The sequence below is a fragment of the Burkholderia paludis genome (genome assembly GCF_000732615.1).
GTDB lineage: Bacteria > Pseudomonadota > Gammaproteobacteria > Burkholderiales > Burkholderiaceae > Burkholderia > Burkholderia paludis.
Genome location: NZ_JPGL01000030.1, coordinates 56,868 through 110,286, shown reverse-complemented (window position 1 = coordinate 110,286; position 53,419 = coordinate 56,868). Strand labels below are relative to the sequence as shown.

Here is a 53,419-nt window from a genome sequence, read left to right as displayed (position 1 = left end):
GCTCCCGTGCCGGAGGGGTGGGGCGCCGGCCGCCTGATGCGAACGTCGCGTCGACGCCGACGGTGTCCGTCATGCACGGCTTGGGGCGCCTCCCGATTCCGAATGAAATCGTAAGACATGTAATATAAATGAAAGATCGATCCGGATCTGTCCGCCGTCGTGACTCCCGCGCTCTCGCGAGATGAATCCGACCCTCCGCCACGCGTCATTCCCGCTTTCAACGGCAACACCACATGGAACAATTCGTCGATTCGATCAACGGTGTCATCTGGAGCCCCGCGCTCATCTTTCTCTGCCTCGCCGCCGGGCTGTATTTTTCGCTGCGCACGCGCTTCGCGCAGGTCCGCCACTTCATCGAGATGCTGCGGCTGATGCGCGGCAGCAAGGCGTCGGCGGAAGGCGTGTCGTCGTTCCAGGCGCTGGCGATGTCGCTGTCGGGGCGCGTCGGCACCGGCAACATCGCGGGCGTCGCGACGGCCATCACGTTCGGCGGCCCAGGCGCGATGTTCTGGATGTGGCTCGTCGCCTTCCTCGGCGCGAGCACCGCGTTCGTCGAATCGACGCTGTCGCAGATCTACAAGGTGCGGCGTGAAGGGCAGTATCGCGGCGGCCCCGCGTATTACATCGAGAAGGGGCTCGGCATCCGCTGGTATGCGGTGGCGTTCGCAATCGCCACCGTGCTCGCCTGCGGGCTGCTGCTGCCGGGCGTGCAGGCGAACGGGATTTCCGCCGCGATCGAGAATTCGTTCGGCATCGCGAAGCCCGTCACCGGCGCGGTGCTCGTGCTGCTGCTCGGCCTCATCATCTTCGGCGGCGTGAAGCGGATCGCGCGCGTCGCCGAAATCGTCGTGCCGTTCATGGCGCTCGGCTACATCCTGATCGCGTGCGTCGTGATCGCGCTCGACATCGAGCGCCTGCCGGGCGTCGTCAGGCTGGTGTTCGAGAGCGCGTTCGGCTTCGAGGCCGGCTTCGGCGCGGTGCTCGGCATGGCGATCCAGTGGGGCGTGAAGCGCGGCGTCTATTCGAACGAGGCGGGGCAGGGCACGGGCCCGCACGCGTCGGCCGCCGCCGAGGTCACGCACCCGGCGCAGCAGGGGCTCGTGCAGGCGTTCTCCGTCTATGTCGATACGCTGTTCGTCTGTTCGGCGACGGGTTTCATGATCCTCATCACCGGCGCCTACAACGTGGTCGCACCGAACGGCCGCGCGCTGTTCTCGGGCGCGGCCGGCATCGAGGCCGGCCCCGGCTATACGCAGATGGCCGTCGAATCGGTGCTGCCCGGCTTCGGCGCGGCATTCGTCGCGATGGCGCTGTTCTTCTTCGCGTTCACGACCATCCTCGCGTACTACTACATCGCGGAAACCAACGTCGCCTACCTGAGCCGCGCGCGCAGCAGCGCCGCCGGCACGTTCGCGCTGCGCGCGGTGATCCTGCTCGCGACGCTGTACGGCGCGGTGAAGAGTGCCAGTGTCGCGTGGGCGCTCGGCGACATCGGCGTCGGGTTGATGGCGTGGCTGAACCTCGTCGCGATCCTGCTGCTGCAGAAGCCGGCGCTCAAGGCATTGCGCGACTACGAGGCGCAGAAGCGCGCGGGGCGCGAGCCGTCGTTCGACCCGGCCGCGCTGGGCATTGCGAATGCGACCTTCTGGGAGAAACCGGCGGCGGCGAGCGGCGCGCGCGCGGCCGAGCCGGTCGCGGCTGTCGAGCGGCAGGCGTAGCGACAATCGTAGCGGCGCATTTCGCGGGCGCGGAGCCGGCCGCGAATGCGGCTCCGCGCGACGCAGCCGCTTCATCCCGCGGCCGGCACGTCCGTTGCCGGCTGTTTTGCATCGTGCCGCGCGTGGGCGCCTGGCTAGTTGTCGTCGGCTTTGGGCAGCGCATCCAGGCGGTCTTCCGTCACGAGCCAGCGGCATCGCTCGGGCTCGCCCGAGTCGCGACACTCGCTCACCTTGTGGTCGACCCAGACCCGCTCCTCGACACGCAAACTCCGGGCCCGGGCTTCATCGTTGTTCTGCGCGTAGCGCGACAGAATGCGCCGGTAGCTGTCGTTGAGCGCCTGATCGGCGCGCCGATAGAGCCAGTTGAAAGGGCGTGCGGGATCGAATGACGGGAAGTCGGCGAGCGGGAAACTGTCGTCCGGGTTATCGGAGTACCAGCCGTTGGCCACGCCCGCGATCATCTTCACCGATCGCTGCGAAGCGGGAAGCACGAATATGGAATTCCACGTCAGGACCATCCAGGCATGGTCGCCCCGCGTATCCAGAATGCGCACGTTGACCAGCTTGACCGGGCTTCCGTTTTCCCGCACATGAACCGCGGCGCAAGGCCCCACCACGAACTGTTCGCTCTCCTCGAACCGCGCGACGCAACGGCCGGGCGGAGGCAGCGACGTCTTGGTGATTCGACCGAAGTTGTCCTTGCCGGCATCGTTGTCGGTCACTTTCACGAGCATGGAGACGCGTGGCGAATGCTCGTCGACATGAACGGCTTCGACGTCGAGATGAAGCGTGGATTCCGCCAGCGCATTCGCGGAGAAAAGCGCGCAGATACCGGCGAGCGTCGATACGGCGAGTCGAGTGAGGTCCATGGACGAAGTCGAGAGGTCGAAAAGAATGGAATGGCGCGTTGGCGAGCGCCTGGCGATCTTAATTCGCGCGGGCCGGACTTTCAAAGTATCGGGGCATGCGGCTCGCGCCGTTGCCCGGGCGAGCCGCCCGAATGAGCGACACGCGCCGGCCGTTGCGACGGGGACGGGGGCGGACATCACGCAAGCGGCGCGAAACGCAGGCAGGCAAACCGGCGCTTCCGCGTGAGCGCACGGCCGCATCTACGTAATACTACGTAGCCCCGCATACGTAGTTATCCGCTTGTAAGCCGCCCCCGTCGCGCGGAATACTACGGCCCATTGTCGCGGCCTTTGCGAGGTCGCGGCACGACGCATCGACGTCACGCGTGTGCGGCCCCCGCGCCGCATGCCATCTAAAACCACATTGGAGACCAGGAGACGCCATGAATCGGGCTTCCAGTACCTTGCTCTGGATTGCGGTCGCGCTGCTCGGCGCGTTCGCGTTCGGTACGATTGCACTCGCTCACGGCGAGCGCGTCAGTGCCCTCTGGATCGTGATCGCCGCTGTCTGCGTGTATCTGATCGCGTATCGCTTCTACAGCCGTTTCATCGCCAGCAAGGTCATGCAGCTCGACGGGCTGCGGATGACGCCGGCCGTCAAGTACAACGACGGCCTCGACTACGTGCCGACCAACAAGTACGTGCTGTTCGGCCATCACTTCGCCGCGATCGCCGGCGCCGGCCCGCTCGTCGGGCCCGTGCTCGCCGCGCAGATGGGCTACACGCCCGGCATGCTGTGGATCCTGGCCGGCGTCGTGTTCGCCGGCGCGGTGCAGGACTTCATCGTGCTGTTCATCTCGACGCGCCGCGACGGCCGCTCGCTCGGCGATCTCGTCAAGATGGAGCTCGGCACGGTGCCCGGCGTGATCGCGCTGTTCGGCGCGTTCCTGATCATGGTGATCATCCTTGCGGTGCTCGCGCTGATCGTCGTGAAGGCGCTGACCAATTCGCCGTGGGGCACGTTCACCGTCGCCGCGACGATTCCGATCGCGCTGTTCATGGGCGTCTATACGCGCTACATCCGTCCGGGCCGCATCGGCGAAGTGTCGGTCATCGGCTTCATCGGGCTGATGGCGGCGATCGCGTTCGGCCAGAACGTGGCCGCATCGCCGACGTTCGCCGCGTGGTTCACGTTCACCGGCACGCAGCTCACGTGGATCCTGATCGGCTACGGCTTCGTGGCCTCGGTGCTGCCGGTCTGGCTGCTGCTCGCGCCGCGCGACTACCTGTCGACGTTCCTGAAGATCGGCACGATCCTCGGCCTCGCGATCGGCATCCTGGTCGTCGCGCCCGAACTGAAGATGCCCGCGCTGACGAAGTTCGTCGACGGCTCGGGCCCGGTGTGGTCGGGCGGCCTGTTCCCGTTCCTGTTCATCACGATCGCATGCGGCGCGGTGTCGGGCTTCCACGCGCTGATCTCGTCGGGCACGACGCCGAAGCTGATCGACAACGAAACCAACGCGCGCTTCATCGGCTACGGCGCGATGCTGATGGAATCGTTCGTCGCGATCATGGCGCTGGTGGCCGCATGCGTGATCGAGCCGGGCATCTACTTCGCGATGAACGCGCCGGCCGCCGTGCTCGGCTCGACGCCGGAAGCCGTCGCGAACACCGTCACGCAGTGGGGCTTCGTGCTGACGCCGGACATGCTCACGCAGACCGCGAAGGCCGTCGGCGAGACGACGATCATCGCGCGGGCGGGCGGCGCGCCGACGCTGGCCGTCGGCATGGCGCACATCCTGCACCAGGTGATCGGCGGCGAAGCGATGATGGCGTTCTGGTATCACTTCGCGATCCTGTTCGAGGCGCTGTTCATCCTGACGGCCGTCGACGCCGGCACGCGCGCGGGCCGTTTCATGCTGCAGGACCTGCTCGGCACGTTCCACCCGGCGCTCAAGCGCACCGAGTCGCTGCCCGCGAACCTGGTCGCCACCGGGCTGTGCGTGGCCGCGTGGGGCTACTTCCTGTACCAGGGGGTGGTCGATCCGCTCGGCGGCATCAACACGCTGTGGCCGCTGTTCGGCATCTCGAACCAGATGCTTGCCGCGATCGCGCTGGTGCTCGGCACCGTCGTGCTGTTCAAGATGAAGCGCGAGCGCTATGCGTGGGTGACGATCGTGCCGACCGCGTGGCTGCTGATCTGCACGCTGACCGCCGGCTGGCAGAAGATTTTCGACGCGAACCCGAAGGTCAGCTTCCTCGCGCACGCAGCGAAGCTGCAGGCCGCGGTGGACGAGGGCAAGGTGCTCGCACCGGCGAAGTCGATCGCGCAGATGAAGCGGATCATCTTCAACGACTACATCGATGCGGCGCTGGCCGGGCTGTTCATCTTCGTCGTCGTGAGCATCGCGGTGTACGGCGTGATCGCCGTGCTGCGCGCGCGCCGCGAGTCGAAGCCGACCGTGCGCGAGACGCCTTACGAAGCGATGCCGGCCGCGCAGGCGCTCGGCAGCGGACGTTGACGGGAGGCCGCGATGTTCAGCGATCTTGGCAGCGACCTGCGCAGCGCGGGGCGTTACCTCGGGCAGGCGTTGCGGCTGATGGTCGGCCTGCCCGACTACGACACCTACGTCGCGCACATGCGCGCCACCCATCCGGACCGCGAGCCGATGACGTACGAGGCGTTTTTCCGCGAGCGTCAGAATGCGCGGTACGGGTCGGGGGCGGGGAAGTGCTGTTGAGCGGCTGAAACGGCACGAACGAAGCAAACAGGCGTCATGGCGTGCTGCCATGGCGCCTTTTTTCATTTCGGCATGACGCCGGCAGCGGACTTCGCCGGGCTACGCCGCGGCCGGATACGGCGGGTTCATCGGCGAATCGGGTGAGTTCGGCATGGGCCGGTGCCGTCCGGAACCTCGGGCTAGCGATACGCGCTTGGGGGGGCTGACAGCAGGGACGAGATCGTTCGTGCGGCAAGAAGCCCGGCTCAAAGGGCCGTGGACATGCTGGTTGCCGTCGCGCAGGCAGTGCGGCACAGGAGGCGCGCCGGGATCGGCGGGGGCACGCGATGGAAGGGATGGGAGAGATGAGAAGGAGGGAGGGACCGAAGTCGAACCTGCTGCAAACCAGTCGGTCCCCCGCGATAGAGAATGGCCGGTGTCGACGGAACCGGCAGCGGCCCGCTTCACGACCTTCGATCTACAGCTTCAATCCCTCCGCATCAGCGACGAATTCAGCTCGGCGTCAGGCCGAGAGTTCGCCACGGACGATTGCCGCGCCCGCGCTCAGCGCATTCAGCTTGCCTCTTGCGACCTGACGGGGCAGGGGCGCCATGCCGCAGTTCGTGCACGGATAGAGCTTGTCGGCATCGACGAACCGAAGCGCCTTCCGAAGGGTGTTGGCAACTTCCTCCGGCGTTTCGATGTTTTCGGTCGCGACGTCGATGGCCCCTACCATCACTTTCTTGCCGCGGATGAGTTCGATCAGGTCGATCGGAACGTGCGAGTTGTGGCATTCCAGCGAAACGATGTCGATACTGGATTGCTGCAGCTTGGGGAAAGACTCCTCATACTGGCGCCACTCGGACCCGAGCGTCTTTTTCCAGTCGGTGTTGGCCTTGATGCCGTAGCCGTAGCAGATATGCACGGCGGTTTCGCATTTCAGCCCTTCAATCGCCCGTTCCAGGGTAGCGACGCCCCAGTCATTCACCTCGTCGAAGAAGACGTTGAATGCCGGTTCGTCGAACTGGATGATGTCGACGCCCGCGGCCTCCAGCTCCCTGGCTTCCTGATTGAGGATCTTCGCGAATTCCCACGCCAGCTTTTCGCGGCTCTTGTAGTGGTTGTCGTAGAGCGTATCGATCATCGTCATCGGACCCGGCAGTGCCCATTTGATGGGTTGCGTGGTTTGCTGACGCAGGAATTTGGCGTCTTCGACGAACACCGGCTTCTGGCGGCTCACTTCGCCCACGACGGTCGGAACGCTCGCGTCATAGCGGTCGCGGATTCTGACGGTCTCGCGCTTTTCGAAGTCGACGCCGCTGAGGTGCTCGATGAACGTGGTGACGAAGTGCTGACGGGTTTGCTCGCCGTCGCTGACGATGTCGATGCCCGCGTGCTGCTGCTCCTGCAGCGACAAACGCAGGGCGTCCTGTTTGCCCTCGATCAATTCTTCGTCCTGCAATTTCCAGGGCGACCAGAGTTTTTCAGGTTGCGCGAGCCAGGAAGGTTTGGGCAGGCTGCCGGCGGTCGAGGTGGGCAATAACTTTTTCATGACAAATGAATTCGCGTATCCTGGTTGATTAAAGAGCGTAATTGGCAGCCCATTGCTCAAGCGTAGTCTTGTACGGCTTGATGAAATGTTCTTCTGTAAATTTGCCCTGCTTGACGGCTAACTGGCTGCGCTCTTCCCGGTCATAGACAATTTGCGTCAACGAATAATCCTGGTGCTTCAGGCTCGGCTGATAGAACCGCCCTGCCGCGGAATTGGCATTGTAAATCTCGGGCCGGTAGATTTTCTGGAACGTTTCCATCGTGCTGATGGTGCCGATAAGCTCGAGATTGGTGTAGTCGCCAAGCAGGTCGCCGCGGAAATAAAAGGCCAGGGGCGCGACGCTGTTCGGCGGCATGAAATAGCGAACCTGCAGGCCCATTTTCTCGAAATACTGATCGGTCGAGGAAAACTCGTTTTGCCGATACTCGACGCCCAGCACCGGGTGCTGATTTTCAGTCCGGTGATAGGTCTTGCTGCTCGACGCGCTGATGCAGATGACCGGCGGCTTGTCGAAGCGCTCTTTGTAGGTGTCCGAGTTTATGAAATGCTTGAACAGCTTGCCGTGCAGATCGCCGAAATCGTCCGGGGTGCTGAAGGTGGACTTGTTGTTGTTGTACTCCGGCAGCAGTACGCTGAAGTCGTAATCGCGCACGTAAGAGGAGAAATTGTTCCCGACGATGCCGTCGATGCGCTCGTTGGTTTGCTTGTCAACGATATTCGTTTTCAGAATCTCGATCAACGGGAATGCGTCGTCGCTGTCCTTGGCGTCGATATTCATTTCCACGGAAATGATCTCGAGCTCGACAGAGTAGCGATCGCCCGTCGGGTTATCCCAGTGCGCCAGATTATTGAAGCGATTGTCGATCATCCTCAGGGTGTTGCGCAGGTTCTCCTGGCGGCTCGTTCCCCTGGCCAGATTCGCGAAATTGGTCGTTATGCGCGTACTGTCCGACGGATGATAATTTTCATCGAAACAAATGCTCTTGATGCTGAATGAAAAATCTTTGTTCATGGTGATCTGGCGCCGTAGGTTCCGCTATAAAATCCGAATCTGTTTTTTCGATTCCGGGATTTTAAATCTGGTTAATGCTGTTCCCGCTCGGCAGTCTTTGGGGTGACTATTGCCGGGAGTATGGTTTATTTTATGTCGGACTATCGATTAAAAAAAGTGAATTAATCTCATTGATGCATTAGCTGCATTCATGTTCGGTGGCCGTGTCGATGTGTCCGCGGGCCCGTACCGAAGGCATGCCGCTGGCGTTCGCAGCTTCGACATCCGTGGTGGACAGCTGCAAGCCGCGGCGGATTGCATCGTGCACATCGATCGCCGCGCCCGATGCGCAGTACTCCCTGACGATACGTGCCGGCCTGTGCGGCTCGACGAGCCCGCCTGGCGATCCGTGCCACAACACCCGGGCCAGACGCTTCAAGAAGACGCTCGGGGTCGAAGCCGTTTGCATCGCCAGGGACGAGACCTTTGACGCTGTCGCGGCGCGGCTGCCCGGGTCAATTGAAGGTGAATTCAGGGCCACGCGGCTGCGGGATGACTCCCGTTTCAGGCCGCGACTGCTTCGTCGGCGGTGGCCGAGCTTGTATGGCGCGTCAGTTCGATCAGCGGCAGGGCCCGTTGGACCGCCAGTCTGGCGCGCTCGATCAGGGCTTCGTTCTGCAGACGATAGTCCACGAAATCCTTGTCGGTCGCGTAGACGCCCAGCGGCAACGTGCGTGCCTGGAAGAAGCTGAACAGCGGCCGCAACTGGTGATCTATCACCAGCGCGTGGCGCTCGCTGCCGCCGGTGGCCGCCAGCAGGATCGGCTTGTCAAGCAAGGCATCCTGATCGATGAAGTCGAAGAAGTGCTTGAACAGCCCCGTGTAGGAGCCGCGGAAAACCGGCGTCGTCACCACCAGGACGTCGGCCTGCTCGACCGCGGCAAGTTCCCGCTCGACCGTGTCGGGCAGTTGGGTCCGCCAGACCGCTCCGGCAAGCTGCGGCGCGAGCTGGCCCAGTTCCACCAGGCGCTGTGTGCTCGGGACTTCGTCGGCGATCAGGTCCAGCAGGTGTTCTGCCAGGGCGGCGGACTTGGAGGGGCGTTGCAGCCCGCCGGAAACCGCGACTAAACGGAGTGGACGTGTCATTTTCGCTTCCATATGGATTGATCTGTACGGCGCCGGGCAATCCGCCCGGTCCCGCCCCGGGCCGTCTCCCGCCCACGCCCGTTGCTGCGGGCCGGGCACGCATCGCCAATCCGCCATGTGGGGATGGGCCGGGACGCCGCGGTTCAACGCCGGGACCTGCTCTGGCACCCACACGATCCGGGGTGGTGAACGATGGCCACGGCCGCTCCGAAAAATGCAAAAGAACAATGGAAACGGATGCTACCGAGGGGGGATGATGAAGTAAAATGGTTTTATTTCACGAATCCATGAATACGGATCATCTAAATGCTTGAGCGCATCCACCTCAGCATCGTTCAGCAGGTCGAGAAGCAAGGGTCGCTGACGGCCGCTGCGGGCGTGCTGAACCTGACCCAGTCGGCTCTGAGCCACAGCATGAAGAAGCTGGAGCAGCAACTGGGCACCGACATCTGGCTGCGCGAAGGTCGCAGCCTGCGCCTGACGCAGGCCGGCCAGTACCTGCTGGCGGTTGCGAACCGGGTGCTGCCGCAACTGGACCTGGCCGAAGAGCGCCTGGGCCAGTTCGCGCAGGGCGAGCGCGGTGCGCTGCGCATCGGCATGGAATGCCACCCGTGCTACCAGTGGCTGCTCAAGGTGGTGTCCCCCTATCTGGCCGCGTGGCCCGACGTGGATGTGGACGTCAAGCAGAAGTTCCAGTTCGGCGGGATCGGCGCGCTCTTCGGCTACGAGATCGACCTGCTGGTCACGCCCGATCCGCTGTTCAAGCCGGGACTGAAGTTCGAGCCGGTGTTCGACTACGAGCAGGTGCTCGTCGTGGCCAAGGGCCATGCCCTGGCTTCGGCGGCATACGTGAAGCCTCAGCAGCTGACCCAGGAGGTGCTCATCAGCTACCCGGTGGACATCGAGCGCCTGGACATCTACAACCAGTTCCTGTTGCCGGCTGGCGTCACGCCCAGGCGCCACAAGGCGATCGAAACCACCGACATCATGCTGCAGATGGTGGCCAGCGGTCGCGGGGTGGCTGCCCTGCCGCGCTGGCTGGTCGAGGAATACGCAGTCAAGATGGACGTGGTGCCGGTGCGGCTGGGCGTGCACGGCGTCGCCAAGCAGATCTTCCTGGGGGCGCGCGAGGCGGACACCGCCATCGACTACGTGCGGGCCTTCATCGAACTGTCCCGCCAGCCTGTCACTGCCGCCGCCATCGAGCAAGGAGCCCACTGATGAACACCACCGTCGAACGCAAACCGCTGCCGCTGCCCGGCGGCCACGACAAGGTGCTGCTGCATTCCTGCTGCGCGCCCTGCTCGGGCGAGGTCATGGAGGCCATGCTGGCCTCGGGCATCGACTACACCATCTTCTTCTACAACCCCAACATCCATCCGCTCAAGGAATACGAGCTGCGCAAGAACGAGAACATCCGTTTCGCCGAGCAGTTCGGCGTGCCTTTCGTCGATGCGGACTACGATCGCGACAACTGGTTCGAACGGGCCCGGGGCATGGAGCACGAGCCCGAGCGCGGCGTGCGCTGCACCATGTGCTTCGACATGCGCTTCGAGCGCACGGCGCTGTATGCGCACGAGCACGGCTTTCCGGTGATCACCAGTTCCCTGGGCATTTCGCGCTGGAAGAACATGCAGCAGATCAACGACTGCGGCGTGCGTGCGGCGGCCAGGTACCCCGGCCTGATGTACTGGGAATACAACTGGCGCAAGGGCGGCGGCTCCGCGCGCATGATCGAGATCAGCAAGCGCGAGAACTTCTATCAGCAGGAGTATTGCGGATGCGTGTACTCGCTGCGCGACACGAACCGGCACCGGGTGGAAAGCGGCCGCGAGCGCATCCAGCTGGGCGTGAAGTTCTACGGCGACGAGATGCCGGTGGAAGAATGATGCGCCGCCCGGGTGAGCGACGCCACGCCCGGGCCTCCAGAGTGTGTTCAACGGCTTCCGGCCCGCGCGATCGGCGCGGCGTGCCGGAGCGCTCCCGATAGTCGGCAGGCATGGCAAGTCTCTTGATTCACCCAGAAAATCCCGGGTCGGCCGGCAACATCACCGACGCCTATTCGCTGGAAGTCACCGCGAAGGACATTCCCGCGCTGACCGCGGCGGCGCCCCGGCTATTGCCCGCGTCGACGATTTCGATTCCCTATCTGCCGGGCGAGGACAACGACGCGCGACTGGCCGCGGCGCGTGCCGTGCGCAGACTCGGCTTCGAGCCGATGCCGCATTTTTCCGCGCGCCGCATCGGGTCGCTCGCCGAGCTTGACGCGTTCGTCACGCGCGCGGTCGCCGAAGCCGGCGTCGAGCGCTGCTTCGTGATCGCCGGAGATCCGTCCACCCCGATGGGGCCGTTTTCCGACAGTTCGTCGCTGATCGAGACGGGTATTTTCGAGCGCTCGGGCATCAAGGTGGTCGGCGTGGGCGGCCATCCCGACGGCCATCCGGTCATGAGCACGGCCGATCGGTGGGATGTGCTCGAACGCAAGTGCGACAGCATCGCGCGGCGCGGCATGACACCCTTGATCGTCACGCAGTTTGCGTTCGACGCCGACATCGTGCTGACGTGGCTGCAAGCGCTGCGCGAGCGGGGCATTGAACATCCCGTGCGCGTGGGCGTGCCGGGCCCGGCGGGCATCGCGGTGCTTGCGCGCTACGCCGCATTGTGCGGCGTCAGCGCATGCGCATCGATGTGGTCCAAGTACGGTGTCTCGATCGGCAAGCTGTTCGGCACGGCCGGGCCGGATCGTTTTGTCGATCGTCTGGCCACCGGCCTGACGCCGGCGCATGGCAAGGTGAGCCTGCATTTCTTCCCGTTCGGCGGCATCGCCCAGTCGCTGAAGTGGATCGAGCAGTACCGCTCCCGCGCCGAGCCGCCGCGCGCCTGATCGCCGGCCGAAGCCGGCCCGTTTGCGGCGCGTCCTCGCATCGGCGATTGCCCCGCCTGTTCGAATGCCTGCCCGTGCGCGCGGCCGTCAGTCGTTGTCGTGACGGAGCGCGAGAACGGCCGCGGCGCCCGCGGCGAGCGCGATCGCGGTCAGGGCGACGGCGAAGCCGGTTGCGCCGGCCGTGAAGCCGACGCGATCGATCGCGTAGCCGGTCATCACGGGCATCAATCCCGCCGGCAGGTAGCCGCCGATGTTCATGACGGCGTTCGCCTCGGCGCGCCGGGCGTCCGATACGTGCAGGCCGATCCGCTGCGGCTGACGATCGTGCGCAAGCTGATGCTGGAATCCGAGGCTTACGATCATCCGTGCGGCTGGTTCGGCTTCGACCGCCCGAAATCGTCGCTCACCCATCATTTCAAGGCGCTGCGCGACGCCGGCGTGCTGCGCCAGCGTCAATACGGGCTCTAGCGGCGCAGCCGCGTGCGCACCGAAGATCTCGACCTGCGCTTTCCCGGGCTGCTGCGGCTCGTGGCCGAGTGGGCGCCGCCGGCAGGCGTCGACGATTGACGGCTGCGGCGCCGCGGGTCACGGCGCTGTTCCTCGCCCGGCCGGGCGCGCACGGCATCCGTTCGTTTGCCGGCGCGCAGCGCGGCCCCTGCATTCGGCCGGTATCATAGGGCCCATTTATCCCGTTCCGACCAACCCGCGCAGGAGGATCCCGTCGTGCATGCCGGTGAGCGTTTCAACAGCATTACCCATCTCGTCGGCGCAGTGCTGTCGGTGGCGGGACTGGCGACACTGGTGACGATGGGGGCGCTCGCGGGCGATGCGTACAAGGTGGTGAGCTTCAGCGTCTACGGCGCGATGCTCTGCGTGCTCTACGCGATCTCGACGCTTTATCACAGCGTGCGCAAGCCCCGTCTTAAAGCCATTCTGCAGAAGTGCGACCACTCGGCGATCTACCTGCTGATCGCCGGCAGCTACACGCCGTTCACGCTGGTCACGTTGCGGGGCCCGTGGGGCTGGTCGCTGTTCGGCGTGAGCTGGGGGCTGGCCGTGCTCGGCATCGTGCAGGAGCTGACGCTCGGGCGGCGCACGCGCATGCTGTCGATGATCCTCTACGTGCTGATGGGCTGGCTCGCGCTCGTCGCGGTGCGTCCGCTGCTCCATGCGCTGCCGCCGGTCGGCACCGCGTGGCTCGTGGCCGGCGGACTGATCTACAGCGCGGGGATCTACTTCTTCATCAACGACGAACGCATCCGCCACGGGCACGGTATCTGGCATCTGTTCGTGCTGGCCGGCAGCCTGTGCCAGTTCGTCAGCGTCGCGATGTATGTCGCGTGAAGCCGGCCGGGGTGTCGACCCGGTGACGGCGGGCGCGTTGGCCGGCGCGTACGTTACCGGCGCGATGCGGCGCGCAGCGGCGCGGCCGCCTCGCCGGTCGCCCGCGTCGTAAGCCACCACGTCGCCGCGGCGAGCGCCGACACGCCGGCCGCCATGCCCAGCGTTACCCGCATCGCGGCCGGAAACGACTGCAGCGTCGCGATGCACGCCCCGAAGATCGCCACGCCGAGCGCCGATCCGCTCTGCCGCGCCGCGTTCAGCGCGGCCGCCGCCACGCCGGCGCGACGCCGGTCGACCGTCCCGAGTGCAGGCGAGGTCGCGGCCGGCGAGATGAAGCCCGATGCGAAGCCGATCGCGAGCATCGGCAGGACGGCGCGCCACGCCGGGGTCGTCGCGCCGAGGCCCGTCATGCCGAGTGCGCCGGCCGCATAGAGCGCGAACGCCGCGCACATCGTGCCGCGTGCGCCGAAGCGCGCCACGAGCCGCCCCGAGCACAGTCCGCCGAGCGCGACCATCGCGGTCATCGGCAGGAACGCGAGCCCCGTGTCGATCGGGCTCGCGCCGCGGATTTGCCGGTAGAACAGGCTGAGCACGAACAGCAGGCCGTAGAACACGAACGCCGACGCCATCGACACGCAGGTCGATCCCGCGAACAGCCGGTTGCGGAAGAACGCGAGCGGCAGCATCGGTTCGCGGCGCCGCGCCTCGATCGCGAGGAACGCGACCCACGCAGCGACGCTAGTCACCGCACCGGCGACGATCGGCGCCGAGCGCCAGCCGAGCGACGGGCCCTCGATCAGCGTGCCGATCAGCGCCGCGATCGCGACGATCGCCGTCGCCTGGCCGCCCCAGTCGAAATGCCGCGACGGATCGACGGCGGCGCGCGCGACCGTGCGGCCGAGCCAGATGCCGGCGAGCCCGAGCGGCAGGTTCACGAAGAAGAGGCTGCGCCACCCGAACAGCTGGATCAGCAGGCCGCCGATCAGCGGGCCCGACGCCATCGCGATGCCGCCGCAGCCCATCCACAGGCCGATCGCCGACGCGCGCGCGGCCGGTTCGGGGAACGCCCGGTTGATCAGCGCGAGCGAGCAGGGCACCAGCAGCGCACTGCCGACCCCTTGCAGCGCGCGGGCCAGCGCGAGCGCCGGGAGGGTCGGCGCGACGCCGCACAGCGCGGACGCCGCGACGAAGACCGCGAGCCCCGCGACATAGACGTTCCGGTCGCCGAGCCGGTCGCCGAGCGTGCCGCCCGTCATCAGCAGGCTCGCGAACGCGAGCGTGTACGCGTTCACGATCCACTGCAGGCCGGCGACGCGGCTGCCGAACGTGTGGGCGATGTCGAGGAGCGCGACGTTGACGATGGACGCGTCGAGCAGCACGAGCGTGTAGCTCACGCAGGTCGCGGCGAGCACGCGGCGCGCCGCGGCGCGGTTCGGTGCGGCGGCCGTCATGCGCGCTCGGGCGCCGGCGCGGCGGCTCGCAGCGCGAGGAAGCCGACCCAGCCCCAGTACACGCGATGATGCGCGATCAGCCCGTCGCGCAGGTCCATCACTTCGACGAGATCGACCTGGTCGCCGTCCGGCGTGGCGCGCGGATATTCCCACGTGAGCTGGCGGCCGTTCGAGAAGAACAGCCCGGTGCGGTACCAGCGTCCGAGCCTGTTGCCGGGGTTGCGCAGGCCGGCCGCGAAGAACTCGCCGATCGCGGCCTTGCCGTGCAGCACGCCGGAGCCGTGAGCGGGCAGCGTGACGACGACCAGCGGGGTTTCGAGCACCGCATCGTCGGCGTACAGCGCCATCAGCGCGTCGAGGTCGCGGGCGACCACGGCCGCGTGCCAGCCTTCGTAAATGTGCCGGGCGTTGGCGTGTGTCATGGCGGATTCCGGGAAGTGTCGATAACGGAACCCACTGTACGGGCGCGTCGCCGCGCGACGTTTCACGTCGACCCGAAACATGGATGCCGCCCCGGCGCGGGCGGCCGCGTGCCGGCCCTTAGCCGGCCAGCACGTCGAGATTGAGCACGTACGACTTGCCGATCCACACCGCGCAATCGCGATGGTCGCGCAGTTCGTCGTTCGTGTTCGGATGCAGGAAGATGTCCAGCGCGCCGTGGTTCAGCACGAGCCACGGCACGATGTCGTCGAATCGTGCGGCGTCGAACGCGATCTGATACGACCAGGCCGGATGCGGACCGACGAGGCGTTCGTGAAACCGGCCGAGCTCGATGACGGCGCCGAACCGCGCGTCGACGACCTGGCGAAACGCCCAGGCCGCATCGCGGCTGTCGGCATCGAAATAGACGTGCGCGTGCCAACTGTCGATGGCGGTGGTGTCGAGGGCGGCCATGAAAGGACTCGATGAAAAAGGGAAGGCGGAAGGCGCCGTGCGAAACGGCCGATGGGGGATTATCGCGCGTCCGTGCCGCATGCGTCGTGCCGCCATCCGGCGCGCCGGAGCGCCGGCTTGTCCTGCATCGGAAAATCCGCTCGTTCCGGCGAGGCCCGCCTGCGGCATCCGCACGCGCGATATCACGCCGGAAGCCTTGCCGGCACGGGCGCCGGGCGCGACCGTCCCGGCAACACGTCATTTCGGAAATGGCAAAAGCGGTGCGGGCGCTGCCTCGGTGCGTCCGGAAAAACGCGATCAGTGCGTTGAATGAAATGAAGAAAGTCCGTTTCGAAGGGAGGGGCGAACGATGCGGCGCGCGCGTCGAATCTCGAAGCTGAAAATATCCATTGCGGATTCGGCTATTCAAGCGGAAAGCGGCGCGACATACGATGGCTTCAACGCATCGTCAAAAGCGATCGATGCAGGGACAACCATCTGGAGGCCACTATGCGATCCCTCGTTCCCGTTGCTGTTCTTTCCTGCGCACTCGTTGCGCTGCCCACCGTCGGCTTTGCGCAATCGGCCTTCCCCGACGCGGCGCCGCATGCCGCGCCGCTGAACTGGTCCTCGGCGCGCGCCGAGACCGACGTGCAACTGATGCAGATGACGCGCGCCGGCTACCGTGCGACGTCGGCCGGCAACCAGAACTATCCGCTCGCGATGCAGCGTGCGCTCGAACGCGTCTACAACCCGGCGCCGGACCGGTCGCGCGAGGAGCGGGCCGAGATGGAAGCGCGCGTCGCGCGCGATACGCAGGGCGGCCACCCGGTCAAGGCGTTCTTCGTGAAGACCGCGTACTACCTGAAGGGCGAGAACACGTTCTGATGCAGGAGACGAGCATGGCTTGCCAGATCCGATTCGCCGGCGTCGTGCGTGCGTCCGCGCGGCGCCGGCTGCCGGTCGCGCGGGCGGCGCTGCAAAGCGACGACGGGCGCGGTGTGCGGCGTCGCGCGGCACACGACCGCGATGCGGGCCGGGGCGCCGTCGCGTGCGGCGTGGCACGGCCGGCTGTCGCGGCGAGCGAGGCGCCCGCGAGCGGGAGCCGATCGTGAAGGCCGGCCGGAAACACCGCCGCCACCCGCCGCTGACCCGCGAATGGCTGCTGCCGCTGCCGCCCGCGTATGCGCGCGACATCTCGCTGAAATGCCACATGGCGCTCGTCGCGCTGCGCGGCGAGCACGGCAACGCGGCGCAACTGATGCGGTTGCGCACGAGCGTCTACCTGGTGTTTCTCGCGCTCGACGATGCGGTGTGCGCCGATGCGGACATCGACCTGTGCGTCGACGCGGAGCGCGCGCTCGATGCGGGCGTGGCGCGCGCGGCGCAAAGCGGCGCGTGGACGCTGGACGACGACGAGTGCGCGGTGCTCGAGCCTGTCCTCGCGGCGAACGACACGTGCGTCGCGACGCTCACGCGGCGTCGGCTGGCCGAGCTGTGGGAGCACGTCTGCGCGTTCGCGTCGAGCGGCCAGCCTGCGCTCGTCGCGGGCGCGGCGGAACGGATGCGCCTGCATACGGCGCAGTCGCTCGCGGCCTGACGTCGCGCGGGTATCGCGAGGAGGATGGAGGAGACAGGGCCGGCCGCATCGGCGCGGCAGGCGCAATCGGATTGTGTCGACGATTGCGTGACGGTTGCCGCAAGACGGCGCCGAATGAAGGCGGCCCAAAACAGAAGCGCCACGGAGCAGACTCCGTGGCGCTTTGTTTTTTCCCGCAGGCGCGGGGGCTCGGCCCCCGCGGGCGACACGCGCTTAAGCGGCCGCTGCCGGCTTCGCCGGCTTCTGCAGCTTGCCCTTGCCGGCGCGCTGGATTTCGTCGAGCTTGATCTCGACGTGACGCGAGAACACGTACTCGGCCGGACGCTGCTTGTCGATCGGGATATCCGGTGCGAACGGGCCATCGGTCTTGATGCCCTTGCGGCTCACGGCGAACGCCTTCAGCGGATGCGCCATCGTGTCCATCACGGCCGTTGCCTCGAAGCCGCAGTGGACCATGCAGTCCGCGCACTTCTCGTAGTTGCCGACGCCGTAGTTGTCCCAGTTCGTGTCTTCCATCAGTTCCTTGAAGGTCTTCACGTAACCTTCGCCGACCAGATAGCACGGCTTCTGCCAGCCGAACACGGTGCGCGCCGGGTTGCCCCACGGCGTGCACTTGTAGGTCTGGTTGCCGGCCAGGAAGTCGAGGAACAGCGACGACTGGCTGAACGACCAGCGCTTGCCGCCTTCGCCGCGCTTCAGGATTTCGCGGAACAGGTTCTTCGTCTTGTCGCGGTTCAGGAAGTGCTGCTGATCCGGCGCGCGCTCGTACGCGTAGCCCGGCGACACCGTGATGCCGTCGACGCCGATCGGCTTCAGCGTGTCGAAGAACTTCGCGACGCGCTCGGGGATCGCATCGTTGAACAGCGTGCAGTTGATGTTCACGCGGAAGCCGCGGCGCTTCGCTTCCTTGATTGCCGCGACCGCCTTCTCGTACACGCCGTCCTGCGACACGGAGTGATCGTGCATGTCCTTGTCGCCGTCGAGGTGGACCGACCAGACGAAGTACGGGCTCGGCTTGTAGTCGTCCATCTTCTTTTCCATCAGCAGCGCGTTCGTGCACAGGTACACGAACTTCTTGCGCTTCATGATGCCGCGGACGATTTCAGGCATTTCCTTGTGCAGCAGCGGTTCGCCGCCCGCGATCGACACGATGGGCGCGCCGCATTCGTCGACCGCTTCCAGGCATTCCTCGATGGACAGGCGCTGGTTCAGGATGGGATCCGGGTAATCGATCTTGCCGCAGCCGTTGCACGCGAGGTTGCAGCGGAACAGAGGCTCGAGCATCAGCGCGAGCGGATAGCGTTTGTTGCCGGACAGGTGTTGGCGCGTGATGTAGGCACCGACGCGGACTTGCTGGAGCAGCGGAATAGACAAGAGATGTCCTCCTTAAACTTCGCGGGCGACAGCTTGCATGAGCTTCGCCGGCAACTTGAATTCGACTTTTTCCTCACGGCCCGCCATCGTCGTGACGTCGACGGGGCCCAGCGCGCGCAGCGCGCCGATTACATCCTCGACCATTTCCTCGGGCGCCGACGCGCCGGCGGTCAGGCCGACCGTCTGCACGCCCGCGAACCATTCGGCCTTCACCTCGGAGCCGTCGGCGACGAGGTAGCTCGGCACACCGCTTTCGGTGCCGATCTCGCGCAGGCGGTTCGAGTTGGAACTGTTCGTCGCACCGACCACGAGCAGCACGTCGACCTGCTCGCTCAGTTCGCGCACCGCCGCCTGGCGATTCTGCGTCGCATAGCAGATGTCGCGCGTATCCGGGCCGACGATGTCGGTGAACCGGCGCTGCAGCGCCTCGATGATGCCGCGCGTATCGTCGACCGACAGCGTGGTCTGCGTAATGTAGGCGACCGGCGTGTCGACGGGAAGCGTCAGCGTATCGACTTCGGCTTCGCTCTGCACGAGGATCACCTCGGCCGGAATCTGGCCGATCGTTCCCTCGACTTCCGGGTGGCCCGCATGGCCGATCAGGATCAGCCGGCGGCCCGCGCCGACATACTGGCGGCCCTGCACGTGCACCTTCGTGACGAGCGGGCAGGTGGCGTCGAGCACGTCGAGCCCGCGCGTTTCCGCGTCACGCTCGACGGTCTGGGCGACACCGTGCGCGCTGAAGATCGCGACAGCGCCGTGGGGCACCTCGTCGAGTTCCTCAACGAATCGCGCCCCTTTATTACGCAGATTTTCGACGACATGCCGGTTATGAACGATTTCATGACGCACATAGACCGGCGCGCCGTGCTGTTGCAGCGCGCGATCGACGATCTCGATCGCACGGACAACCCCCGCACAAAAGCCGCGGGGCTGGGCAAGGATGACTCGCATAAGTGAGCGAACTCCGACGACAGACGCCGGGGTTCGAGGAGCTGGCACTCGCTCGCTCGCCCCGGCTTGATGTTTTGAAGGCAGGAACGAACCGGCCAGGCCAGGCCCCGGAACCCCGAATTAATCGCGCATTTTAACTCTATCGGGCCGTCCTTGCTTCGGCGCTGTGCTTGCGTGTTGCATTTGCGGGAGAACCGCGTCGGCACTGGCGCGCGCGGAACCCAGTAAACTATATGGTTTTGCGGGCAGCCGCCCCGGCTGCCCGGCGTCGCGCTCATTTCAAGGCCATTCGATGACCGTCGATTCTTACGTGTATTGCCCGGCCGCCCGTGCGGTTTCGGGCGTTTTGTTCCTGACCCCTATTAAACTTCCGGATGCGGGCGTCCGGCAGGAGGCGCGCCGATGATGCTGGCGATCGCTTTCCTGGTATCCGGCCTGTCGCTGATCATCTGGATCGTGCTGCTCGTCGCGCGCGGCGGCTTCTGGCGCGCCGCGCCCGCGCGGCCGTTGCCGCCCGCGGCGCGCGGCGCGGCGGCCGAGGCCGGCTGGCCGGCCGTCGTCGCGGTCGTACCGGCGCGCAACGAGGTCGACGTGATTGCTCGCGCGGCGACCTCGCTGCTCGAGCAGGATTATCCCGGCGATTTTCATCTGATCATTGTCGACGACCACAGCGACGACGGCACCGCCGATGCGGCGCGTGCGGCCGCGCTCGCGATCGGCCGCGCCGACCGGCTGACGGTGCTGACCGCGAAGCCGCTGCCGGCCGGCTGGTCGGGCAAGGTCTGGGCGCAATCGCAGGGGATCGCCGCGGTGCAGGCGCTCGGCCTGCCGGCCGACTACCTGCTGCTGACGGATGCCGACATCGGCCATCCGCCGGACGCCGTCGCGCAGCTCGTCACGCGCGCTCAGGCCGAGAATCGCGATCTCGTGTCGCTGATGGTGCGGCTGCGCTGCGATTCGTTCTGGGAAAAGGCGCTGATCCCGGCGTTCGTGTTCTTCTTCGCGAAGCTGTACCCGTTCTCGTGGATCAACAACCCGCGCAACCGGACGGCCGGCGCCGCGGGCGGCTGCATGCTCGTGAAGCGCACGGCGCTCGAGGAAGCGGGCGGCATCGAGTCGATCCGCGGCGCGCTGATCGACGACTGCAGCCTCGCCGCGCAGATCAAGCACCGCGGCAGCGGCCGCCATCCGATCCGGCTCGACCTGGCCGACCGCAGCGTGTCGCTGCGCCCGTACGACAGCTGGCGCGACATCTGGAACATGATCGCGCGCACCGCGTTCACGCAGCTGCATTATTCGCCGCTGCTGCTGGCCGGCACGCTGCTCGGGATGACGATCATCTACCTCGTGCCGCCCGCCGCGGCGATCGTGTACGGCGCGCGCGCATGGCCGGCATGGCTCGCCTGGGCGTCGATGTGCGCGGCGTATGCGCCGATGCTGCGCTACTACCGGCGCTCGCCGCTGTGGGCGCCGGCGTTGCCGCTCGTCGCGCTGTTCTACGTCGGCGCGACGTTCGCGTCCGCGTGGCGCTACTGGCGCGGCAAGGGCGGCCAGTGGAAGGCCCGCGTGCAGGCGCCGGTGGATCGCTGAGCGCGCCCCGGGAGGCGCGCCTCCCGGCAGTCGGAAAACGAACAGCCCGGCCGGTGGAGCACACCGGCCGGGCTGTTTCGTTTGCGGCGGCGGCGCGCGCCGGTGCTTACCGCTGGGTCAGCATCATGTACATCTGGACCACGACATCCGGCGAGAACGTGAACGGCACCCAGCCGTAGCCCGTGTGGCGGGCGACCAGCAGGCGGTCGCCGTTCGGCTGCTTCTGCACCGCCATCATCGGGTTCTTCGTCGTGACGAAGCGCCAGCCGGCCGGGATGCCGGGCGGCGGCTCGGGCTGCATCGACGCCCGGGCGTGCGCGAGTTCCTCGATCAGCTGGCCCAGTTGCTCGGGGTGCAGCGTGATCGATTCGCCGTTGATGGTCAGCGTGAGCTCGTTCTGCGTCGGACGCGACACCTGCAGCGTCGATTTGTCGGCCGGGGCGGCGGCCTGGACTTCGGCTTCGGCTTCGGCCGGCGTTTCGGCCTGCGCCGTCGCGACGATTGCCGTTTCGGCGTCGGCCGTCGCGTCGAGCGCATCGGTTGCTGCCGCCGGCGCGTTCACGGCCGGTTCCGCCACCGGCAGGTCGGCCGGTTCCGGTGCGACGGCGTCCGCTGCCACGGCCGCGGTGGCACCGGCGTTCGTTGCGGCCTCCTTGACGACGGCCTCGACCAGCGCCTCGGCGTCGGCGATCGCCTTCGCGTGATGCTGCGCGGCGGCCTCGGCCTGCGCGATCGCTTCGGCATGACGCTGCGTGACGGCTTCGGCCTGCGCGGCGGCGTCGGCGTGATGCTGCGCGGCGGCTTCGGCCTGCGCGATCGCTTCGGCATGGCGCTGCGTGACGGCTTCGGCCTCGGCGGTCGCTTCGGCGTGACGCTGCGCGGCCGCCTGCGCGTCGGCGATCGACTGCGTGTGATGCTGCGCGAGCGCTTCGGCCTCGGCGATTGCCGCCGTGTGGCGTTGCGCGGCGGCCTCGGTTTCGGCGATCGCTTCCGCGTGGCGCCGCGCGGCGGTTTCGGCCTCGGCGGTTGCCGTCGCATGCCGTTGCGCGGCGGCTTCGGCTTCGACGGTCGCTGCCGCATGGCGCTGCGCGGCCGCGTCGGCTTCGGTCGCGGCGGCGTCATGACGCTGCGCGGCGGCCTCGGCTTCGGCGATCGCGGCCGCGTGGCGTTGCGATGCGGCTTCGGCATCCGCGTGACGCTGCGCGAGCGCTTCGGTCAGCGCGGTGGCTTCCGCATGGCGCTGCACGGCGGCTTCGGCCTGTGTGGCGGCGTCCGTGTGACGCTGGGCGGCGGCGTCGGCCGCGGCGATCGCCTCGGCGTGGCGCTGCTGTGCGGCCTCGGCGTCGGCCGCGGCGGCCGTGTGGCGTTGTGCGGCGGCCTGCGCGTCGGTTTCCGCCGCGGCGTGACGCGCTGCCGCGGCCTGGGCTTCCGTTGCCGCGGCGCGCGCGAACGCTTCCGCGCTGCGTGCCGCCTGCTGCGCGGCATGGTGATCGTGGAGGAGCTGATCGACGCCCATGGTGAGCGAAGCGATCTGATCGTTCAGGTTCATGCGTGTCTTCTCTGCGTAAGACCCGCGATTTTAACCGCTGCGCCGGTGCCGGTCCGCGCGGGCCGTGTAACAAAGTGCGCAGGACGGCGCGAAACGCGCCGTCCTGTGTTATTTCAGGTAGCCCGCCGAGCCGAACCAGTCGAGCGCATCGCGCAGCCCTTCGCGGTACGGGCGTGCCCGATAGCCGAGCTCGCGCTCGGCCTTCGCGGACGTGAAATACATCTTGTTTTTCGACATCCGCAGCCCGTCCACGGTGACGAACGGCTCCTTCTTCGTGAACTTCGCGACCGCTTCGGCGCCGACCGCGAGCGGGTAGAGCGGCCAGCGCGGCAGCGCGATCGTCGGCGCCTTGCGGCCCGTCATCTGCGCGATGTCGGCGAGCATCTGCTGCAGCGGCAGGTTCTCGCCGCCGAGGATGTAGCGCTCGCCGATCCGGCCGCGCTCGAGCGCGAGGAAGTGGCCGTGCGCGACGTCGTCGACGTGCACGAGGTTCAGCCCCGTATCGACGAACGCGGGAATCTTGCCGAGCGCGGCCTCGACGATGATGCGGCCGGTCGGCGTCGGCTTCACGTCGCGCGGGCCGATCGGCGTCGACGGATTGACGATCACGGCCGGCAGCCCTTCGTCGGCGATCATCCGCTCGACCGCGCGTTCCGCGAGCACCTTGCTGCGCTTGTACACGCCGATCGCCTGCTCGGCCGTGAGCGGCCGGTTTTCGTCGGACGGATCGCCCGCGCTCGTCACCTTCAGCGTCGCGACGCTGCTCGTGTAGACGATCCGCTCGACGCCTTCCGCGCGCGCCGCGCGCATCGTCGCGACCGCGCCCTCGAGGTTCGCGCGCTCGATCTCGTCGGGATCGGGGGCCCACAGCCGGTAGTCGGCGGCCACGTGCAGCAGGTAGCGCACGCCGCGCAGCGCGGCGCGCATCGACTGCTCGTCGCGCATGTCGCCGGTGACGATCTCGGCGTCGAGATCCGCCACGTTCGTGCGCGGGCTGGTCGCGCGCACCAGCACGCGCACCGCATAGCCCTTCTGCTGCGCGATGCGCGCGACGGCCGAGCCGACGAAACCGGACGCACCGGTGACGAGAACGAGATCGCGGGAGGTATCAGTCATGCGTTTCCTTCAGGGCCGCGCGCGAACGGCGCGGCGGTTGAACGTCGGCGAGATTGTACGTGGTCGGCGCGCGCGGCGACGCCAGCGCCGGCCCGTTGCGGGCGGGAACCGGCCCGGGCCCGGGCGAAGCGGCCTACAATGCCGGGCTTGAATGCAACGGGAGGGCGACGCGATGAGCCGTAATGAACTGGACGAACGGATCGAGACTTACTACGTGCGGGTGCGCGGCGTCGTGCAGGGCGTCGGCTTCCGTCATGCGACGGTGCGCGAGGCGCATGCGCTGAAGCTGCGCGGCTGGGTCGCGAATCTCGAGGACGGCAGCGTCGAGGCGATGATCCAGGGCCCCGGCGCGCAGATCGACCGGATGCTCGCGTGGCTGCGTCACGGGCCGCCGGCCGCGCGCGTGACCGAGGTGACGTTCGAGGAACGCCAGACCGACAAGCGCTTCGAGCGATTCCAGCAGCAGTAAGGGGCGCGGAACAATCATGACGGGGTATCCGGAGGCCGGGCGCGGCCTCATGCTGTCGGTGATGGCGTCGACGCTGTTCGCGCTGATGTCGGCTTACGCCAAACTGCTCGCACCGCTCACGGGGCTCGACATCTTCGCGTGGCGCGTCGTGTGGACCGCGCCGGGCGCGCTCGCGCTGATCGCGCTGCGCGGCCGCTGGCCGGCGCTCGTCGAACTCCTGCGGCGCGGCGTGCGCGACTGGCGCCTGCTGATCGCGCTGCCGGTCAGCGCGGCGCTGCTCGGCGTGCAGCTGTGGCTGTTCCTGTGGGCGCCGCTGCACGGCCGCATGCTCGAAGTGTCGCTCGGCTATTTCCTGCTGCCGTTGACGATGGTGCTCGTCGGTCGTTTCTACTATCACGAGCGGCTCGATCCGCTGCAATGGGCGGCGGTCGCGTGCGCCGCGCTCGGCGTCGCGCACGAGGTGTGGGCGACGCGCGCGTTCGCGTGGCCGACGCTGGTCGTCGCGCTCGGCTATCCGCCGTATTTCGTGCTGCGCCGGCGGATCAACGCCGATTCGCTCGCCGCGTTCGCGGTCGAGATCCTGCTGCTGTGCCCGATCGCGCTCGCGATGGTCGCGACGAGCGCAACGCGCGTGGCCGGCCATCCGGTGCTGTGGGCCGCGCTGCTGCCGGGGCTCGGCGCGCTCAGCACGCTCGCGCTCGCGAGCTACCTGAAGGCCAGCCGGATGCTGCCGATGGCGCTGTTCGGGATTCTCGGCTACGTCGAGCCCGTGCTGCTCGTCGCGGTGTCGCTGCTGCTGCTCGGCGAAACGCTGAGCGTCGCGAAGCTCGCGACGTACGGGCCGATCTGGGTCGCCGTCGCGCTGACCGCATGGCACAGCGCGATGCTGATGCGGCGCCTGCCCGCGCGCGGATAGGCGGCGACACGCACCGCGCGGCGGCCGCGCGGCGCGTGTCGCGCATCGCGCCCGACGAGGCGCTCGCGCGGCGTCGAACGCCTCGACGCCGGCCGCCAACAGGCATCGCGCCGACACGGATCTGACGCGGACCTGGCGCGGCTGCCCGCCTCGTTTTTCCCGGCCTCGCCGCTGTAATCGAACAGAAGATTCGGTTGCACTTTGTTACTTCGGGTCTCCCCCGGCCGGCCATTAGACTGACCTGACCGATTTCACTTCGTATGCGGCTTTCCAATGAACGGTCATCCCCGTGCCTGGCCGGCCGGGTTGGCGCGATGCGGGCATACGCGCATCGCGGCTGATCCCGCTCGCCGCCGCCTCTCCGATCCCTGCCCCGGCGCCTGTCGCGCCGCCTTTGCGCGGGTGCGCCCATGTCGCTGAGCCTGCCGTCTTCCGCCGCGGTCCGGCCGCTGCATGGCGGTCGCCTGATCGAAGTCGATTTCTTCCGCGGCATCGTGCTGCTGATGATCGTCGTCGATCACATCGGCGCGAGCGTACTGTCGCGCGTCACGCTGCATGCGTTCGCGCTGTGCGACGCGGCCGAGGTCTTCGTCTTTCTCGGCGGCTTTGCGACCGCCAGCGCCTATGGCGCGATCGCCGAACGGCAGGGCGCGCGCGCGGCGCAACGGCGTTTCGTGCGCCGCGCGATGCAGATCTACCGCGCGTTTCTCGCGACGTCGACGCTGATGCTCGTCGTGTCGGCCGTGCTCGACCACTACGGGATCGACACGCCGAACCTCGCGCTCGACGACGTCAGCGTGATGCTCGCGTCGCCGCTCACGGGGCTCGCCGAACTGCTGACGTTCCAGCGCCAGCCGTATCTCGCGGCGGTGCTGCCGATGTACGTGCTGTTCGCGCTCGCGTCGCCGGTGCTCGTGCCGCTCGCGTGCCGCCGGCCGTGGCTGCTCGTCGCGCTCGGCGGCGCGTCGTGGCTCGCGGCGGGCTGGCTCGGCCCCGAGTTGCTGGACAGCGACACGTTCCGCTGGAGCTTCAACCCGTTCGCGTGGCAACTGATGTTCGTCGCCGGCGTGCTCGCGCGCTGCCAGCCGTTCTACCGGCGCATCGCGCTCGGGCGGTGGAGCGCCGCGGCGACGGGCGTCGCGTGCGCGGTCGTGATCGGGTGCGCGAGCTACAAGCTGTTCTCGGGGCTGCCGATGCCGGAAGGCATCCTCAAGCGCGATCTCGCGCTGCCGCGCGTGGTGAGCTTCTCGGCCATCGCCTGGCTGATGGCCGACTGCGTGCGGTTCGGCTGGATCGCGCGGATCGCGCAGGCCGTGCGCCCCGTCGTCGCGGTCGGCCGGCGCGGGCTGATCTGCTTCGTCGCGGGCGCGGCGATCTCGCTCGTCATCGATGCGCTATTGCATCCGGTCGCGAGCGGTGCCGAGCCGCGGCACCTCGGCATGGGCCTCGTGGCCGACGCATGCGCGCTCGGGCTGATGATGGCCGTGGCCGGTTCGGGAACGTGGATCGCGCGGTGGCGTGGCGCGCCCGCGTGAGCGTGCGGCGCGTGCGGCGGGAGGTGCGGCGTCAGTGAGGTGAGACGATACGGGAGCGTGGCGCGGCGGTTGCGTCGCCGGATTCGGCGTCGTCGGGTTCGTCGGCCGGCGGATCGTCGTGTTCCGCGAGCACCGCGTCCGCTTCGGCCGCGGCTCGCGCGGCGCGCATCGCGGTGCAGCGCTGGGCGTGCCGGATGTCCGACAGCATCCTCATGAGCCTCGTGGTCTTGCTTTTCATGATCTTCTCCCGCCAGTGGCAGCTCGACGGATCGGCTGCGCTTCCTGCAACCAGTGTAGGACGCGTTCGCGCGCCCGGCGGGAGAATGTGGCGTGCACGCCGCACGCCGAGGGATAGTACTTACTGGGCCGCGGCGACGGCCTGCGCCTGCAGCGATTCCTCGCGGCGCTCTTCTGCACAGCGCTGGTGCTGACGCGACAGGCGGTTCATCAGCGGCAGCAGCAGCAGCGCGAGCAGCATGCCGATCGCGGCGAGCCAGCCGAGCTTCTCGAACAGAGACAGGTACAGCGGCAGCGATTCGGTGGCCGGCAATTCGTGCGACGGCATCTGCGCGAAGTTCGCGACGACGCTGCCCAGATACTGCGACACGCCCGTCGCGACGAAATACGCACCCATCATGAAGCCGCTCATGCGCGCCGGCACGTAGCGGGCGATCATCGCGAGGCCGAGGCCGCTCACCAGCAGTTCGCCGAGCGAGTAGAGGCCGTAGCCCCACACCATGAACCACGACGACACGCGGCCGTCGATCGCGTAGCGGCCGCTGATCGTGAACACCAGGTAGCCCGCGGCGACCGCGCCGAAGCCGAGCGCGTACTTCGCGGCGACCGGCAGGTCACGGCCGCCCTTCGCGACGGCGTTGTAGACCCACACCAGCACCGGGCTCAGCAGCATGATCCAGATCGGGTTCAGCGCCTGGAACTGCGCGGCGCTCCACGTGAACAGCGTCGTGCCGAACAGCATGAAGCGCGGATCGACGTTGCGCAGCGCGAACAGCGTCAGCGACGTCGACATCTGCACGTAGAAGATGAAGAACAGGATCACCTGGCCGATCAGCACGAGCGCCGCGATCAGGCCCGCGCGCTCCGAGCGCTCCGACTTCGCGATCATGTACGCGAAGATCGCGAGGATCGCGAACGCGGCCGTCCACACGCTGGCGACCGCGAGCTGCTTGTGCTGCAGCACGTACAGCGTGATCAGCGCGAGCCCGACGCCGCCCAGCGCAACTGCACCGAGGCGCTTCCAGCGCACCGGCTGGTCGTCCGGCAGCGAGCCGACGTGCGCGAGCGTGCGATGCATCAGCATGAAGTTGAGGATCGCGAGCAGCATGCCGCCGCAGCAGACCGCGAACGCGGCATGCCAGCCCCAGTGGTCCTTGATCCAAGGCGTCGCGAGCATCGACACCGTCGAGCCGATGTTGACCGCCATGTAATAGATGGTGAACGCGCTGTCGATGCGCGCGTCGTCGCCTTCGTAGATGCGGCGCACGAGGTTCGCCGCGTTGGCCTTGAACAGGCCGTTGCCGACGACGATCACGCCGAGCGACGCGTACATGTACGTCAGGTGGTCGTTCGGCACCGAAAGCATCAGGTAGCCGGTGCACAGCACGGACGCGCCGATGATCATCGTGCGGCGGGCGCCGAGCACCTTGTCGCCGATCCAGCCGCCGATCGACGGCGCCGCATAGACGAGTGCGGTGAACGCACCCCAGGTCAGGTTCGCATGGCTGTCGGTGAAGCCGAGCCGGTCGACCATGAACAGGACCAGGAGCGCGGCCATGCCGTAGTAGCCGAAGCGCTCCCACATTTCGATGAGGAAGACCGTCGTAAACGATCGGGTTTGTGAAACAGGTGAATGCATCATCAATCTCGGTTGAAACGGACGGCACGGATCACGCGTCGTCTTGGGGTCGAACTGGCGCCGGTGCGCAACGGGCCGGGTAGGCTTTGCGCGGGCGATGGATCAGTCGGGCGGTTAGCCCGGGCCGGGGTCTGTCGCCGCCGGGTGTGGCGGGGAGGGGCCCCGACCGGCGCGCGCATGGTAGCGGCTGCCGGTCCGGTGCGTCACGTATCCGCCACCTAGGGAAACTCCCGATGTGGCAGAAGCTTTCAGGAACATTCGTCTCATAATCTATTTGTAAACTTCGCCGCCGGATCTACGAGGATTCCCGGAGAGCCGCTTGCAGCTTGCCTGTGAAGCCGGCGAGTCTGGCAAGATAGCGCGTCATTTCGCACGCCTCGTGTCCCGTTTGGAGCACCGGGCTCGACACCGAAGACGTGTGCGAACCCGAAGACTAAGCTATATCGTTCTAACTTAGTTATTTTCCATCAAACATTTTTTGACGATCACTTTTCGGCCTGCTATGGTTCCCCCCACTGAAAACTCGCGGTCGGCAGACGCTGCCGCCGTACTCGGCAGCAAGATTCGCGCGTTGCGCCAACGACTCAAGCGCACGCTCGACGACACCGCTACCGCCGCGGGGATTTCGAAGCCGTTTCTGTCTCAAGTCGAGCGCGGGCTCGCGTCGCCGTCATTGACGTCGCTGGCCGGTATCGCGCATGCGCTCGGCGTGACGGTGCAGTACTTCGTGGATACGCCGAGCGAGGAGCGCTCGGTTTGCCGAGGCGATCAGCTGCGCTTCTTCGGGTTCGCCGATTCGGCGAACCTGTTCGCGAGGCTGACGAACGTGTCCGAAGGGCGCCAGCTGGAGGCGATCCTCGTGAGGATGCCGCCGGGGCAGAAGCGGTCGGAGGTGACGACACATGCAGGAGAGGAGTTCCTGTATGTAATTGAAGGGGAAGTGTCGCTGACGCTGGAAGGCAAGACGTTCGTCCTGCAGGCTGGCGACAGTTCGCACTATCAGTCGACGGTCCCGCACAGCTGGGTCAACACCGCGAAGGTCGAGTCGGTGGTGGTCTGGGTCGGTACGCCAAGGCTGTTCTAACGCACAGGTATTCCTTCGTTTCCCGGACGGAGTACCTGTCGAAAGAAATGTAAGGAATACTAACATGCCATACGAGAATCACGGGCCTCCTCAATCGCTGTACCCGTCAGCGTCTCACGCGTAAGCCGCGGCATCCGCCGCGCGACGCTCACCGAACAACTTTCTCAATACTGCCACGATGAAATCCTTGCATGCCATGTCGGCCGTGCTGGCCGCGCTCGCCCTGACGACGCCCGCCGCCCACGCCGTTACCGTTCCGTCGAACGTCGCGCTCGCTCCGCAACAGGACCTGACGCGCCAGGTGCCCGCCGAAGTCGAGTCGCTCGACCCCGCGCACATCGAATCGTGGACCGGCAACACGATCGGGCTCGACCTGTTCGAAGGGCTGGCCCGCATCGACGCAGCAGGGCAGGTCGTGCCGGGTGTCGCGCTGTCGTGGGAGCGCAAGACGCCGCAGACGTGGATCTTCAAGCTTCGCCACGACGCGAAGTGGAGCAACGGCCAGCCGGTGACCGCAGCCGATTTCGTCTACTCGTGGCAGCGCCTCGTCGATCCGAAGACGGGCTCGAAATACACGATCCTCGTCGAGTTCGTGAAGAACTCGAAGGACATCATCGCCGGCAAGGCCGCACCGTCGACGCTCGGCGTGCGCGCCGTCGATCCGTACACGCTCGAGGTGACGACCGACGCGCCCGTCGCGTTCTTCCCCGAGCTGACCGCGATGGCGCCGCTCGTGCCGGTCAACAAGGACGTCGTCGCGAAGTTCGGCGATGCGTGGACGCGCCCGGGCAACCTCGTCAGCAACGGCCCGTACCAGCTCGTCGACTGGCAGCCGAACAACCGCATCGTCGTGACGAAGGACGCGAAGTACTGGAACGCGTCGAAGGTCGTGATCAACAAGGTGACGTTCCTGCCGATCGAAAGCGACGAAACCGCGATGCGCATGTACCAGGCGGGCCAGATCGACTACAGCTACTCGATCCCGTCGGGCGTCTTCCAGCAGGTCAGCAAGCAGTTCGGCGGCGAGCTGCGCCCGGGCCTGCAGCTCGCGACCTACTACTACGACCTGAACAACAGCGACGCGGCGCTGAAGGACAAGCGCGTACGCCAGGCGCTGTCGATGGTGATCGATCGCGACGTGCTCACGTCGAAGCTCACGCAGGCCGGCGAGAAGCCGATGTACGGCCTGATGCCGAACGGCACGAAGGGCGTGCAGCCGTTCACGCCGGAATGGGCGTCGTGGCCGATGGCCAAGCGCGTCGAGGTCGCGAAGAACCTGCTGAAGCAGGCCGGCTACTCGGACGCCAAGCCGCTGTCGTTCACGCTGACGTACAACACCAACGACCTGCACAAGAAGGTCGCGCTGTTCAGCGCGTCGGAGTGGCGCACGAAGCTCGGCGTCAACACGAAGCTCGAGAACGTCGAGTTCAAGGTGCTGCTGAAGGAGCGGCATGACGGCAAGCTGCAGATCTCGCGCTCCGGCTGGTTCGCCGACTACAACGACGCGATGACCTTCTTCGACCTGATCCGCTGCGGCAGCTCGCAGAACACGGTCGGCTACTGCAACAAGCAGGTCGACACGTTCGTCGACGACGGCAACCAGAAGCTCGACGACAAGGCGCGCGCCGCGCTGCTGACGCAGGCGCACGACGCGGCGATGAACGACACGCCGATGGTGCCGCTGTTCCAGTACTCGGCCGACCGTCTCGTGAAGCCCTATGTGGGCGGCTACTCGCTGAAGAACGTGATCGACATGCGTGCTTCGCAGGACATGTACCTGATCAAGCACTGAGCGGAGCGATCATGCTGGCCTATGCATTGAGGCGCACGTTGTGGGCGGTGCCGACGATCCTCGCGGTCATCACCGTCTGCTACCTGCTGCTGCATTTCACGCCCGGCGGCCCGTTCGATACCGAGAAGCAGTTGTCCGCGGCGACGCTCGCGAACCTGAACGCGAAGTATCACCTCGACGAGCCGCTGTGGAAGCAGTACCTGCTGTATCTCGGTTCGCTGCTGCATGGCGATCTCGGCCCGTCGTTCCGCTACGTCGACTGGTCGGTGAACGATCTCGTGAAGAAGGCGCTGCCCGTGAGTCTCGGGGTGGGCGGCGTGTCGATCCCGATCTCGATCGTGTTCGGCGTGCTGCTCGGCACCGTCGCGGCCGTGCGCCGCGACAGCGTGATCGACCGCTTCGTGATGCTGATCGGCAACTTCGGCAACGTCATCCCGCCGTTCGTGCTCGGCCCGGTGCTCGTGTGGATCTTCGCGATCCTGCTGAAGACGTCGGCCGGCAACGGCTGGCTGCCCGCGGGCGGCTGGGGTGACGGCGGCTGGCAATACCGGCTGCTGCCGATCGTGCTGCTGACCCTCATCAACGTGTCGCTGCTGGCGCGCGTGATGCGCGGCTCGATGATCGAGACGCTGTCGAGCAACTACATCCGCACCGCGCGCGCGAAGGGCCTGCCGGGCTCGACGATCGTGCTGCGCCACGCGCTGAAGCCCGCGCTGATGCCGGTCGTGTCGCTGTTCGGCACGGTCTGCATCACGTCGATCACGGCGGCCGTCGTCACCGAATCGGTGTTCGCGCTGCCGGGCCTCGGGCAGCTCGTCGTGAACGGTGCAATCAACCGCGACTACACGCTGGTGCTCGGCCTCGTCGTGCTGACGACCGTCTGCGCGGTGCTGTTCAACCTGCTGGTCGACCTCGCGTACGCGTGGCTCGATCCGCGCATCCGTTATTGATCGAGGCACAGCGATGACTCCGACTACTCCTGTCGTCGGCCTGCCCGTGCAGACCGACTCGCCGCCGCGTTCGCGCTCGCCGCTCGCGCTTGCGATGGCGCGCTTCCTTCACAACCGCGCGGCCGTGTTCAGCCTCGTGCTGCTCGCGCTGATCACGCTCGCGTGTTTCGTCGGCCCGTGGCTGCTCGCGGCCGACCCCGCCGCGAGCGACTGGGCCGCCATCAGCCTGCCGCCGGCCTGGGCGAACCAGCACTGGTTCGGCACCGACGAGCTCGGCCGCGACCTGCTCGTGCGCACGCTGATCGGCGGCCGCGTCTCGATCGAGGTCGGCGTGCTCGGCACGCTCGTGTCGGGCCTGTTCGGCGTTGCCTGGGGCGCGACCGCGGGCTTCGCGGGCGGCCGCGTCGACTCGGTGATGATGCGCGTCGTCGACATGATGTACGCGATCCCGTACCTGCTGATCGCGATCCTGATGATGACCCTGTTCGGGCGCTCGTTCATGCTGGTCGTGCTGACCATCAGCGCGTTCTCGTGGATCGACATGGCGCGTGTCGTGCGCGGCCAGACGCTGTCGCTGCGCAATCGCGAATTCGTCGATTCGGCGCGCGCGATCGGCGTGTCGCCGGCGTCGATCGTGCTGCGCCACATCGTGCCGAACCTGCTCGGCGTGGTCGTCGTGTATGCGACGGTCTCGGTGCCGAACATCGTGCTGACCGAATCGGTGCTGTCGTTCCTGGGCCTCGGCGTGCAGGAACCGATGACGAGCTGGGGCGTGCTGATCCAGGACGGCGCGCAGAAACTGGAATCGATGCCGTGGCTGCTGCTGGCCCCGGCCGTCATGCTGTGCGTGACGCTCTACTGCGTGAACTTCGTCGGCGATGGCCTGCGTGACGCGCTCGACCCGAAGGACCGCTGAGATGAAACCACTCCTACGTTCACCGTGTTCGCACGGAGGGGCGCAGCCCCCCCGTCTCCCCCAGGCGCTTCCATCGAAGTGCGCAGCGGCTAGGCGGAGGCTGACATGACCGCACTGCTCGAAGTGGACAACCTCGGCGTGCGCTTCACGCGCAAGGACGCGCCGCCGGTCGACGCCGTGAGCGGCGTGTCGTTCTCGCTCGAGGCCGGCAAGACGCTCGGCATCGTCGGCGAGTCGGGCTCGGGCAAGAGCCAGACCGTGATGGCGCTGCTCGGCCTGCTGGCCGGCAACGGCACGACGAGCGGCGCCGCGCGCTACCGCGGCGACAACCTGCTCGCCATGGATACGCGCGCGCTGAACAAGGTGCGCGGCGACCGGATCGCGATGATCTTCCAGGACCCGATGACGTCCCTCAATCCGTTCCTGACGATCGAGCGGCAGATGACGGAGACGCTGCAGCTGCATCGCAAGCTGTCGCGCAAGGACGCGACCCGGCGCGCGATCGAGGCGCTCGAATCGGTGCGCATTCCCGATGCGGCGCGCCGCATCCGCATGTATCCGCACGAGTTCTCCGGCGGCATGCGCCAGCGCGTGATGATCGCGATGGCGCTGCTGTCCGAGCCGGAAATCCTGATCGCCGACGAACCGACCACCGCGCTCGACGTGACCGTGCAGGCGCAGATCATCGACCTGCTGCGGGAGCTGAACCGCGAGCGCGGCACCGCGATCGTGCTGATCACGCACGACATGGGCGTGGTCGCGGGCCTGGCGGACGACGTGATGGTCATGTATGCGGGCCGCACCGTCGAGTACGCGCCGGCGGACTCGATCTTCGCGGCGCCGTCGCATCCGTACACGATCGGCCTGCTCAACGCACTGCCGCGCCTGACCGACGCGGACGACGCGCCGCTCGTCGCGATTCCCGGCAATCCGCCGATGCCCGGCACCGCGCCGGCCGGCTGCGCGTTCGCCAAGCGCTGCACGTATGCGGAAGAACGCTGCGACGCCGCGCGTCCGGCGCTCGAAACCTATGGCGCCGTGGGCGCGGTGCGCGCATGCCACCGGCCCGTGGCCGATCTGACGGGAGGTCTGCGATGAGCGTCGATGAACGCCGCAATGCCGGCGCGACGGACGACACGCTGCTGTCCGTCGAGGGTCTGAAAGTGCATTTCCGCGTGCCGCTCGGCGGCTATCCGTGGTCGCCGAAGGGTACGCTGCGTGCGGTTGACGGCGTGTCGTTCGACGTGAAGCGCGGCGAGACGGTCGGGCTCGTCGGCGAATCGGGCTGCGGCAAGTCGACGCTCGCGCGTGCGCTGATCGGCCTCGTGCCGATGACGGCGGGCACGGTGAAATGGCGCGGCGACGCCGTGACGACCGATCACCTGCGCGGTACCGCGATGCGGCGCGAAGTGCAGATGATCTTCCAGGATCCGCTCGCGTCGCTCGATCCGCGCATGACGATCGAACAGGTCGTCGCCGAGCCGCTCGTCACGCACCAGGCCAGCCTCGGCCGCGCCGAAGTGCGTCGCCGCGTGGTCACGATGCTCGAACGCGTCGGCCTGAATGCGCATCACCTGCTGCGTTATCCCCACGAGTTTTCCGGCGGGCAGTGCCAGCGCGTCGGCATTGCCCGCGCGCTGATCGGCGAGCCGAAGCTGGTGATCTGCGACGAACCGGTTTCGGCGCTCGACGTGTCGATCCAGGCGCAGATCGTGAACCTGCTGCGCGACCTGCAACGCGAACTGTCGTTGTCCTATCTGTTCGTCGCGCACGATCTGGCGGTGGTCAAGGCGATCAGCCAGCGCGTGCTCGTGATGTATCTCGGCCGCGTGATGGAGTTCGGCACGCGGCATGACGTGTACGGCGTGCCGCAGCACCCGTACACGAAGGCGCTGCTCGATGCGGCGCCGACGCCGGAGCCGGCGCGCGAGCGTGCTCGCCGTCCGATGCTGCTGGCGGGCGAGATGCCCTCGCCGCTCAATCCGCCGTCGGGCTGCGCGTTCCGCACGCGTTGCCCGGTTGCGATCGACGCCTGCGCGCGCGACGTGCCGCTGCCGGAAGTTCGGCAGGGCTCGGCAGCGCGTGTCGCATGCATTCGCGCGGGCGCGGCGTGACGTGAAGTGACGCAGCAAACATAAGCAAGGTAGGTCAACAGGGGCAGGTCCGGCGCGAATGATCTTCGCGCCGCGGGTACAGGCGTGCCTTTAGCCGGGCACGCCGGGGGGCCGGGAGCGGATCGCAACCGGCGCGGACGATATCAACACAAGACGAGAATCAAGATGAAAAAGCAGAAGACGATCGGGACGGCATCGAAGATGCTGCTTGCATGGGGGCTGCCGGCGCTCGCCGGCGTGTCGCTGACGGGCGTCGCGCGCGCCGACGACGCGGCTCCCGCACCGCTGACGGTCGCGCAGGCTGCCCCTGCCGCCGGCACGGGCACGACCGTTGCGCAGGCAACGACCCCGAACGCCATTGTCAACGCCGAAGCAACCCAGGCCGTCACGCCGCCCGACGAGCCGTCGGCCCAGTCGAAGTCGAAGGGCTTCATCGCCGACAGCCACCTCGACTTCCTGTTCCGCAACTATTCGGACGTGCTCGACAGCAAGGGCGGGCCGCATCGCCACGCGTGGGTCCAGGGCGCGATGGCAAACTTCGAGTCGGGCTATACGACCGGCCTGGTCGGTATCGGTTTCGACGCATCGCTGTACGCGGCACTGAAGCTCGACGGCGGCGAAGGCGCCGGCAGCATGGTGCACATCGCGAAGGGCGGCGGCGGCGGCAACCAGCTCGCATGGGCCTACCCGGGCATCTACGACATCAAGGCGCGCATCTCGAACACGGTGTTCAAGTACGGTCTGCAGGCCGTCGACAACCCGTTCATGGAGCAGCACGACAACCGCGCGCTGCCGCCGACGTTCCTCGGCACGACGGTCGTCAGCAACGAATTCAAGAACGTGATGCTCGAGGCCGGCAGCTTCACGAAGACCGACGCACGCGGTCACACGACGCTCACCAACCTGACGACGCAGTACGGCGGCACGCGTATCAACCGGCTGACGTACGTCGGCGGTACGTGGGACTACTCGCCGAACGGCGAAGTCGCGCTGTACGCGAACCAGGCCGACGACGTGTGGCGCCAGTACTACGCGTCGGTGAAGCACAGCATCGGCAGCCCGCAGACGATCAAGTGGACGGGCTTCGGCAACGTCTACTCGACGCACGACACGGGCGATGCGCTGCAAGGCAAGATCAACAACAACGCGTACAGCCTGTCGCTGGCCGCGCAGCATGGCCCGCACGAGCTGCTGCTCGGCTTCCAGCAGGTGCTCGGCGACCAGTTCTTCGACTACCTGAACGAAACGAACGGCATCTTCCTGACCAACTCGATGGACGTCGACTACAACGCGCCGCACGAAAAGTCGCTGCAGCTGCGTTACACGTTCTACGGCAAGGAAGCCGGCCTGCCGGGCTTCAAGGCGATGTTCTGGGGCGTGACGGGCTGGGGTGCGGACGCCAGCGTGGGCGCGGCGAACGACCCGACCAAGTCGAGCATCTACTGGAGCAACGGCGCGCCGGTGCAGGGCCGTCACCACGAGTTCGGCTTCATCCCGTCGTACACGTTCCAGAGCGGCAAGCTGAAGGACACGAAGGTCACGTTCATCGCGATGTGGCACAACGGTTCGGCGCACTACTCGGACGCGACGAACCGCGAGTGCCGCCTGGTCGTGAACGTGCCGTTGCACGCGTTCTGATCGAAGGGGGCGCATGCGCCCCCGCACGGTGCGGCCGGCCTTCGATCGCGGCGATCAGGCCGGCCGGTGCAGCCCCGCGACCGGATCGTTCGCGGCCGGCATGTCTTCCACGAGCGACGTGAGCTGGCGGCCCGTATCGCGCCACGCGTCGAGGCCGCCGCGCAGCGCGAGCGCGTCGGTGAAGCCTGCGTCGAGCAGGCGCTTCGCCATCAGGGCGGCCGTCACTTCGTTCGGGCACGAGCAATACACGACGAACTTCTGCGTGAGCGGATAGCGCGCGACGATGTCGCCGATCCGCCGCTCGTCGGCGAATTGCGCGCCGGGAATCGCGAACGGGTCGAGCTTGCGATGTTCGGGCGAGCGTACGTCGAGCACGACCGGCGCGGCCGAGTCGCGCAGCAGTTGGTCGAGTTCGTCGACGCCGATCCGCGCGTTGGCGAGCTGGCGGATCAGCGCGCGGCGGCGCATCCAGCGGATCGCCGCGTAGACGGCCAGCAGCGCGACGATGACCAGCAGCACCGCGCGGCCGAGGCGGCTCGCGCCGGCAAACAGCCAGTCGATCTGCCGGTAGAACACGAGCCCGGCCACCAGGCCGACGATCGTCCACAGCGCGGCGCCGAGCGCGTCGTAGCCGGCGAACGTGCGATAGCGCGTGCCGAGCGCGCCGGCCATCGGCACCGACACGAGCGACAACCCGGGAATGAAGCGCGCGACCGCGAGCACGCGCACGCCGTAGCGGCCGAAGAAGCGCTCGGTCTTTCTCACGCAGGTATCGCGCGACAGCGACAGCCGGCAGATCGTCTTCAGCGTCGTGCCGCCGTAGCGCCGCCCGGCGACGTACCAGACGGTATCGCCGATCAGCGCGCCGAGCACCGACAACGCCACCACCGTCACGAGCTGCGAGCCGATCATCGCCGGGTGCATCGCCGACATCGCGCCGAACAGCACGAGCGTCGGCATCGCGGGCACCGGCAGGCCGATGGCCGCCGCGAGCACGTTGGCGAAGACGAGAAGCGGCCCGTACTGGGCAACGAGGTCACGGAGCATGACAGGCGACCGAAAGGGAAAAGCGTAGGGGGAAATGCAGATGGGCCGATTATCGGCCTTTTTCAAGACAACGGCGGGAATGTTGGAAAGCGCCTGACGGCGGCAGGGGGATGTCGGTGAGCCGGCGCGCGCTGCGCGGCTCACCGTTCGGCATCATGAAGGAGTGCGGGCGAGCGACGCGGCGCCGTGGTTTTCGCCCGGCAGCTCGGCGCCGTGCGAGCGGATCGCGGCGATCAGTTCGGCCGGCGTGATCTCGTAGCGGACTTCGCGGTGAATGCCGGGCTTGCGTTCGTCGATCTCGATCAGCAGCACGCTCTTGCCGTCGCCGGTCGCTTCGAGCCGGAGCGAGCGCAGTTCGCGGCCGTCGGCCGGGTCGTGTTCGGTGAGCAGGGTCATTGCCCCGGATGAGCCGGTAGTGCGCATCGAACCTATCCTCGTGTCGTGGATGCCGTAATGGCGAAGGTGTCTTTGTTGAATACAGCTTGACGCAGTTTAACGCGAACGGGCCGCAAGACGGAGCATTTTCGTGGGGTGAAATGAGGGCTGAACCACCTATCCTTCTGATGTTTGACCCCCGCCGGGCGGGCGTCTCGGCCGGATCGGGCACAGTCGCGGCCGTGGTGGCGGTGGCCCGTTGGGCCGCGTCGGCGTCACCGTGAAGCGACCCGTACTGCCGCCGCGGTCGGGTAGCCGCCGGGGGGGGTGGAGGTGGCCGCTTTGGCGCGCGGGGGCGAGGCGGAGTGCCGGATGGGACGGCAGGTAGCGGCCGCGCGGCCCGGATCGCGGGCGAAGCGGCGGCGATGGCGGTTCAGGCCCGGTACTGGTGCCTGCAGGTCATATTTACCGCTGTTGTCGGCGTGTGCTGGCTCGGGGCGGATGGATGGCCGTCGGTTGCCGGTCGTCGACGGCTCGACGTGGCCGGCATGAGGTCGTGGCTTTCCATGGCGAAGTTGGTGGCCGCCAGTGCGCGTGCCGCCGGTGTTGGACGGCGGCACGTGGTCGACGAAGCCGTCGTTCCCGTCGCAGTCGAGCGGCCATGCGGTCAGCCTCGGCCTTTATTCAGGCCGGCCGTAGACATCCTTTCGGCGATCCGTGCATGGGTCGCTGTTGTTCGACGTGCTGATGCACGATTGATTGCCGGGGGGGCGCACCGCCGCCGCTTTCAACGAAGCCGGGTCGCGCGCCCGGCGCTTCCTTCGGGTCGTGCCGCGGGCGACACTGTTCGGAATGTCGACGAACGCGGACGCGGTCATCTTCGATGCGGGGTTCTCCGGCAGGCGAACGGGATCGTCCCTCGTGTCGAACGCCGGCGGTTTCTTCGCGAAGTCGATACGGATGCCGATGAAGACACGGCATTGCGTGTTACCCGCGTGTTGCGTACGCAACGATGCGAATGAGAGCGACGCGTGACGGAAGCGGCGGAACAACCGATCGCCATACACGGAACCGGCAGGATTTTCCGGAGCCTGGCGACGTGGCGCGACCGCATGTCGTTGCGGGAGCAACGGCATCGCATGACGGCACGATGCCCGTGTTTCGAATGCGTGAAATCGGCTAAGCTCGACACGTTGCTGCGCATAGGCGCAGTCTGCGCCGAGGGCGCGACTTTCAGGAACCGGCCCACCCATGACCGACATCAGGATCCGGCACAGCGAGACGCACGACGTCGACGCGATCCGGCAAATCGCCGCGCATCCCGCGGTCTACATGAATACGTTGCAGCATCCGTTCCCGTCGTTCGAGAAATGGCAGAAGCGGCTCGACGGTGTGCGCGAGCACGGCACGAGTCTCGTCGCCGAAATCGACGGCACGGTGGTCGGCCATCTCGGCCTGCATTCCGAGCCGAATCCGCGCCGGCGTCACGTGGCGTGGTTCGGCATGATGGTCGACGCGGCCTGTCACGGGCGCGGCATCGGCAGCCGGCTGCTCGCGGCCGCGATCGATCTTGCCGAGAACTGGTGGGGCGTCACGCGTCTCGAGCTGAGCGTGTTCGTCGACAACCGCGCGGCGATCGCGCTCTATGAGAAGCACGGCTTCCGGATCGAAGGCGAATCGCCGGATTTCGCGTTGCGCGACGGCGTACTCGTGTCGGTGTATCACATGGCGCGGATCAAGGGGCGGCCATGACGGCACGCATGTTGCGACCCGAGGCGCCTGTCGCCACGGTTGCACGTCGTCGCGGCCGTCATGTCGATGCTTGCGCCGCCGCGTATGCGGCCGTGCTGCCGCGCGTCATATCGATTCGAGAATTCGTTCGTTTCCTGCCGGCCGCGCCGATCGTATCGTTAAAAGATTTGCCGGCCGCTTCGGCCGGTGTTCGCCTGGCTGTCGTGCCGAAGGCCGAGCGCAACGTGCAGCCGTCTCGCGGCCTGCGCCGCATGTCGATGCGTTGCATCGCTTCACCGTCATCCTCGTCGCTTCGCGCGCGAATCCGCAGTTGCACGATGCCCGGGGCGCGATGACCCGCCCGGCCCGACCCGGCGCGCATCGCATCTTCCCGTAACCGTCTCTCTCAACGGAACCCGCTTCGATGAAAACCGCTCTACGGAATCTGACTGCCGCCTGCCTGTTCGCCGCCGCGGGTGCGGCGTTTGCCGCTGCCACGCCGGCCGGCGCCCCGGCGGCGAGCGCATCGTCCGACGGCGCGCATCTGCCGCCCGGCATCGCGTGGCAGCACGGCGACGTCGACGCCGCCTTCGCGTTGGCGAAGCGCACCGGCAAGCCGCTGCTTCTCTACTGGGGGGCGGTGTGGTGCCCGTCGTGCAACCAGGTGAAGTCGACGATCTTCAGCCAGCAGGCATTCAAGACCCGCTCGTCGTTCTTCGTGCCCGTGTATCTCGACGGCGATACGGAAAGCGCGCAGAAGCTCGGCGAGCGTTTCAAGGTGCACGGCTATCCGACGATGATCCTGTTCCGCCCCGACGGCACCGAAGTGACCCGGCTGCCGGGCGAAGCCGATCTCGATCGCTACATGCAGGCGCTGTCGCTCGGGATGACCGCCGCGCATCCGGTGCGGCAGACGCTCGCGACGGCGCTGAAGAACGGCGCGTCGCTGACGCCGGACGAATGGCGCCTGCTGGCCGACTATTCGTGGGATACCGACGGTGCGCTGCCGGTGCCGGCCGATCGCGTCGCCGTGACGCTGCAGTCGCTCGCGCAACGCGCGCGGGCGGCCGGCGCCAGGGCCGATGCGGCGAGGTTCGCGCTGAAGTCGGCCGTGGTTGCCGCGTCCGACGATCCGGCTCAGGCCGGCGCGCTCGACAAGGCGACGCTCGCCGATTCGCTCCGTACGGTGCTGCAGGACCCCGTGCTGTCGCGGGCCGATTCGGACGTGCTGGTCGCGGCGCCCGCACGCGTGGTCGCGTATCTCGGCGGCGACGACGCGCAGCGCGCGAAACTGCGCGGCGCATACGACACGGCGCTCGCGCGCCTGTCGACCGACGCCACGCTGTCGTCGATCGACCGGCTGATGGCGCTGCATGGCCGCGTGCTGCTCGCGGGCGGCGACGCGCGCAAGGGCGCGCCGCCGGCCGCACCGGCGCTGGCCGATACCGTGCGCAGGCAGATTGCCGCATCGGTGCAGGGGGCCGCGAATGCATACGAGCGCCAGGCGCTCGTCAGCGAGGGCGCGGACACGCTCACCGACGCCGGGCTGTACGACGAGTCGGATGCGTTGCTGAAGGCCGAGTTGCCGCGCTCGTCCACGCCGTATTACTTCATGTCCGGGCTGGCCGCGAATGCGAAGGCGCGTGGTGACAAGGCCGCGGCGCTCGAGTGGTATCGCAAGGCGTACGACTCCGCGAGCGGGCCGGCGACGAAGCTGCGCTGGGGCGCGACCTATTTTGCGAATGCGGTCGAGCTGGCACCGGACGATTCGGCGCGCATCGAAGGGATTGCGGCGAGCGTGCTGGCCCAGGCGGACAAGACCCGGGACGCGTTCTACGGTGCGAACCTGCGCGCGCTGACCAAGGTCGTCACGCAGTTGAACCGCTGGCGCAGCGCCGGCGCGCACGATGCGTCGGTCAGGTCGATCGCGAAGCAGTTCGACGGCATCTGTGGGAAACTGCCCGCCGGCGATCCGCAGGCAAGCGCCTGCGCACGCCTGATCCAGCCGGTCAAGGCATAGCATCCGGTGGCGCTGCGTGGGCTTTCGGGATGCCGGCCGGCGCTTTCCCGATACCAACGAGGCCACCGACACCATGCCCCATCTGACGCTCGAATATTCCGCGAACCTCGACGGGTTCGACGCCGGCGCGACCCTGCGCGCACTCAATGCCGCGCTGTTCGCATCCGGCCAGTTCGACGAACTCGACATCAAGAGCCGCGCGCTGCGGTTCGACACCTTTGCGGTCGGCACGTCGCCGGTGCCGCGTGCGTTCGTTCATGCGAAGCTCGCGGTGCTGAGCGGCCGGTCGATCGACGTCAAGCGCGAACTCTCGGAGCAGGTGCTGGCGGAACTGGCACGGCACGTCGTCGCGCCGTCCGGCACCCATCTGCAACTGTGCGTGGAAATACTGGAACTGGAGCGCGGCTCCTACGCGAAAGCCAGCATCGAGCCGCGCTGAGCGGGACGATCGACGCGTGCTGCGCGAGCCGGGAACGCCGCGCAGCGCGAGCGCGGCTCACGCGTTCGATACCGGATTACTGGCCCGTCGAGTACGGGCCGCCGCTACCGTATCCAGCGCCCGCGGCTCGCGGCGTGCCCTGTTGCCGGGCGATCTTCGACTCGGCGGCCTGGATGCTGGCGGGGTAGAACCAGTCGCTCGGCTGGAAGCCGGCTTTCCTCAGCGCCGCCACTTCGGCATGCACTTGCGCACGCGTGAGCGGCTGGCTGGCTTGCGCCTGCGCGGCGACGGGAGCGGCGAATGCGGCCGCGAGGGCGATCGTGCGGATCAGCGGGTTCATGAGCGGATACCTCCATGTTGTCGACGGTGCCGATTGCACACGGTGACCGTCGAAAGCAGTGTAGGCCTCGCCCGACGCGCGAAAAATGCCGCAGCGGCCAACGTAGTGTTTTGCTGGGGACAACAATCGGTGCGCGGGCGCATGGGGTTGAACGGCGGCCGGCGAAAAAGGGGAGGAGTCGTGCGGGATGCCGGCCGCTTCGATACGGCCGGACTGCGGGCGGGATAGTAGGCCAGACAGCGGGCCAGACAGCGGCGGCCCGGAGCCGGGCCGCCGCGGGTGTTACACGAGCCCGGTCGTGTAGTACACCGCGATCACGAAGAACACCGCAAGCGTCTTGATGATCGTGACCGCGAAGATGTCGCGGTACGACTCGCGGTGCGTGAGGCCCGTGACGGCGAGCAGCGTGATGACCGCGCCGTTGTGCGGCAGCGTGTCCATGCCGCCGCTGGCCATCGCGACGACCCGGTGCAGCACGTCCAGCGGGATATTGGCCGCCTGCGCACCCTTGATGAACAGGTCGGACATCGCGGCGAGCGCGATGCTCATGCCGCCCGACGCCGAGCCCGTGATGCCGGCGAGCGAGCTGACCGACACGGCCGCGTTGACGAGCGGGTTCGGAATGCTCTTCAGTGCATCGCTGACGACGAGGAAACCCGGCAGTGCGGCAATCACGCCGCCGAAGCCGTATTCCGACGCGGTGTTCATCGCGGCGAGCAGCGCACCGGCGACGGCGGCCTTCGAGCCGGCCGCGAAGCGCCCGCTGACGCGCTTGAACGCGGTGAGGATAACCAGCACGATGCCGAGCAGCAGCGCGGCCTCGACCGACCAGATCGCGACGACCGTCTTGATCGACGTCGTGACCGGCGCATGCACGCCGGGCAGCACTTCCGGCGTGACCGTGTACGACGCGGCGCCGTACCACTGCGGAATCAGCTTCGTGAACGCGAAGTTCGACACGCCGACGAGGATCAGCGGCAGGATCGCGAGTGCAGGATTCGGCAGCGACTTCGCCTCGACGCGCTCTGGCTCGTTGACGAGCGACGTGCCGTAGCCTTCGCCCTTCGCCATGGCCGAACGACGGCGCCATTCGAGATACGTGAGGCCGACGACGATGATGAACAGCGAGCCGATCGTGCCGAGCGCGGGCGCGGCCCAGGCGGTCGTCTTGAAGAACGTAGTCGGGATGATGTTCTGGATCTGCGGGGTGCCCGGCAGCGAATCCATCGTGAACGAGAACGCGCCGAGCGCGATCGCGCCGGGCATCAGACGTTTCGGGATGTTGCTTTGCCGATAGAGTTCGGCCGCGAACGGATAGACCGCGAACACCACGACGAACAGGGACACGCCGCCGTAGGTGAGCAGCGCGCACACCGCGACGATCACCGCATTCGCGCGCGAGCGGCCGATGTAGCGGATTGCCGCATGGACGATCGACTCGGAGAAGCCGGACAGCTCGATCACCTTGCCGAACACCGCGCCGAGCATGAACACCGGGAAATACAGTTTGACGAAGCCGACCATCTTCTCCATGAAGATGCCGGAGAAGACCGGGGCGACGGCGGCGGGGTCGGTCAGGAGCACCGCGCCGAGCGCGGCGATCGGCGCGAACAGGATCACGCTGTAGCCGCGATACGCGGCGAACATCAGGAACGCCAGCGCGGCGAGGACGATCACGAAAGACAAGGGAGTCTCCTAATGGCTTTGGTTGTTGTTCGATCGCGCGATGCGCCGCGGACCGGCTCAGGTTCGTGCAGGTTTCGTGCCATCGGCCGCATTGCGCCGCCGGACATGGGTCCGGCGGTGACCGGCGGGCCCGCGCCGGCCAATGTCTGACGATTCTACATAAAACGTCTCTGTGCGGAGACGATATGGCCCCCCTGCAAGCCCGTGAATGGGGGGAGGGCTTTCCCGGACAACGCATCGCGGGGTGTCTCCGGAATGAGATAATCCGTCCCGATCCGGAGACAGCCGGCCCACGATACACGGAGACGACGACACGATGATGAATGACTGGGCCCGCCTGCCGGTCAATTACGGCGATGTGCTGCGGCGCGCCGCCGAGTCGCTGTTCAGGACCTTCGAGGATTCGAGCGCGGGAACGGTGGTTGTCGATCGCGACGCGCGCGTCGTGTGGATGAACGAGCGGTATGCGGCGCGTTTCGGTTTTGCCGACCCGCAGCAGGCCGTCGGCCTCGACTGCGAGGCCGTGATTCCGAACAGCCTGATGCGCGAAGTCGTGTCGACCGGGCAGCCGATCCTGCTCGATATCATGGAGACGGGCCGCGAGCCGCTCGTCGTCACGCGCCTGCCGCTGAAGAACGAGGCCGGCGAGACGGTCGGCGCGATCGGGTTTGCGTTGTTCGACCAGTTGAAGACGCTCACGCCGATCTTCTCCCGCTACGCACAGCTCCAGCAGCAACTGATCGCGACGCAGCGTTCGCTCGCGCAGGCGCGCCGCGCGAAATACACGTTCGCGAGCTTCGTCGGCACCAGTGCCGCGAGCCTCGAAACCAAGCGCCAGGCGCGCCGCGCCGCGCAGGTCGACTCGCCGGTGCTGCTGCTCGGCGAGACGGGCACCGGCAAGGAACTGCTCGCGCATGCGATCCACGCGGCGTCGGCACGTGCACTCCAGCCGCTCGTGACCGTCAACGTCGCCGCGATTCCCGACACGCTGCTCGAAACCGAATTCTTCGGCGCGGCGCCCGGCGCATACACGGGCGCCGACCGAAAGGGGCGCGTCGGCAAGTTCGAGCTGGCCGATCGCGGCACGCTGTTTCTCGACGAGATCGGCGACATGCCGCTGCCGTTGCAGGGCAAGCTGCTGCGCGTGTTGCAGGACAAGGAATTCGAGCCGGTCGGCTCGAACCGGATCGTGCGCGCGGACGTCCGGATCATCGCCGCGACGTCGGCCGACCTGCCGGCGCTGGTGGCGGCCGGGCGATTTCGCGCGGATCTCTATTACCGGCTGAACGTGCTGACGATCCATGCGCCGCCGCTGCGCGAGCGGGCGTCCGACATCGCGGCGCTTGTCTATGCGACGCTCGAGGAATTGGCGGCCCAGCACGGACGTGCCGCGCATTGCGAGCTGACCGACGATGCGCTGCGGATGCTGTGCGCGTATCCGTGGCCGGGCAACGTGCGCGAATTGCGCAATACGCTCGAGCGCGCACTGATGCTGTCGGACCGCTCGGTGATCGATGCGCGGGCGCTCGCGCCCTTCCTCGGGCCGGTGCGCGTATCGGCGGACGGGGCGTCGCCCGTGCAGCGGGCGGCTGTGGCGCCGGCCGAGCGGCGTACGGGCGAAGCATCCGGGGGGCCGGCCGTTACGTATGCCGACGCGCTGGCGGAGTGGGAGCGCCAGTACCTGACCGATGCGCTGGCGGCCTGCGGCGGCAAGGTCGTCGAAGCTGCCGCGCGCATCGGGATCGGTCGCGCGACGCTGTACAAGAAGCTGGCGGCGCTGGGAATCGACCGGTAGGCCGATCGGCAATGTGGATGCGGCCATAGCCGACGCATCGAACAGGAGTGCAGGATGAAGCGGATCGGTGTCGCGGGGTGGCTGACCATGTTGCTGGCGACCTCGGCGTTCGCGCAGTCCGGCGACGCCGACGCGCCGGAGGCGCGGCGCAACTGGTACAACGATCCGTTCATCGCGTTGTCGCAGGAGGTGGCCGAATGCCCGTTGCCGCTTGGCCCATGGATGACCCGGGCCGAGATGACCGACGACGCGCACTACCGCGCCGAGCGCGGCACCACCTGCTGGCTCGCGCACCGCTGCACGAAGCCGAACTCGTATATGTACGACGCACCGATCGCCGACGCCGCGAAGGCCCGTTTCGCCGGCTCCGACCGGCTGCGCGGCACGAGCCTGTGGATCACCGTACAGCGGCGTTTCATCTATGTGGAAGGATGCGCCGATGCCGCGTTCGATCGCCAGGCGTTGCAACGCGAGCTCGAGGCGCTGCCGGACGTCGAGCAGGTGTTCGTTCGCATCACCGACGATCCGCGCCGGAGCTTGCCCTACAAGGCGCGCGGGCAGCCCGGGCGCACGCCGAACTGACGGCGGGCTGCCCGCACATGGCATACTCGCGACATTCAAAAAACGGTTGACGGGAAGAACAATGAAACACATGCTTGCCTCGGTCTGTCGGTGGCCTCGAGCGGCCGTCATGTTGGCGCTGGTTGCGGGGCTCGGCGGGTGCGGCGGCAGCGCGCCGCTGTTCACTTCGGACGGGCGCCCGACCACGCAGGTGCAGTGCACCGGCAGCGACTGGAGCAATTGCACGGACAATGCCCGGGCGATCTGCAACGGGGATTTCGAAGTACTTCAGCAGTCGAGCGATGACGCCACACGAAATCTTCTCTTCGCGTGCAAGAAGAAAAGCGGTTATTGATCCCGTCATGACCGGCTGAGGCGCCTCGCATCGGGAAGCGTTTTTCTGTTTGCTGAAAATCCGCTGTTTTTCACGTATGACACTCACGGAGTCCCCTCGATATGGCGACCTATAGGCAACTGACCGTGCAGCTCGAACGGCTTCAGCAAAAGATCGACAAGGAACGCGAGAAGACGATTGCCGATGCGATTGCCGATATCCGAGCGAAAATCGAGGAATACGACATTACGCCGGAAGAACTCGGTTTTCGTCCGGCAGGGGCGGCCGCCGCCGCGAAGCCGAAGCGCACCTTGCCGCCCAAATACCTGAATCCGAAGACGGGCGAAACCTGGAGTGGCCGCGGGCGATCGCCGACATGGCTCGGCAAGAATCGCGAGCGTTTCCTGATCAAGGACTGACTCCCGAAAACTCTCACCTTTCACGTGTCGACCGACGGTGCGAACGGCCATTCGGCCGCCGCACCGTTTTGTTTTTGTGAATGCGTCGCGCCATTGCTGCCGACACGTCGAAGTCATGCGCCGCGCAATCGGCGGATTCCGTTCTGCGAATTCATCGCGATTCGACGGCATATCGCGGCGAATTCCGGCAAACAGCCACGCAATTGCGCGGCACGTGCGCATTTGCATTTGCCAATCTCGCGGTGCGCGCATCGCGCGGATGTCCATCACCTTTCGCGCGGCGGCGCGTGACGTCGAGCAATTCCCGAAGATACTCACCATGGCTCCTGTAAATCCTCACCTTTGAGGAAAGGGGCGCTGAATTGCGCGATGTTGGCTGCACCGTGCGCGCCTGGCGAAGGTGCTTGGTCGGCGTGCGGCGATGTCGGGCCGCAAGCAGGTTGCAGGCCCATGGTGCGAGCGTTGACGCTCGTCGAACAGTCGTCCGTTCGGCATATAGGCAGCCGCATGCGCTTCGCCTATGCTTGGAGTTCGCTCCGATCGGCGCACGGCCTGTCCGTGCCGCATCCCGATCGGGCCGTCTTTCGTTACCGCAGGGAGCCCATGTGACCGTTCGCCATCTCGATGCGTTGTTCCAGCCCAAGTCCGTTGCGGTCGTCGGCGCGTCGTCGCGTGCGGGCAGTATCGGTGCGATGGTGTGGTCGCGCGTGCTCGACGGCGCGTTCCCGGGGCCCGTGTGGCCCGTCAACCCGAAATATCGGGATCTGCACGGGCATGCGGTCGTCGCCGATGTCGACCGGCTGCCCGCACCGCCGTCGGTTGCCGTGATCTGCACGCCGCCCGCGACCTGGGCCGGTATCGTGCGCAAGCTCGGCGAGCTCGGCACGCGCGTCGCGGTGATCGTCGGCGACGCGCGCACCGAGGCCGATCGCGCCGCGCTCGACCGCACGTTGAAGGCGGCGAAGCCGTTCGTGCTGCGCATCGTCGGGCCCGGCAGCCTGGGCGTGCTGTCGCCCGCGCGGCATGCGCATTTCGGCGCGCCGGCCTATACGGCGCGCCCGGGCGGCGTCGCGTGGGTGTCGCAATCGAACGCGCTGACGAACGCGGTGCTCGGCTGGGCCGGCGCGCGCGGTCTCGGTTTTTCGCATGTCGTCGCGCTCGGCGGCGAGTCCGACGTCGATGCGGGCGACGTGCTCGACTATCTGGCGAGCGATCCCGGCACACGCGCGATCCTGCTCGAACTCGATACCGTGCGCGCCGCACGCAAGTTCATGTCGGCTGCGCGCGCGGCCGCGCGCAACAAGCCGGTGCTCGCATTGCGCACCGGTCGCGCGGATCCCGGCGACGCGCTCTATACGGCCGCATTCCAGCGCGCGGGGATGGTGCGTGTCGATGCGCTGGACGATCTGCTCGACGAGATCGAGACGCTCGGCGTCGGCCGCGTCACGGCGCGCGGCGCGGCAACGCTCGTCACGAGCGATGCGGGCGTCGCGAAGCTCGCGGTCGATGCGGTCGCCGAAGTTCGCGACGTGCTGGCCGACTGGTCGCCCGCGGTCACGTCGGCCGTATCGGCCGCGCTGCCGCACCTCGCGGCGCCCGGCAATCCGCTGACGCTCGGCGACGACGCCCGGCCCGAACACTTCGCCGCGGCGATCAAGGCGCTCGCGCCGTTTCCGCAAACGGGCACGCTGTTCGTCGTCCATTCGACTTCGCACAGCGCGCCGGCCGATGCGGTTGCGCGTACGCTGATCGAAGCGCGGCAGTACGCGCATCGCGGCATCCTCGCGTGCTTCTTCGGTTCGGTGGACGCCGCGACACGCGATGCGCTGCACGAGAACGGCATTCCCGTGCACACGACGCCGCAGCGGCTCGCGCGCGCGTATGCGCGTCTCGTCGACTACAACCTCGGGCGGCAGTTGCTGATGCAGACCCCCGAGGGCACGCCGCCGCAGCCGGCCGAATGCGTGGCCTCCGCGCAGGCCGACGCGCGCCGGATGGTCGAGGCCGGCCAGCACGAGTTGACCGGCGAAGCCGCACTGCGCTGGCTGTCGCATTTCGGGTTGCAGGGCGAACCGGCCGTCGAGCCGGCCGGAACGAAAGTCGTCGATGTCACGGTCGACATGTACGACGATTCGAACTTCGGCCCGGTGTTCCGGTATGCCGTGCCGCCCGCGGACGGCGTATCGGCGCCGTTCGTCGTCTACGGCCTGCCGCCGCTGAACACCGTGCTCGCCCGCGCGGTGATGGAGCGCTCGCCATATGCGCGCAGCACACCCGTCGAGCCGACGCTCGACGCGTTGACCGCGCTGTCGCAGGTCGTGTGCGATGTGCGCGAAGTCGTTGCGATGTCGGTCACGCTGCGCGTGCTGCCCGACCGCGCACAGGTGATGGCGCCGCGCGTCACGCTGGCCGCGGGGCGCAGCCGGCTCGCGATCATGCCGTATCCGCGGCACCTGGAACAGACACTCGAGTGGCGCGGCGAGACGGTGACGATCCGGCCGATCCGCCCGGAAGACGAGGCCGCGCACAACGAACTGCTCGGCGCGATGACGCCGGACGATCTGCGCATGCGTTTCTTCGGCGCGGTGCGCAGCTTCGATCACTCGCAGGTCGCGCGCATGACGCAGATCGACTACGACCGCGAGATGGCCTTCATCGTGTCGTTTACCGATGTGTCGGGGCGGGACCACACGCTCGCGGTGGTGCGCGCGGTGGCCGATCCCGACAACGAGACGGCGGAATTCGCAATCGCGGTGCGGCCCGATCAGAAGGGCAAGGGGCTGGGCCGGCTGCTGATGGCCCGCATCATCGACTATGCGCGCTCACGCGGAACCGCTTGGATGATCGGCGAGGCGCTGCGCGAGAATTCGGCGATGATCTCGCTCGCGAAAGCATGCGGCTTTTCCGTATCGACGACGGAGGAGCCCGGCGTCGTGGGCTTCAGGATGAAGTTGCAGCCGTAGCGTCTGCCACATGTCGCAACATGCGGCAGACGTCGCGAACCCGCCGATGTCTCCGGCCTGCACGGCGGATGACGACCACAAACGATCAGGAATGCAGATCGTTTGGGCGTTGCACAGGGAACAAAGCGCACACCAACGTGCCGGCGCCTGTTGTACACGGAGCGAGTCGGTTTTTCGCGGTACCGGAGGAGGCGTGCAGCATGGCGCGATACACGAACTACGCGTCTGTTCGGCTCGATGCGTGCGTACACATTCGTCGCTTCGTTCCTCCCGAAAATTCACAATCGTCACAAAGGTGAGATTTTTCGGGAGCCACGTGCGAGCGCTATCCAGAGGGTGCGGTGAGCCGATACGGGAGCGTTCGGTGAGCCTTCCCGGGAGCAGCCGGTGAGCACCTGCGGGAGGCGCTGGTGAGCCTTTCCGGGAAGCATGGGTGAGCGGTTGCGGGAAGCGTCGGTGAGGGCATTCGGGAGGCTTCGGTGAGTGTCTCCGGGAGCCTTTGGTGAGCTTTTTCGGGAGGTACTGGTGAGAGCCTGCGGGACGCCAAGGTGAGGCTTTTCGGGAGCATCCGGGCGGATGGCTCCCGCAGGTGCGGCGCCGGCCAGGGCCGGCATCGCACACGGGGGCGGGCACGCATGAACCGTGCCCGCGATCGCGTTCAGGCCGCGAGTTTCGACGCCGCGTCGTTCACCTGGTCGCGCGAAATAGCCAGTTCCTCAAGGTGCGGATCGGCGTAGACGGCGCCGGTTTCGCGCTCGAGGCGGGCGATCGTCAGCGCACAGCGCGCAATGTCCTTCGGCATCGCGATGAAGCGCTTGACCGATTCGCCGGACGTGAACGCGTCGAACAGCGCGCCGCGCACGTCGTCCGGAAGCGTCTTGGTCCACTGGTACGGCTTGCCGTTGAACGTGATCGACGGCGGCAGCGTGCGTTCCTTCTTGGTCGCCGTGATGAGCCCGTAGGTGCGGGCCGCGTCCCCGATCTGCTCGGGCGAGAAGAGTTCGTCGGGCGTGATGTCGAACTGCTCGATGTAGTTCTCGATCGCCTGCATCGCGGCGGCACGGTCGTCGCGCTTTTTCTGCGCGCGCGCGACGATGTCGCGCAGCTCGTCCGCCTCCTCGGGCGTGATCGTGAAGCTTGCCTGCTTCTGCTGAAGTTCGGAGAAACGCTGGAATTCTTGATCGTTCAGAAGTTTGGCCATGACATCCATCGGACACGACGGCCGCGACAACCGGCCGCCGTTGTTTTTGAGAGGGCCGCTATTCTAGCGTAGCGCCGAGCGTCGCACCGGCGTTGCACGCGACCGGGGGCGGCAAGACGGGCTCGCGTCCCCGGTGGTGCGTTTCGTCGAGCCCGTGCGTCAGCAGGTCTCGGTGCGGCACATCGACAGATGGGCGGCCGTGTCGCGCAGCTCTTCGACGACCACGTCGACGGAAGGCGCCAGGTGCGCATCGAGCCGGCGCATGTACGGGCAGGTCAGTACCGCGATCGCATGGCCGGATGGCCCGAGGATCGGTGCGGTCAGGTCGGTCACGCCGTGTGCCTGGCGGCTGTCCTGGCGCAGGTAGCCGCTCTGCCGGATGGCCTGGCATGCCGTCGCGAGCTCCTGCTCGTTGAGGGGCGCTTCGCCCTTGACCTTGCGATGTTCGGCGAGCATGTGCGCGCGCTGCTCGGGGCCCTGGAACGACAGCATCATGCGCCCCGACGCCGTGTCGGCGAGCCCGATGCGCGAGCCGAGCCGGACCGACACGCCCCACGGGCCGGGCCCGTCGACCTGCGCGATCACGAGCAGGTTGCCGCGATCGTAGACGGACAGGTGGCAGGACTGTTCGGAGGTGTCGGCGAAACGCTGCATCAGCGGCAATGCCTCCGCAATCAGCCGGCTCATCGGCGGATGCCGATGCGCGAGCGAGAACAGCTTGAGGCTGAGCGTGTAGCGGTCGCCGCCCGTCGAGCGCATCACGTAGCGGCGCGCGACGAGACGTTCGAGCATCCGGTAGATCTCGCTCGCGTTGCGGCCGAGTTCCTTCGTGATTTCGGTGCGGGTGAGGCCTTCTTTCTGCTCCGACAGGAGTTCGAGAATGTCGAGACCCTTGTCGAGCGCGGGCGCGCGATAGCGGTCGATTGCTCCCGTCGATTCCCGAGCGTCGCAGCCGGGAAGCAGGTCGTTGGTTGTTTGCATTGTCGGTGTAAGGTTGGAGGATTGCTTTCGATCAGTTGGCGACGCACGCTGACCAATTCTGCAACTCGCTTGTGTCGATCCCGTATATGGCGCGAATGCCATCTTTTTGAGCTTAACAACAAACATTTAGTGTGCAATGCAGCGTCTTTTTACCGATCGTTACCGAACAAGAACGGATTGATTCCCTCCCGGGATGACAGGGAAGCCCCGAATACCCAGTATTCTTAACAGGTGAAGTGGTTCAGGTTTTTGAAAGCAAGTTGAACGTCCACGATGCCGTGATGCCCGCGATGCTGCGCCGCGGCGACCGGGGGGCATGCCTATAGTGGGTATCCGTCGCGTGTCATTTCACGGTGCGCGGCGGATGGTACAAAGGCTGGGTGGGCCAGCGACGGTGCGGTCCGCGCGTGAAGCCGGCCGGTATCGGCCGGATCCTGTCGCGGGTGCCGGGCCGTCGTCGCCGATGCGCAGACCGGCGGCCGCCCGTTCGACGCGCGCCGCACTTCCGTGCGGCGCCACGATCGCTG

53 protein-coding genes are annotated in these 53,419 nt (G+C 67.1%); 31 read left to right on the top strand and 22 right to left on the bottom strand.

Features of this window, described 5'->3' with window-relative positions; translation table 11 throughout:
• Nucleotides 1-233: 233 nt before the first annotated feature.
• Entirely contained in the window at nt 234-1,718 is a 1,485-nt protein-coding gene (locus GQ56_RS0120205; RefSeq protein WP_031400343.1) for an alanine/glycine:cation symporter family protein, read from the top strand.
• Between the two features lie 134 nt (nt 1,719-1,852).
• On the opposite strand, the gene GQ56_RS0120200 is transcribed toward GQ56_RS0120205, so the two are convergent.
• Nucleotides 1,853-2,587, bottom strand: coding sequence for a lysozyme inhibitor LprI family protein (locus GQ56_RS0120200; RefSeq protein WP_031400342.1), 735 nt, complete (start codon nt 2,585-2,587; stop codon nt 1,853-1,855).
• 422 nt (nt 2,588-3,009) lie between these two features.
• Here GQ56_RS0120200 and GQ56_RS0120195 point away from each other — a divergent pair, with 422 nt between their 5' ends.
• Complete coding sequence (locus tag GQ56_RS0120195) at nt 3,010-5,088, top strand: carbon starvation CstA family protein (RefSeq protein ID WP_031400341.1); 2,079 nt, start codon at nt 3,010-3,012, stop codon at nt 5,086-5,088.
• A 12-nt stretch (nt 5,089-5,100) separates the two neighbouring features.
• Nucleotides 5,101-5,307: a YbdD/YjiX family protein gene (locus GQ56_RS0120190; RefSeq protein WP_009689042.1), complete on the top strand. Its 207-nt coding sequence runs from the start codon at nt 5,101-5,103 to the stop codon at nt 5,305-5,307.
• Nucleotides 5,308-5,809: 502 nt separating this feature from the next.
• On the opposite strand, the gene GQ56_RS0120185 is transcribed toward GQ56_RS0120190, so the two are convergent.
• The 4 genes from GQ56_RS0120185 to msuE all read right to left on the bottom strand — a co-directional run bounded on the left by GQ56_RS0120185 (nt 5,810) and on the right by msuE (nt 8,975).
• On the bottom strand, nt 5,810-6,838 hold the full coding sequence (locus GQ56_RS0120185) for a methionine synthase (protein ID WP_031400340.1): 1,029 nt from the start codon (nt 6,836-6,838) through the stop codon (nt 5,810-5,812).
• Nucleotides 6,839-6,866: 28 nt separating this feature from the next.
• The gene (locus GQ56_RS0120180; RefSeq protein WP_031400339.1) at nt 6,867-7,850 is read right to left on the bottom strand and encodes a DUF1852 domain-containing protein; all 984 of its coding nucleotides are present in this window, start codon (nt 7,848-7,850) and stop codon (nt 6,867-6,869) included.
• 178 nt (nt 7,851-8,028) lie between these two features.
• On the bottom strand, nt 8,029-8,268 hold the full coding sequence (locus GQ56_RS0120175) for a hypothetical protein (protein ID WP_152601803.1): 240 nt from the start codon (nt 8,266-8,268) through the stop codon (nt 8,029-8,031).
• A 125-nt stretch (nt 8,269-8,393) separates the two neighbouring features.
• A complete protein-coding gene (gene msuE, locus GQ56_RS0120170; protein ID WP_031400337.1) occupies nt 8,394-8,975 on the bottom strand; it encodes an FMN reductase in 582 nt (193 codons plus the stop codon).
• A 306-nt stretch (nt 8,976-9,281) separates the two neighbouring features.
• Between msuE and GQ56_RS0120165 the strand changes: the two genes are divergently transcribed.
• From GQ56_RS0120165 to GQ56_RS0120155, 3 genes are all read left to right on the top strand, one after another.
• Nucleotides 9,282-10,196, top strand: coding sequence for a LysR family transcriptional regulator (locus GQ56_RS0120165; RefSeq protein WP_031400336.1), 915 nt, complete (start codon nt 9,282-9,284; stop codon nt 10,194-10,196).
• Nucleotides 10,196-10,864 carry an epoxyqueuosine reductase QueH gene (locus GQ56_RS0120160; RefSeq protein WP_031400335.1) on the top strand — a complete coding sequence of 223 codons (669 nt, stop codon included), beginning with the start codon at nt 10,196-10,198 and terminating at the stop codon, nt 10,862-10,864. Before GQ56_RS0120165 ends, GQ56_RS0120160 begins: the two co-directional genes overlap by 1 nt.
• A gap of 122 nt (nt 10,865-10,986) precedes the next feature.
• Nucleotides 10,987-11,859: a methylenetetrahydrofolate reductase gene (locus GQ56_RS0120155; protein ID WP_235212721.1), complete on the top strand. Its 873-nt coding sequence runs from the start codon at nt 10,987-10,989 to the stop codon at nt 11,857-11,859.
• Between the two features lie 87 nt (nt 11,860-11,946).
• On the opposite strand, the gene GQ56_RS45590 is transcribed toward GQ56_RS0120155, so the two are convergent.
• Nucleotides 11,947-12,117 (bottom strand): hypothetical protein, encoded by a 171-nt coding sequence (locus GQ56_RS45590; protein WP_160257503.1) that lies wholly within the window; start codon nt 12,115-12,117, stop codon nt 11,947-11,949.
• A 36-nt stretch (nt 12,118-12,153) separates the two neighbouring features.
• Here GQ56_RS45590 and GQ56_RS46240 point away from each other — a divergent pair, with 36 nt between their 5' ends.
• Both GQ56_RS46240 and trhA read left to right on the top strand, forming a co-directional pair.
• On the top strand, nt 12,154-12,327 hold the full coding sequence (locus GQ56_RS46240) for a helix-turn-helix transcriptional regulator (RefSeq protein ID WP_200877991.1): 174 nt from the start codon (nt 12,154-12,156) through the stop codon (nt 12,325-12,327).
• A gap of 255 nt (nt 12,328-12,582) precedes the next feature.
• Entirely contained in the window at nt 12,583-13,203 is a 621-nt protein-coding gene (gene trhA / locus GQ56_RS0120140; protein WP_031400333.1) for a PAQR family membrane homeostasis protein TrhA, read from the top strand.
• Between the two features lie 53 nt (nt 13,204-13,256).
• On the opposite strand, the gene GQ56_RS0120135 is transcribed toward trhA, so the two are convergent.
• The 3 genes from GQ56_RS0120135 to GQ56_RS0120125 form a co-directional block, all read right to left on the bottom strand.
• The gene (locus tag GQ56_RS0120135) at nt 13,257-14,654 is read right to left on the bottom strand and encodes an MFS transporter (RefSeq protein WP_031400332.1); all 1,398 of its coding nucleotides are present in this window, start codon (nt 14,652-14,654) and stop codon (nt 13,257-13,259) included.
• Entirely contained in the window at nt 14,651-15,076 is a 426-nt protein-coding gene (locus GQ56_RS0120130) for a nuclear transport factor 2 family protein (RefSeq protein ID WP_031400331.1), read from the bottom strand. Before GQ56_RS0120130 ends, GQ56_RS0120135 begins: the two co-directional genes overlap by 4 nt.
• Nucleotides 15,077-15,194: 118 nt before the next feature.
• Nucleotides 15,195-15,548, bottom strand: coding sequence for a DOPA 4,5-dioxygenase family protein (locus tag GQ56_RS0120125; protein ID WP_031400330.1), 354 nt, complete (start codon nt 15,546-15,548; stop codon nt 15,195-15,197).
• Between GQ56_RS0120125 and GQ56_RS44470 the strand changes: the two genes are divergently transcribed.
• From GQ56_RS44470 to GQ56_RS0120110, 3 genes are all read left to right on the top strand, one after another.
• A complete protein-coding gene (locus GQ56_RS44470; protein ID WP_152601802.1) occupies nt 15,547-15,861 on the top strand; it encodes a hypothetical protein in 315 nt (104 codons plus the stop codon). The genes GQ56_RS0120125 and GQ56_RS44470 overlap by 2 nt on opposite strands.
• A gap of 176 nt (nt 15,862-16,037) precedes the next feature.
• On the top strand, nt 16,038-16,415 hold the full coding sequence (locus tag GQ56_RS0120120) for a hypothetical protein (RefSeq protein ID WP_031400329.1): 378 nt from the start codon (nt 16,038-16,040) through the stop codon (nt 16,413-16,415).
• 223 nt (nt 16,416-16,638) lie between these two features.
• Nucleotides 16,639-17,127: a hypothetical protein gene (locus GQ56_RS0120110; RefSeq protein WP_031400327.1), complete on the top strand. Its 489-nt coding sequence runs from the start codon at nt 16,639-16,641 to the stop codon at nt 17,125-17,127.
• A 213-nt stretch (nt 17,128-17,340) separates the two neighbouring features.
• On the opposite strand, the gene hpnH is transcribed toward GQ56_RS0120110, so the two are convergent.
• Both hpnH and ispH read right to left on the bottom strand, forming a co-directional pair.
• On the bottom strand, nt 17,341-18,501 hold the full coding sequence (hpnH, locus tag GQ56_RS0120105; protein WP_031400326.1) for an adenosyl-hopene transferase HpnH: 1,161 nt from the start codon (nt 18,499-18,501) through the stop codon (nt 17,341-17,343).
• A gap of 12 nt (nt 18,502-18,513) precedes the next feature.
• The gene (gene ispH / locus GQ56_RS0120100; protein WP_031400325.1) at nt 18,514-19,455 is read right to left on the bottom strand and encodes a 4-hydroxy-3-methylbut-2-enyl diphosphate reductase; all 942 of its coding nucleotides are present in this window, start codon (nt 19,453-19,455) and stop codon (nt 18,514-18,516) included.
• 402 nt (nt 19,456-19,857) lie between these two features.
• On the opposite strand from ispH, the gene GQ56_RS0120095 reads away from it, so the two are divergent.
• Nucleotides 19,858-21,045, top strand: a complete 1,188-nt coding sequence (locus tag GQ56_RS0120095) for a glycosyltransferase (protein WP_031400324.1) — start codon at nt 19,858-19,860, stop codon at nt 21,043-21,045.
• Between the two features lie 106 nt (nt 21,046-21,151).
• Here the strand turns inward: GQ56_RS0120095 and GQ56_RS0120090 are convergent, their stop codons facing one another.
• The gene (locus GQ56_RS0120090) at nt 21,152-22,594 is read right to left on the bottom strand and encodes a hypothetical protein (RefSeq protein WP_031400323.1); all 1,443 of its coding nucleotides are present in this window, start codon (nt 22,592-22,594) and stop codon (nt 21,152-21,154) included.
• A 108-nt stretch (nt 22,595-22,702) separates the two neighbouring features.
• Entirely contained in the window at nt 22,703-23,710 is a 1,008-nt protein-coding gene (gene hpnA, locus GQ56_RS0120085; RefSeq protein ID WP_031400322.1) for a hopanoid-associated sugar epimerase, read from the bottom strand.
• A 172-nt stretch (nt 23,711-23,882) separates the two neighbouring features.
• On the opposite strand from hpnA, the gene GQ56_RS0120080 reads away from it, so the two are divergent.
• The 3 genes from GQ56_RS0120080 (at nt 23,883) to GQ56_RS0120070 (ending at nt 26,630) form a co-directional block, all read left to right on the top strand.
• On the top strand, nt 23,883-24,179 hold the full coding sequence (locus GQ56_RS0120080) for an acylphosphatase (protein ID WP_031400321.1): 297 nt from the start codon (nt 23,883-23,885) through the stop codon (nt 24,177-24,179).
• A gap of 16 nt (nt 24,180-24,195) precedes the next feature.
• Nucleotides 24,196-25,095: an EamA family transporter RarD gene (gene rarD, locus GQ56_RS0120075; RefSeq protein WP_031400320.1), complete on the top strand. Its 900-nt coding sequence runs from the start codon at nt 24,196-24,198 to the stop codon at nt 25,093-25,095.
• Between the two features lie 410 nt (nt 25,096-25,505).
• Entirely contained in the window at nt 25,506-26,630 is a 1,125-nt protein-coding gene (locus GQ56_RS0120070; RefSeq protein WP_031400319.1) for an OpgC domain-containing protein, read from the top strand.
• A 31-nt stretch (nt 26,631-26,661) separates the two neighbouring features.
• Here the strand turns inward: GQ56_RS0120070 and GQ56_RS0120065 are convergent, their stop codons facing one another.
• Together GQ56_RS0120065 and GQ56_RS0120060 are read right to left on the bottom strand one after the other, a co-directional pair.
• Nucleotides 26,662-26,868 (bottom strand): hypothetical protein, encoded by a 207-nt coding sequence (locus GQ56_RS0120065; RefSeq protein ID WP_031400318.1) that lies wholly within the window; start codon nt 26,866-26,868, stop codon nt 26,662-26,664.
• Nucleotides 26,869-26,988: 120 nt separating this feature from the next.
• Nucleotides 26,989-28,509 carry a peptide MFS transporter gene (locus GQ56_RS0120060; protein WP_031400317.1) on the bottom strand — a complete coding sequence of 507 codons (1,521 nt, stop codon included), beginning with the start codon at nt 28,507-28,509 and terminating at the stop codon, nt 26,989-26,991.
• A gap of 499 nt (nt 28,510-29,008) precedes the next feature.
• Here GQ56_RS0120060 and GQ56_RS0120055 point away from each other — a divergent pair, with 499 nt between their 5' ends.
• The 7 genes from GQ56_RS0120055 to GQ56_RS0120025 all read left to right on the top strand — a co-directional run bounded on the left by GQ56_RS0120055 (nt 29,009) and on the right by GQ56_RS0120025 (nt 37,000).
• A complete protein-coding gene (locus tag GQ56_RS0120055; RefSeq protein WP_031400316.1) occupies nt 29,009-29,590 on the top strand; it encodes a cupin domain-containing protein in 582 nt (193 codons plus the stop codon).
• 178 nt (nt 29,591-29,768) lie between these two features.
• The gene (locus GQ56_RS0120050; RefSeq protein WP_031400315.1) at nt 29,769-31,382 is read left to right on the top strand and encodes a peptide ABC transporter substrate-binding protein; all 1,614 of its coding nucleotides are present in this window, start codon (nt 29,769-29,771) and stop codon (nt 31,380-31,382) included.
• Nucleotides 31,383-31,393: 11 nt separating this feature from the next.
• Complete coding sequence (locus tag GQ56_RS0120045; RefSeq protein WP_031400314.1) at nt 31,394-32,332, top strand: ABC transporter permease subunit; 939 nt, start codon at nt 31,394-31,396, stop codon at nt 32,330-32,332.
• Between the two features lie 13 nt (nt 32,333-32,345).
• On the top strand, nt 32,346-33,248 hold the full coding sequence (locus GQ56_RS0120040; protein ID WP_031400313.1) for an ABC transporter permease: 903 nt from the start codon (nt 32,346-32,348) through the stop codon (nt 33,246-33,248).
• Nucleotides 33,249-33,353: 105 nt separating this feature from the next.
• Nucleotides 33,354-34,346, top strand: coding sequence for an ABC transporter ATP-binding protein (locus tag GQ56_RS0120035; RefSeq protein ID WP_031400312.1), 993 nt, complete (start codon nt 33,354-33,356; stop codon nt 34,344-34,346).
• Nucleotides 34,343-35,362: an ABC transporter ATP-binding protein gene (locus GQ56_RS0120030; protein WP_031400311.1), complete on the top strand. Its 1,020-nt coding sequence runs from the start codon at nt 34,343-34,345 to the stop codon at nt 35,360-35,362. The genes GQ56_RS0120035 and GQ56_RS0120030 overlap by 4 nt, the downstream gene beginning before the upstream one ends.
• 165 nt (nt 35,363-35,527) lie before the next feature.
• On the top strand, nt 35,528-37,000 hold the full coding sequence (locus GQ56_RS0120025) for an OprD family outer membrane porin (RefSeq protein ID WP_031400310.1): 1,473 nt from the start codon (nt 35,528-35,530) through the stop codon (nt 36,998-37,000).
• 54 nt (nt 37,001-37,054) lie between these two features.
• Here GQ56_RS0120025 and GQ56_RS0120020 read toward each other — a convergent pair whose 3' ends face one another.
• The 3 genes from GQ56_RS0120020 to GQ56_RS44460 all read right to left on the bottom strand — a co-directional run bounded on the left by GQ56_RS0120020 (nt 37,055) and on the right by GQ56_RS44460 (nt 39,684).
• Nucleotides 37,055-38,047, bottom strand: coding sequence for a DedA family protein/thiosulfate sulfurtransferase GlpE (locus GQ56_RS0120020; RefSeq protein ID WP_031400309.1), 993 nt, complete (start codon nt 38,045-38,047; stop codon nt 37,055-37,057).
• 153 nt (nt 38,048-38,200) lie between these two features.
• Entirely contained in the window at nt 38,201-38,470 is a 270-nt protein-coding gene (locus tag GQ56_RS0120015; protein WP_012493620.1) for a hypothetical protein, read from the bottom strand.
• 632 nt (nt 38,471-39,102) lie between these two features.
• A complete protein-coding gene (locus tag GQ56_RS44460) occupies nt 39,103-39,684 on the bottom strand; it encodes a hypothetical protein (protein ID WP_152601799.1) in 582 nt (193 codons plus the stop codon).
• Between GQ56_RS44460 and GQ56_RS0120000 the strand changes: the two genes are divergently transcribed.
• The 4 genes from GQ56_RS0120000 to GQ56_RS0119990 all read left to right on the top strand — a co-directional run bounded on the left by GQ56_RS0120000 (nt 39,674) and on the right by GQ56_RS0119990 (nt 42,612).
• Entirely contained in the window at nt 39,674-40,174 is a 501-nt protein-coding gene (locus GQ56_RS0120000; protein ID WP_031400307.1) for a GNAT family N-acetyltransferase, read from the top strand. The genes GQ56_RS44460 and GQ56_RS0120000 overlap by 11 nt on opposite strands.
• The gene (locus GQ56_RS44455) at nt 40,171-40,509 is read left to right on the top strand and encodes a hypothetical protein (protein WP_152601798.1); all 339 of its coding nucleotides are present in this window, start codon (nt 40,171-40,173) and stop codon (nt 40,507-40,509) included. Before GQ56_RS0120000 ends, GQ56_RS44455 begins: the two co-directional genes overlap by 4 nt.
• 68 nt (nt 40,510-40,577) lie before the next feature.
• The gene (locus tag GQ56_RS0119995) at nt 40,578-42,173 is read left to right on the top strand and encodes a thioredoxin family protein (protein ID WP_031400306.1); all 1,596 of its coding nucleotides are present in this window, start codon (nt 40,578-40,580) and stop codon (nt 42,171-42,173) included.
• Nucleotides 42,174-42,246: 73 nt separating this feature from the next.
• A complete protein-coding gene (locus tag GQ56_RS0119990; RefSeq protein ID WP_031400305.1) occupies nt 42,247-42,612 on the top strand; it encodes a 5-carboxymethyl-2-hydroxymuconate Delta-isomerase in 366 nt (121 codons plus the stop codon).
• 76 nt (nt 42,613-42,688) lie between these two features.
• On the opposite strand, the gene GQ56_RS0119985 is transcribed toward GQ56_RS0119990, so the two are convergent.
• Nucleotides 42,689-42,952 (bottom strand): DUF4148 domain-containing protein, encoded by a 264-nt coding sequence (locus GQ56_RS0119985; protein ID WP_031400304.1) that lies wholly within the window; start codon nt 42,950-42,952, stop codon nt 42,689-42,691.
• Between the two features lie 282 nt (nt 42,953-43,234).
• The gene (locus GQ56_RS0119980; protein ID WP_031400303.1) at nt 43,235-44,638 is read right to left on the bottom strand and encodes a GntP family permease; all 1,404 of its coding nucleotides are present in this window, start codon (nt 44,636-44,638) and stop codon (nt 43,235-43,237) included.
• Nucleotides 44,639-44,954: 316 nt separating this feature from the next.
• On the opposite strand from GQ56_RS0119980, the gene GQ56_RS0119975 reads away from it, so the two are divergent.
• The 5 genes from GQ56_RS0119975 (at nt 44,955) to GQ56_RS0119955 (ending at nt 50,710) form a co-directional block, all read left to right on the top strand.
• The gene (locus GQ56_RS0119975) at nt 44,955-46,433 is read left to right on the top strand and encodes a sigma-54 interaction domain-containing protein (RefSeq protein WP_031400302.1); all 1,479 of its coding nucleotides are present in this window, start codon (nt 44,955-44,957) and stop codon (nt 46,431-46,433) included.
• Between the two features lie 54 nt (nt 46,434-46,487).
• Entirely contained in the window at nt 46,488-47,015 is a 528-nt protein-coding gene (locus GQ56_RS0119970; protein WP_031400301.1) for a BON domain-containing protein, read from the top strand.
• A gap of 61 nt (nt 47,016-47,076) precedes the next feature.
• Nucleotides 47,077-47,349 carry a hypothetical protein gene (locus GQ56_RS0119965; RefSeq protein WP_031400300.1) on the top strand — a complete coding sequence of 91 codons (273 nt, stop codon included), beginning with the start codon at nt 47,077-47,079 and terminating at the stop codon, nt 47,347-47,349.
• 101 nt (nt 47,350-47,450) lie between these two features.
• Nucleotides 47,451-47,747, top strand: a complete 297-nt coding sequence (locus GQ56_RS0119960) for an H-NS histone family protein (RefSeq protein WP_031400299.1) — start codon at nt 47,451-47,453, stop codon at nt 47,745-47,747.
• Between the two features lie 605 nt (nt 47,748-48,352).
• On the top strand, nt 48,353-50,710 hold the full coding sequence (locus GQ56_RS0119955) for a GNAT family N-acetyltransferase (RefSeq protein WP_031400298.1): 2,358 nt from the start codon (nt 48,353-48,355) through the stop codon (nt 50,708-50,710).
• Nucleotides 50,711-51,368: 658 nt separating this feature from the next.
• Here GQ56_RS0119955 and GQ56_RS0119950 read toward each other — a convergent pair.
• Nucleotides 51,369-51,920 (bottom strand): hypothetical protein, encoded by a 552-nt coding sequence (locus tag GQ56_RS0119950; RefSeq protein ID WP_031400297.1) that lies wholly within the window; start codon nt 51,918-51,920, stop codon nt 51,369-51,371.
• 150 nt (nt 51,921-52,070) lie between these two features.
• A complete protein-coding gene (locus GQ56_RS0119945; RefSeq protein ID WP_031400296.1) occupies nt 52,071-52,892 on the bottom strand; it encodes an IclR family transcriptional regulator in 822 nt (273 codons plus the stop codon).
• Nucleotides 52,893-53,419: the final 527 nt, after the last annotated feature.

Coding starts and splice junctions, on each gene's coding strand:
- GQ56_RS0120030 (WP_031400311.1), top strand. CDS start 34,343: ATGAGCGTCGATGAACGCCGCAATGCCGGCGCGACGGACGACACGCTG.
- GQ56_RS0120180 (WP_031400339.1), bottom strand. CDS start 7,850: ATGAACAAAGATTTTTCATTCAGCATCAAGAGCATTTGTTTCGATGAA.
- GQ56_RS0120165 (WP_031400336.1), top strand. CDS start 9,282: ATGCTTGAGCGCATCCACCTCAGCATCGTTCAGCAGGTCGAGAAGCAA.
- GQ56_RS0120205 (WP_031400343.1), top strand. CDS start 234: ATGGAACAATTCGTCGATTCGATCAACGGTGTCATCTGGAGCCCCGCG.
- GQ56_RS0120000 (WP_031400307.1), top strand. CDS start 39,674: ATGACCGACATCAGGATCCGGCACAGCGAGACGCACGACGTCGACGCG.
- GQ56_RS0119965 (WP_031400300.1), top strand. CDS start 47,077: ATGAAACACATGCTTGCCTCGGTCTGTCGGTGGCCTCGAGCGGCCGTC.
- GQ56_RS0120050 (WP_031400315.1), top strand. CDS start 29,769: ATGAAATCCTTGCATGCCATGTCGGCCGTGCTGGCCGCGCTCGCCCTG.
- GQ56_RS0120125 (WP_031400330.1), bottom strand. CDS start 15,548: ATGGCCGCCCTCGACACCACCGCCATCGACAGTTGGCACGCGCACGTC.
- GQ56_RS0120120 (WP_031400329.1), top strand. CDS start 16,038: ATGCGATCCCTCGTTCCCGTTGCTGTTCTTTCCTGCGCACTCGTTGCG.
- GQ56_RS0120160 (WP_031400335.1), top strand. CDS start 10,196: ATGAACACCACCGTCGAACGCAAACCGCTGCCGCTGCCCGGCGGCCAC.
- GQ56_RS0120135 (WP_031400332.1), bottom strand. CDS start 14,654: ATGACGGCCGCCGCACCGAACCGCGCCGCGGCGCGCCGCGTGCTCGCC.
- GQ56_RS44460 (WP_152601799.1), bottom strand. CDS start 39,684: ATGTCGGTCATGGGTGGGCCGGTTCCTGAAAGTCGCGCCCTCGGCGCA.
- GQ56_RS0119970 (WP_031400301.1), top strand. CDS start 46,488: ATGAAGCGGATCGGTGTCGCGGGGTGGCTGACCATGTTGCTGGCGACC.
- GQ56_RS44455 (WP_152601798.1), top strand. CDS start 40,171: ATGACGGCACGCATGTTGCGACCCGAGGCGCCTGTCGCCACGGTTGCA.
- GQ56_RS0119950 (WP_031400297.1), bottom strand. CDS start 51,920: ATGGATGTCATGGCCAAACTTCTGAACGATCAAGAATTCCAGCGTTTC.
- GQ56_RS0120035 (WP_031400312.1), top strand. CDS start 33,354: ATGACCGCACTGCTCGAAGTGGACAACCTCGGCGTGCGCTTCACGCGC.
- msuE (WP_031400337.1), bottom strand. CDS start 8,975: ATGACACGTCCACTCCGTTTAGTCGCGGTTTCCGGCGGGCTGCAACGC.
- ispH (WP_031400325.1), bottom strand. CDS start 19,455: ATGCGAGTCATCCTTGCCCAGCCCCGCGGCTTTTGTGCGGGGGTTGTC.
- GQ56_RS0119985 (WP_031400304.1), bottom strand. CDS start 42,952: ATGAACCCGCTGATCCGCACGATCGCCCTCGCGGCCGCATTCGCCGCT.
- GQ56_RS0119960 (WP_031400299.1), top strand. CDS start 47,451: ATGGCGACCTATAGGCAACTGACCGTGCAGCTCGAACGGCTTCAGCAA.
- GQ56_RS0120015 (WP_012493620.1), bottom strand. CDS start 38,470: ATGCGCACTACCGGCTCATCCGGGGCAATGACCCTGCTCACCGAACAC.
- GQ56_RS0120200 (WP_031400342.1), bottom strand. CDS start 2,587: ATGGACCTCACTCGACTCGCCGTATCGACGCTCGCCGGTATCTGCGCG.
- GQ56_RS0120065 (WP_031400318.1), bottom strand. CDS start 26,868: ATGAAAAGCAAGACCACGAGGCTCATGAGGATGCTGTCGGACATCCGG.
- GQ56_RS0120070 (WP_031400319.1), top strand. CDS start 25,506: ATGTCGCTGAGCCTGCCGTCTTCCGCCGCGGTCCGGCCGCTGCATGGC.
- GQ56_RS0120020 (WP_031400309.1), bottom strand. CDS start 38,047: ATGCTCCGTGACCTCGTTGCCCAGTACGGGCCGCTTCTCGTCTTCGCC.
- GQ56_RS0120055 (WP_031400316.1), top strand. CDS start 29,009: ATGGTTCCCCCCACTGAAAACTCGCGGTCGGCAGACGCTGCCGCCGTA.
- GQ56_RS45590 (WP_160257503.1), bottom strand. CDS start 12,117: ATGAACATCGGCGGCTACCTGCCGGCGGGATTGATGCCCGTGATGACC.
- GQ56_RS0119990 (WP_031400305.1), top strand. CDS start 42,247: ATGCCCCATCTGACGCTCGAATATTCCGCGAACCTCGACGGGTTCGAC.
- GQ56_RS0119945 (WP_031400296.1), bottom strand. CDS start 52,892: ATGCAAACAACCAACGACCTGCTTCCCGGCTGCGACGCTCGGGAATCG.
- rarD (WP_031400320.1), top strand. CDS start 24,196: ATGACGGGGTATCCGGAGGCCGGGCGCGGCCTCATGCTGTCGGTGATG.
- GQ56_RS0120130 (WP_031400331.1), bottom strand. CDS start 15,076: ATGACACACGCCAACGCCCGGCACATTTACGAAGGCTGGCACGCGGCC.
- GQ56_RS0120080 (WP_031400321.1), top strand. CDS start 23,883: ATGAGCCGTAATGAACTGGACGAACGGATCGAGACTTACTACGTGCGG.
- GQ56_RS44470 (WP_152601802.1), top strand. CDS start 15,547: ATGAAAGGACTCGATGAAAAAGGGAAGGCGGAAGGCGCCGTGCGAAAC.
- GQ56_RS0120040 (WP_031400313.1), top strand. CDS start 32,346: ATGACTCCGACTACTCCTGTCGTCGGCCTGCCCGTGCAGACCGACTCG.
- GQ56_RS0120190 (WP_009689042.1), top strand. CDS start 5,101: ATGTTCAGCGATCTTGGCAGCGACCTGCGCAGCGCGGGGCGTTACCTC.
- GQ56_RS0120045 (WP_031400314.1), top strand. CDS start 31,394: ATGCTGGCCTATGCATTGAGGCGCACGTTGTGGGCGGTGCCGACGATC.
- GQ56_RS0120185 (WP_031400340.1), bottom strand. CDS start 6,838: ATGAAAAAGTTATTGCCCACCTCGACCGCCGGCAGCCTGCCCAAACCT.
- GQ56_RS0120195 (WP_031400341.1), top strand. CDS start 3,010: ATGAATCGGGCTTCCAGTACCTTGCTCTGGATTGCGGTCGCGCTGCTC.
- GQ56_RS0119995 (WP_031400306.1), top strand. CDS start 40,578: ATGAAAACCGCTCTACGGAATCTGACTGCCGCCTGCCTGTTCGCCGCC.
- GQ56_RS0120095 (WP_031400324.1), top strand. CDS start 19,858: ATGATGCTGGCGATCGCTTTCCTGGTATCCGGCCTGTCGCTGATCATC.
- GQ56_RS0119975 (WP_031400302.1), top strand. CDS start 44,955: ATGATGAATGACTGGGCCCGCCTGCCGGTCAATTACGGCGATGTGCTG.
- GQ56_RS0120090 (WP_031400323.1), bottom strand. CDS start 22,594: ATGAACCTGAACGATCAGATCGCTTCGCTCACCATGGGCGTCGATCAG.
- GQ56_RS0120060 (WP_031400317.1), bottom strand. CDS start 28,509: ATGATGCATTCACCTGTTTCACAAACCCGATCGTTTACGACGGTCTTC.
- GQ56_RS0120025 (WP_031400310.1), top strand. CDS start 35,528: ATGAAAAAGCAGAAGACGATCGGGACGGCATCGAAGATGCTGCTTGCA.
- hpnA (WP_031400322.1), bottom strand. CDS start 23,710: ATGACTGATACCTCCCGCGATCTCGTTCTCGTCACCGGTGCGTCCGGT.